The organism is Mesorhizobium australafricanum (assembly GCF_033977265.1).
Taxonomy (GTDB): domain Bacteria; phylum Pseudomonadota; class Alphaproteobacteria; order Rhizobiales; family Rhizobiaceae; genus Mesorhizobium; species Mesorhizobium australafricanum.
Map to the genome: position 1 here is coordinate 676,847 of NZ_JAVIIT010000001.1, position 50,125 is coordinate 726,971.

Genomic DNA, 50,125 nt, shown 5'->3' on the forward strand with positions numbered 1-50,125 from the left:
GCGAAGCGGAGCGAAGACCCAGGGATCCATGCCGTTACCTCAGCCGGGGGTGCAACGGTGCAGAATTCTGCCCCGTCGCAGCGCCTTACCGTCACGGCATGGATTCCATGGTCTGCGCCGCGTCGCTTCGCTCCTTGCTTCGCCATAGAATGACGAACGAAAAAGCGCTTCAGCCGATCGTCAAGAAAGTCATCGATCTGTGACGACAGGATTATCAGTGGTTCGGCGACCTCATGCCGCCCGTCGCCATGTCGACGGTTATGCTGCCGCCGATCCTGACATCGGTGTTGCCGATCTTGAAGGTGCCATCGCTGCCGGCCGGCTGCGCGTCGTCCGGTTCCGGCTGCGGCGCAGGCTTGGCGATGCGGTAGTCGCCGCTGACGCCGGGCAGTTTCGGCGACGAGCTGTCGTCGGCAAGTGCGGTGCCGGCCATCAGCATTCCGGCAAGCGCGGCAAGGGCAGCAAACATATGGCTAGGTTGAACGGAGCTGATCATGCGCGAACTATAGAAGCGCGGCTTCAGCGATGCCAGACGCGCGGCAATCAAATTGCCGCCGTAATGGCTCGAGACCTCAGGCCGCCTTCTTGCGCGTGTCGTAGACGTGGTCGACGAGGCCCCATTCCTTCGCTTCCGCGGCGCTCATGAAATAGTCGCGGTCGAGCGTGCGCTCGACCTCCTCGTAGCTGCGGCCGCAATGCTTGGCGTAAAGCTCGGTCATGTGCTGCTTGGTGCGCACGATGTCTTCGGCGTGGCGCTGGATGTCGGAGGCCTGGCCCTGGAAGCCGCCAAGCGGCTGATGCAGCACGATCCTTGTGTTGGGTAGCGCGATCCGCCGCCCCGGCGCACCGGCCATCAAAAGGAAGGAGCCCATCGACGCGGCAAAGCCCATGCACACCGTCGACACCGGGCAGGAGATGTACTGCATGGTGTCGTAGATGGCGAAGCCGCTGGTCACCATGCCGCCCGGCGAGTTGATGTAGAGCGAGATCTCCTTGTCGGGATGGTCCGATTCCAGCGACAGAAGCTGTGCGCAGACCAGCGCCGACACGCTGTCATTGATTTCGCCATTGATGAAGACGATGCGCTCGCGCAGCAGCCGTGAAAAAATGTCGAAGGCGCGTTCGCCGCGACTCGATTGTTCGATGACCATCGGCACCAGATTGGCAAAGCTCATGACGGTTTCCTCGGGCCTCTTTTGATCAGGCGGCACGCAGCATCATGCAGGGCGCATTGGCCGCGGCCGGGTTCTTGCGCGCATGAAGCGAGATCCCGCAGCCCGCGCCGGCAATGGCAAGGACGGGTTCGGCGACCGCCACGAAGCCTTCATGGACGATGCTGAGATGCGTGCCGCCGGAAATCGTCCGCGCGAGCGTGAAGGTGACGACGCTGTCGAATGTCGGCAGATGGTCGGCATCTTCGGCACTTGGCTGCTCGCGCCAGGAATAGCGCAGCAGCTTGCCGGGCTCGGCCTCGATCACCTCGCATTCGATCGGCGCGTCCAGACCGGCAAAGGCGAAGCGCCTGCCGGCTTGCGCCTTCATGTCGTTCGGCATCATCCAGGCGGCGAGCAGCTCCGGCTCGGTCAGTGCCCGCCAGACTTTTTCAGGCGGCTCGGCAAGCTCGCATTCGAAGCTGAGCGGCGCCGCGGTCGCTGTCGGGTTTTGTGCTTGGGTCATTGGTCCATTCCCTTCAGAACGGTCTTCAACTTCTCGATGCGTTCCGGCCAGAAGGCGCGGTAGCGTTCGACCCAGCCGAGCAGCGGATCGAGCCCCTGCGGATCGGCGCGGTAATAGGCGTTGCGGCCGGCGCGCCGCTCGACCACGAGGCCGGCGCCGCGCAGCACGGCAAGGTGTTGCGAGACCGCCGGCTGGGAAACGCTCATGCCGGCGCGCAGCTCGGACACCGTCCTCTCGCCGGTCGCCAACCGCTCATAGACAGCGCGGCGCGTCGGATCGGCCAGGGCGCGGAAAATCTCTGCTTCGATCATGCACAAAGCATAAGTCGATACTTATCGATTTGGCAAGCAGCTATTTGATCGCCATATCGAAACAGACGTTCAGGCGCTGCCTTTGCTGACATTCCTTGACAGGAAGGGCGGTTATGACTAGAACGAAAAGAGAACAAAAACCTTGTGGGAAAAGCCAGCCTTTGCGGGCATGAGCGACCCGCAGGCTGTAAGGTGAGCGACTTAAAATTTGTTTCGGATGAGCGCGGAGAAGTACGATGGCGGGTAGCGTCAACAAGGTCATTCTGGTCGGCAATCTCGGGGCGGACCCTGAAATCCGCCGCCTGAACTCCGGTGATCCAGTCGTCAACATTCGCATCGCCACCTCGGAAAGCTGGCGCGACAAGAACTCGGGCGAGCGCAAGGAAAAGACCGAGTGGCATAATGTCGTCATCTTCAACGACCAGCTGGCCAAGGTGGCAGAGCAGTATCTGAAGAAGGGCATGAAGGTCTATGTCGAGGGCCAGCTGCAGACCCGCAAATGGCAGGACCAGACCGGTGCCGACAAATACACGACGGAGGTCGTTCTGCAGAAATTCCGCGGCGAGCTGCAGATGCTCGACGCACGCGGCGAGGGCGGCGGCGGCCAGGTCGGCAATTATTCCGGCGGCAGCAGCCGTAGCTCGGATTTCGGCCAGTCCGGCCCGAACGAAGGTTTTAGCCGTGGCGGTGGCGGCGGTGGTTCCAAGGGCGGCGGCGGCTCGTCGCGCGAGCTGGACGACGAGATCCCGTTCTAAATGTTGTTTTTTGCGCAATTCCGGACGGAAGGCTACGGCGAAGTCGCCGAGCCTAACCGCTACGCACTTTTCCTGGAATTGCTCTAAGCGTCTCGCAATGATCGTTTGAGGGGAAGGCGCGATGTCGCTCGGACCGCTTCTGTCGGCGCCTCCTCCCATTCCATGGCATGCATTCGCTGCCTTCGCCGCGCTCGCCGTCGGCGGCGCCCAGCTGGCGCTGCCGAAAGGCACCACGCGTCACCGCGTGCTGGGTTACACTTGGGTGACGCTGATGCTGGTCATCGCCATATCGAGCTTCTGGATCCAGCAGATTCGGCTCGTCGGTCCGTTCAGCCCGATCCATCTCCTGTCGATCCTGGTGCTGGTCACCGTGCCGCTGGCGGCGTGGTATGCGCACACGCACAAGGTGGCCGCGCATCGTGGTGCCATGATCAAGCTCTATCTGTTCGCGCTGGTCGGCGCCGGCATCTTCACGCTGCTGCCCGGCCGGATCATGCACGCCGTCGTGTTCGGCCAATAGGGCGACGGAAAACCTCGTAAGGAAGATCAACGTGAAAGCACGCGTCAAATGGGTTGAGGAACGCACCTTTGTCGGCGAATCCGGCAGCGGCCACAAGGTCGTGCTGGGCACGGCGCATGGGCCGAATGGTCACACGCCCGGACCGAGCCCGATGGAGCTGGTGCTGATCGGCACCGGCGGCTGCTCGGCCTATGACGTCGTGCACATCCTCGAGAAAGGCCGCGAGGCGGTCGAGGATTGCGTGGTCGAGCTCGACGCCGACCGGGCAGAGACCGACCCGAAGGTGTTCACGCGCATCCATATGCATTTCATCGTCAAGGGTCGCGCGCTGTCGCATGACAAGGTGAAACGGGCGATTGATCTGTCGATTACAAAATACTGCTCGGCCAGCGCCATGATGGCGAAGACGGCGACAATCACGCATGATTTTGAAGTGGTCGAGACGGCGGCGAAGTAGGGGAGTAGGGGAGTAGGGGAGTAGGGCAGTAGGGCAGTAGGGCACTAGCCGGACCGCTTCGCAGCCAGCTAGGCCGCCATTAGCGCCCTCACACCGTCCGCCACGAACTGCACGGCAAGCGCCGCGAGGATCACCCCCAGCAGCCTGGTCAGGATCGAGCGGCCGGTCTGGCCGAGGATGCGGTCGATGCGTTCCGACAGCACGAACACCAGGTAGGTGATGACGAGGCAGACGAAGATGATGCCGACGAGCGCTGCCTGAGCGGCAAAGCCTTCGAAGTGGCCCGATAGCAGCACGGTTGCCGAAATCGCGCCGGGGCCGGCGATCAGCGGGATCGCCAGCGGGAAGGCGGCGATGTTGTGGATCATGTCCTTGGTGATGGCGACGTCGCCGATCTTCTCCTTGCGGTCCTGGCGGCGCTCGAACACCATTTCGAAGGCGATGAAGAACAGGAGAAAGCCGCCGGCGACGCGGAAGGCCGGCAGCGTGATGCCGAACACCGACAGGATCGAGGCGCCGGCAACCGCAAACAGCGCCATGACCAGGAAGCCGATCACCGAAGCGCGCACCGAAACCTGCTGGCGCTCCTCGCGGTTCATGCCGCGCGTCACGGCGAGGAAGAGCGGCGCCAGTCCCGGCGGATCGATGGTCACCAGGATGGTGACGAAGGCGTTGAACAAGCTGTCGAAACTCGGCATCGCTGGTCCCCTCCCGCCGGGCGAAGCCCCGCTCTGCAATTGGTAGAGCAAAGCCCGGGCGCTGGAAAGCGGAAGGGGAAATCAACCGGTTATTCTGCTTTGCCGCAATAAGCCTCGAGCCGATAGCCGTCCGGGTCGATGACGAAGGCGGCATAGTAATTGTCGCCATAGGCCGCACGGAGCCCGGGCTTGCCGTTGTCCTTGCCGCCTTCACGCAATGCCGCGGCATAAAAGGCATCCACGCCGGCGCGCGTCGGCGCTGAAAAACAGAAATGCAGGCCAGAGTCGGTGTCGGCCGGAACCGGCCGGCCGGCGTCGTTCACCCAAAGCCGGACCGCTTGGGCGCCGTAGCCAAGGGAGCCGGGCGACTGGCTGAGGCATGAATAGCCGAGCGCTTCCAGGGCCGCGTCGTAGAAGCGTTTCGAGGCATTAGCGTCGCGGACGCCGATAGAGACATGGTCGAGCATCGTTTCCTCCGTGATTACAATGAGTTGGTCGATCAGGCTGGAGTCGTGCGCCGCGCCAAAAACTCGACCTCCATGCGCCAGGTCGCACCGCCGTCATGCGAGCGCTCGCCAAGCCAGCGGAACGAATTCTCGGTGATGCGCGAAAAGCTCCAGCGCACAGAAGCGCCGGTGCCGTCTGCGCCGACCTGGACGATCGTGTCGTCCTCGGCCCGGCCGAGCTGCCGGCTGTAATACTGGCTGCGCGGGTCGCTCCAGAAAATGTGCCAGGCGTCCGCGCCGGGATCGTAGACGCGCAATGTCGTGCCGTAGAAGGTCCACGGCCCGAGCGAAGTCTGGGCACCAGTGTTCCGCGCGGGCAGGATCCAGACATCCTGCACGGCCCTGCCTTCGAGGACCCAGCCGAAATGCACCTCGCCGCGCCCCGTCAGCCTGGTTCCATCCTCGAGAATGCGTGTGGCGTCGAATGTCCAGGCGCCGATGAAGCGGCCATAGAGCTTCAGTTTTTCGGCAAGGTCCGGCTTTGGGCCGTTGCTGTGCAGGGCCTCTGTAAAGGGATCGGTCATTGTTTCTGCCTCGTTTGTCAGGAGAGGGCGAGCAATAGGGGCGTGTTAGGGTTCTTCGCTTGGGAAAAATTGCTATCTTTCAGCCATGACGATCGCTCAGAAAACACTGGCTTCCGGGCATGGCTGGCAGGTATCCGACGTGGTGTGCACGGCAGCCGCCGGCGACAAGCCATTCGAGGAAGAGCATCGCGGCTTTTGCGTTGCGGCGGTGACCAGCGGCACGTTTCGTTATCGCACCCGCCAGGGCACGGCGATGCTGGCGCCAGGCGCCATTCTGCTCGGCAATACCGGCGCCTGCTACGAATGCGGGCATGAACACGGCGCCGGCGACCGCTGCCTCTCCTTCCATTTTTCGCCGGCTTATCTGGAGCGTGTGGTGGCTGGATTGCCGGGCGCGAAGCGGCTCGGCTTCGCCGATCCGCGCCTGCCGCCCTTGCCGGCGCTGGCACCCTTGCTGGCAGAGGCGGAGGCGGCACGCGAGACAGGCGACGGCGGAGCGTTCGAGGAACTCGGCCTGCGGATTGCCGGCGCGGTGGTTGCGGCCGCGGCCGGTTCCTCTGGAGGTGCCCGGACACCCAGCCGCCGCGACCAGAAGCGCGTTGCCGAGGCGGTGCGCCTGATCGAGCTCAATACCGACCGGCCAGTGTCGCTGACCGAGCTTGCCGACGGCACGGCGACCAGCCCGTATCATTTCCTGCGCACCTTCCGGCAGGTCGCCGGCATGACGCCCTATCAGTTCCTGCTGAGGACGAGGCTGCACCGCGCCGCGGTGCGGCTGCGCAGCTCGGACGGGGCGATCTCGACGATCGCGTTCGATGCCGGCTTCAACGACCTGTCGACCTTCAACCGCCGGTTCCGGCGCGAGATGGGGGAAGCGCCCGGCGCCTACCGCGCCCGCCGGGCGGGCCGATAGATATCGCCATCGTCAATCGTCCGTCGGGCCGCACCAGCCGGGCAGATAGTCCGCGTCCTTGCTCTTGGCGAGCGCCAAGGCGTCCTTCATCGCCTTGTCGAAGTTCTTCGCAACCGCGTTCCGGTCGATGCGCCTGCGCAGGAAGTCCGCCCAGATGAATTCGCTGAACGGTGTCGTGTCCTTGGCGTAACCGCCCAGCCGGCGCAGCTCGCCTGCCACGCTTCGGTAAGGGTCATCGACCAGCTCGCCGATCGTCTTGGGGATCGCCGAATAATCGCGGCGCCGGCCGTTCTCGTCGAACGGGTGCATCCAGCCGCGATTGTCGAGCACGAAAAGAAACGCGTCCTTGTCGAGCGCGGACAAGTCGCTGATCACGGTGACGAGCACGTCCTTGACGCCTTCCTCGAGCAGGGCGCGGGCGAGATGATGGTGATCGGTGACGTAGTTGCGGTTTTTGGGCCCGAGCACCACCGGCACCATGTGTCTGCCGAGAAAGGCGCCGGTCTTCTTCTTGGCGTCCTGCTCCCGGATCATCTGGCGCTTCAGCTCAACCTCCCTCATGCCGACCGTGATCTGGGTCGGCCTCAATTCCTCGACGGGGACCGGGGTCACAATGGGTTCTCGCGGGTCGATCATGGCACGCCATCCTGTTCTTGCTGCTGCGGTTTCCCCGGGCCAAGTGCTTTGATCGCCGCGTCGACGCTGTGGAATATCCGCTGCGTGCCGACAATTTCAGCGATGCCGAACCGCTTCAGCGCCGCCTGGGCGCGCAGCGATTCCATGCGTGCGATAGCGAAGACCGCGCCTTTGTCGCGACAATGGCGGATGCTGTCGATCAGCGCCTGGGCGGCGGTGTAGTCGATCTCGACGATGTTGCTGGCCTCCAGCACCACCAGCTTCACGTCCTCGCTTCTGGCATCGATCAGGTCGGTGAGGCCGCGCTTGAAACGGTCGGCGTTGACGAAGGAAAGCGGCGCCTGGAAGGCCGCCACCAGCACGCCTGGGTGCTGCTCGCCTGCGATGGATTTGCTCGGCGGCCACCAGACCGACGTGCCCGGCACCTGCGCCAGCTCGATCGGCTCCGTGCGCGTCGAGCCCCAGATGCCGTGCAGCAGCGACAGGCCGATACCGATCGCGACGCCGGTTTCGATCGGCAGGACGACGATCGCGATCATGGTGATCAGGATCAGCGCGAACTCGACCGCCGCCTGGCGATAGACCTTGGCGAATACCTGCCAGCGCAGGATATGCTGGGCCACGAACATCAGCACGCCGGCAAGGGCGGCCTGCGGCACGTTGGCAAGCAGGCTTCCTCCAAAAGTGCTGAGCACCAGCACGATGGCCGCGGCGATCAGGCCCGACAGCTGCGAGCGACCGCCTGTCTGGGCGGCGATGGCCGTGCGCGGCGGGCTGGCGTTCACGGCAAAGGCGCCGAACAGGCCGGCTAAGATGCTGCCCGCGCCGACGCCGACGAAATCGCGGTTGACATCGGGCACCTCGCCATCCTGCGGTGCGAAGGAGCGGCTGGTAGCCGCTGTCTGCACCATGACGACAATGGCGATCAGCAGGGCGAGCGGGACAAGGGCTTGCGCATCCTGAAAGTCGGCGGTCGGCATGCCGGGAGCCGGCAACCCGTTCGGCAAGGCGCCGAGCACCTCGACGCCCCGGTTCTTCAGGTCGAAGGCGATGACCGCAAGCGTTGCCAGCACCATGCCGATCAACGCCGCCGGGATGCGAGGGCTGATACGCTCCGAGACGAAGACGATGGCGAACACGCCGAGCCCGAGCGCCAGGCTCCACGGATTGGTGAGGCGGAGACTGACGGCGATTTCACCGACGCGCCGCACCGTCTCGCCACCTTCCGGCGGCAGGCCGAGCAGACCCGGCAATTGCGAGACGATGATATGGACGGAAATGCCGGCTAGAAAACCGGTCGTGACCGGCACGGACAGGAGATCGGCAATCCAGCCGAGACGGAAAATGCCGCTGAGCGCCACCAGCAACCCCACCATGAGCGCCAGCATTGCCGCCAGCGCCAGATAATGCGGCGAGCCGGAGGTGGCGATCAGCGCGAGGCCGCCGGCGAACAATGGCGTGATCGTCGAATCCGCGCCGGCCGACAGGTGGCGGTTGGCGCCGAACAGCGCGAAGCCCACCGATCCGGCGACAAAGGCGAAGAAACCGATCTCCGGCGCGAAGCCGCCGAGGCGCGCCGTCGCCATCTGTTCGGGAATGGCGATCGCCGCGAGCGTGATGCCGGCCGCCAGATCGCCGTTGAGGTCCTTGACGCCCCAGCCGCTCAGCGCCCGCAAAGGCAGCCACGAGGCCAGGTTCACAGCACTTGCGGTTTTTGCCCGATCCATCGCCGACCTTGCCGCATGACGGCGAAAACGACCGTGGCCATATCGTCGCAATCAGCGGTATCCATTTGAAATTACCATCAAAATTGTCACTGGAAAAGTCCGGCCGACGTTGGAGTTTCGGCAAGGCTTCCTATATAAGCATGCAGTGATTCCCGACTGGATTGTGACCTGATTTGACCGACCAGAAGACACCGCGCGGGCCGGATGGCGGCCCCACCGGCATCGAGCCGATTTCGATCATCGAGGAGATGCAGCGCTCCTATCTCGATTACGCCATGAGCGTGATCGTCAGCCGCGCGCTGCCCGACGTGCGCGACGGCCTGAAGCCCGTGCATCGCCGCATCCTCTACGCCTCGCATGAGAGCGGCTACCACTGGAACCGCAAATATGTGAAGTCGGCGCGCCCGGTCGCCGACGTGATGGGTAAATACCATCCGCATGGCGACGCCTCGATCTATGACGCGCTGGTGCGCATGGCGCAGGACTGGTCGCTGCGCGTGCCGCTGATCGACGGTCAGGGCAATTTCGGCTCGATCGACGGCGATCCGCCGGCTGCGATGCGCTACACCGAGTCCAGGCTCACCAAGGTCGCGCATGAGCTGCTGGAAGACATCGACAAGGAAACCGTCGATTTCCAGGACACTTACGACGCGTCCGGCAGCGAGCCCAAGGTGCTGCCGGCCCGCTTCCCGAACCTTCTGGTCAACGGCTCCGGCGGCATCGCCGTCGGCATGGCCACCAACATCCCACCGCACAATCTCACCGAAGTCTGCAACGGCGCCATCGCCATCATCGACAATCCGGCGATTGACCTGACGGCGCTGATGGAGATCGTGCCCGGCCCGGATTTCCCGACCGGCGGCATCGTGCTTGGCCGTTCGGGCATCTACAACGCCTATTCGACCGGCCGCGGCTCGATCGTCATGCGCGGCCGCGTCAATATCGAGCAGCGCGGCAACGATCGTGAATCGATCATCGTCACCGAGATTCCCTATCAGGTGAACAAGGCCTCGATGATCGAGAAGATGGCCGAACTGGTGCGCGACAAGCGCATCGAGGGCATTTCCGACATCCGCGACGAGAGCGACCGCCAGGGCTACCGCGTCGTCGTCGAGCTGAAGCGCGACGCCGTCGCCGACGTCGTCCTCAACCAACTCTACCGCTTCACGCCGCTGCAGACCTCGTTCGGCGCCAACATGGTGGCGCTCAACGGCGGCAAGCCGGAAGTGATGACGCTGATCGACATGCTGAGGGCCTTTGTCGGCTTTCGCGAGGAAGTCGTCAGCCGTCGCACGAAGTATCTGCTGCGCAAGGCGCGTGAGCGGGCGCATGTGTTGGTCGGCCTGGCGATTGCCGTCGCCAACATCGACGAAGTGATCAAGCTCATCCGCACCGCACCCGACCCGCAGACGGCGCGCGAGCAGTTGATGGAACGGCGCTGGCCGTCTCACGACGTGGCGCCGCTGATCCAGTTGATCGACGATCCACGCCACCGCATCAATGAGGACGGCACCTACAATCTCTCCGAGGAGCAGGCGCGCGCCATCCTTGAACTGCGCCTGCAGCGCCTGACCGCGCTCGGCCGCGACGAGATCGCCGACGAGTTGAACAAGATCGGCGTTGAGATCGTTGATTTCCTTGATATTTTATCGTCTCGCGCGCGCATCCAGAAGATCGTCAAGGACGAGCTGGTCGCGGTCCGTGACGAGTTCGGCACACCGCGCCGCACGGAGCTGACCGACGGCGGTTCGGACATGGAAGACGAGGACCTGATCCAGCGCGAGGACATGGTCGTCACCGTCAGTCACTCCGGCTACATCAAGCGCGTGCCGCTTTCGCTCTACCGGGCGCAGCGCCGCGGCGGCAAGGGCCGCTCCGGCATGTCGACCAAGGAAGAGGATTTCGTCACCCGGCTGTTCGTGGCCAACACGCATACGCCGGTGCTGTTCTTCTCCTCGCGCGGCATCGTCTACAAGGAAAAGGTCTGGCGGCTGCCGATCGGCAACCCGCAGTCGCGCGGCAAGGCGCTGATCAACATGCTGCCGCTCGAGCAGGGCGAGCGCATCACCACGATCATGCCGCTGCCCGAGGACGAGACAAGCTGGGGCGAGCTCGACGTGATGTTCGCCACCACGCGCGGCACGGTGCGCCGCAACAAGCTGTCCGACTTCGTCCAGGTCAACCGCAACGGCAAGATCGCCATGAAGCTGGAGGAAGAGGGCGACGAGATCCTCGGCGTCGAGACCTGCACCGACAATGACGACGTGCTTCTGACGGCGAATTCGGGCCAGTGCATCCGCTTCTCGGTCGGCGATGTGCGCGTCTTCCAGAGCCGCAATTCCGTCGGCGTGCGCGGCATAACCATGGCCGAGACGGACCGCATCATCTCGATGTCGGTGATCGAAAATGTCGATGCGTCACCCGCCGAGCGCGCTGCTTATCTGAAGCGCGCGGCGGCAGAGCGCCGGCTTACCGCTGGTGCCACGGGCGACGAAGAGGAGATCGCGCTGACCAATGAAGAGGTCGGCGAGGAAGCCGAGCTCTCCGAGGAGCGCTATGAATTCCTCAAGGCGCATGAGCAGCTTGTGCTGACGGTGACCGAGTATGGCTATGGCAAGCGCTCGTCGTCCTACGATTTCCGCCTGACGGGTCGCGGTGGCAAGGGTATCCGTGCCACCGACGTGTCGAAAGTGACCGAAATCGGCCGTCTGGTCGCGACCTTCCCGGTCGGCAATGACGATCAGATCATGCTGGTTTCGGACGGGGGCACGGTCATCCGCGTGCCGGTCAACGGCATACGCTTCGCCAGCCGCGCCACCAAGGGCGTGACGATCTTCAACACGGCAGAAGGCGAGAAGGTTGTCTCGGTGGAGCGGATTTCGGAGCCGCAGTCGGACGAGGAGGGGGATGAAGCGCCGTCTGGCGAGGCGGGCGCCGACGATACGGGTGAGAGCGAATAGGGCTTGGCGTGAGGTCACCGGCCCCTTTGGGCCGGTGCGATCATGGTTGGATCAGTAGCGGCGGTAGACGTTGCGCCGGGCGAAGCCATCAAGACGCTTGGTGTTGGCCTTGACGCGCACCCGCGCTGCCTCCTGATGCAACCCTAATGCAGTAGCGATCAGCATCACGATGGTCATTGCAGTGGCAAGCATGTAGATCAGCATTTGCGTGTTCTCCTGCGCTTACAACGATGAAATGGTGATTTGGTTTCACCTCTTGAAGCGGCAACCTAATGAACGCTGCGTGAAACGTTCGTGATCGTCGCATTCATCTGTCGTTCATCGGCGCGAAAAGGTTCACGGCTAGAGCGGCTCACCGTTTCATGGAAACGGCGAACCGCTCTATCTCTTTGTTTTGCCGCAATTCCGGACGGAAGGCTACGGCGAAGTCGCCGAGCCTAACCGCTCACACTTTTCCTGGAATTGCTCTAGGCAATCGATGGGATTTGCCTTTGTTTGAGAGGCTCGCTAAAGCGTTTCACCGTTTCAGGGAAACGGCGAACCGCTCTATCTTTTGTTTTACGCAATTCCGGACGGAAAACCGTTCACACTTTTCCTGGAATTGCTCTAGAAGCCTGCCATGACCGAACGCACCGCCCTTTACGCCGGCTCCTTCGACCCGCTGACCAATGGCCATCTCGACGTGCTCAAGGCGTCGCTGGCGGTGGCCGACACCGTCTATGCGGCGATCGGCATTCATCCGGGCAAGAACCCGTTGTTTTCCTTCGAGGAACGCGTGAAGCTGATCGACGCGGCAACCAAAGCCGAGTTCGGCCGCGACGGCGATCGCATCAAGGTCGTTTCCTTCGACGGGCTGGTCATCGAGGCGGCCCGCAAGCACGGCGCTTCGATCATGATCCGGGGGCTGCGCGACGGCACCGACCTCGATTACGAGATGCAGATGGCCGGCATGAACGAGACGATGGCGCCGGAATTGCAGACGGTTTTTCTGCCCGCGAGCCCTTCGGTGCGCACCATTACCGCCACACTTGTGCGCCAGATTGCGTCGATGGGCGGCGACATCCGCCCATTCGTGCCGGCGGCCGTTGCCGGCGCTCTCACCGCCAAGTTCACCAAATAAGCTTTCCGGAGATCCCCATGCAGCTGAAGAAGCTTGCTTCGTTCCTTGTCGTGCTTGCCGGCCTTTTCGCGGCATCCATGCCGGCCGTTGCCGCCGACAAGGAAAACACCATGATCATCACGCTGAAGGATGGCGACGTGACCATCGCGCTGCGTCCAGATCTGGCACCCAAACATGTCGCGCAGATCAAGAAGCTGGTGCGTGACGGCGCCTATGACAATGTCGCCTTCCACCGCGTCATCGACGGCTTCATGGCCCAGACCGGCGACGTCAAATTCGGGAACATGAAGAAGGGATTCAACCCCGGAGCCGTCGGCACCGGCGGTTCCGACCTGCCCGACCTGCCGGCCGAATTCTCGCAGAGCGAGCAGTTCACCCGCGGCGTTCTCGGCATGGCCCGTTCGCAGGATCCGAATTCGGCCAACTCGCAGTTCTTCATCATGTTCGCGCCGGCGCCGAACCTCGATGGCCAGTACACCATCGTCGGCAAGGTGGTCGGCGGCATGGACCTCGTCGACAAGATCAAGAAGGGCGACGAGGCCGACAACGGCACGGTCACCGACCCGGACCGCATGATCAAGGTTCGCATCGCCGCCGACGGCAAGTAACTTCCTCAGTTTTCAAAAGGATTTCTGACATGGCTGACATCAAAGACCGCGAGAACGCGCTCATCATGGAAACGACCAAGGGCCAGGTCGTCATTGAAATGTATCCCGAGCTGGCGCCCGGCCACGTCGCCCGCATCAAGGAACTGGCGCGTGAAGGCGCTTATGACGGCGTGGTGTTCCACCGCGTCATCGACGGCTTCATGGCACAGACCGGCGACGTCAAGTTCGGCAATTCCTCGAAGCCCACATTCGCCCCGTCCCGCGCGGGCATGGGCGGCTCGGACAAGCCGGACCTCAAGGCAGAGTTCTCCAACGCCAATCACGGCCGCGGCACCTGCTCGATGGCACGCGCCCAGAACCCGAATTCGGCGAACTCGCAGTTCTTCATCTGCTTCGACGACGCTGCCTTCCTCAACCGTCAGTACACGGTGTGGGGCCAGGTCATCGAAGGCATGGAGAATATCGACAAGATCAAGCGCGGCGAGCCGGTTCAGGATCCCGACAAGATCGTGTCGCTGAAAGTCGCGGCCGACGTCAAGTAAAGGCAAACGATGATGGGCGCAGTCTGGTCCCTGCTTGGCATCCTGTCCGGCGCCTTCATCGCCATCCAGGCGCCGATCAACTCGCAATTGGCGCGCGGCCTCGGCCTTCCGGTCGCGGCCGCGGCGTTCTCCTTCCTGTCGGGCGCCATCGTCCTTGGCATCATTGCCTTCGCGGTGGTGAAGCTGCAAGGCATCGCGCTCGACTGGAAGGCGCCGGCGCCCTGGCTGTTCATCGCCGGCGGCATGCTCGGCGGCTTTTACGTGACGCTGTCGACGATCCTGACGCCGCGCATCGGCGCGGCTGCGCTGATGGCCTTCCTGGTCGCCGGGCAACTGCTCGCCGGCATGCTGATCGACCGCGCCGGTTTCCTTGGCGTCGCGGTGCGCGAAATATCGCTTGGCCGCGTCGCCGGCGCCGTGCTGCTGCTAGCCGGGGCGCTGCTCATCCGGCTCTACTGATGCGCGTCGACCTGTTCGATTTCGACCTGCCGGAGGAGCGCATCGCGCTTCGCCCGGCAGAGCCGCGCGACAGTGCCAGGCTGCTGGTTGTCAAACCGGGCGAAACGCTACAGGACAGCACCGTCAGCGATCTGCCGTCGCTGCTGCGCGAAGGCGACGTGCTGGTGTTCAACGACACCAAGGTCATTCCGGCTCAGCTGAAAGGCATCCGCAGGCGTGGCGAGGCTATGGCGCAGGTCGAGGCGACGCTTCACATGCGCGTGGCGCCGGACCGCTGGCAGGCCTTCATGCGGCCGGGCAAGCGCATCGCCGCCGGCGACCGCATCCATTTCGGCCATGACGGCAATTCCTGCTTCCTCGGCCAGCTCGACGCGACGGTGCTCGAGAAAGGCGAGGCGGGCGAGGCGCTGCTCGGCTTCGACCTTTCCGGACCGTTCCTCGACGAGGCGCTGCGCGCCGTCGGCCACATTCCGTTGCCGCCCTATATCGCCTCGAAGCGCGATGATGACGAGCGCGACCGCAGCGACTACCAAACCATCTATGCCAGGGACGAGGGCGCGGTCGCGGCCCCGACCGCCGGCCTGCATTTCACGCCGGAGCTGTTCGCCGCGCTCGACGCCAAGGGTGTCGAGCGCCGTTTCGTCACGCTGCATGTCGGCGCCGGCACCTTCCTGCCGGTGAAGGCCGACGACACGGTCGATCACAAGATGCATGCCGAGACCGGCTCGGTAAGTCCCGAGACAGCGGAGGCGCTCAATGCGGCCAAGGCACGGGGAGGCCGTATCATCGCTGTCGGCACGACATCGCTGCGCCTGCTGGAGAGCGCGGCGCGCGAAGACGGCAGGATCGAGCCCTGGTCCGGACCGACCGACATCTTCATCACGCCGGGCTACAGCTTCCGCACGGCCGATATGCTGATGACCAATTTCCATCTGCCGCGCTCGACGCTGTTCATGCTGGTCTCGGCCTTCAGCGGGCTGGAGACGATGCGTTCTGCCTATGCGCATGCCATCGATCACCGCTACAGGTTCTATTCCTATGGCGACGCCAGCCTGCTTTACCGAGCGGAGACGAGCGATGGACGATGATCTCGACAGCATGGACCGCGACAGCCTGATTGCTGAGGTGAAGAAGCTGCGCGCCGGCATCCGCGCGCATCGCGACACGACCGGACATGATCTCTGCTGGCATCACCCCGACCTCTGGGGCCTGCTGCCGGAAAAGACCGAGCCGGCGATCGCCGTGCCGCCATGGCCGAAATTCATGCGCGGCTGCATCCGCTACCGGCAGTCGCTCGACGAGCAGGCGCCCTGTGCGCCGGTGCACGACAAGGAATTCAATGGCTGAGAATTTCTCCTTCAAGCTCACCGCCACCGACGGCAGGGCGCGGCGCGGCCTGGTGTCGATGCCGCGCGGCGAGATCCGCACGCCGGCCTTCATGCCGGTCGGCACCGGCGGCACCGTCAAGGCCATGTATATGGACCAGGTGCGCGGGGTCGGCGCCGACATCATCCTCGGCAACACCTACCACCTGATGCTGCGGCCCGGCGCCGAGCGCGTGGCCAGGCTTGGCGGCCTGCATGAATTCGCGCGCTGGCCCTATCCGATCCTCACCGACAGCGGCGGCTTCCAGGTTATGTCGCTGTCGAAGCTCAGGAAGCTGACCGAACAGGGCGTCACCTTCCGCTCGCATATCGACGGCGCGCCCTACGAAATGTCGCCGGAGCGGTCGATCGAGATCCAGGGGTTGCTTGATTCCGACATCCAGATGCAGCTCGACGAATGCACAGCGCTCCCGGCCAAGCCCAACGAGATCGAGCGCGCCATGGAATTGTCGCTTCGCTGGGCCGAGCGCTGCAAGACGGCGTTCGGCGACCAGCCGGGCAAGGCGATGTTCGGCATTGTCCAGGGCGGCGACAGCGCGGCCTTGCGCGTGCGTTCGGCGCAGGCGCTGAAGGCGATGGACCTGAAGGGCTATGCCGTCGGCGGGCTGGCGGTCGGCGAGCCGCAGCCGGTGATGCTGGAGATGCTCGACATCACCTGCCCGGAACTGCCGGCCGACAAGCCGCGCTACCTGATGGGCGTCGGCACGCCGGACGATATCCTGAAATCGGTGGCACGCGGCATCGACATGTTCGACTGCGTGATGCCGACCCGCGCCGGCCGCCACGGCTTGGCCTACACGCGGCGCGGCAAGGTCAATCTCAGGAATGCCCGCCATGCCGACGATCCGCGGCCGCTCGACGAGGAAAGCGATTGCCCGGCCGCGCGTGATTACTCGCGAGCCTATCTGCATCACCTGGTACGCTCGCAGGAGGGGCTCGGCGCCATGCTGCTGACCTGGAACAACCTGTCCTACTATCAGAAGCTGATGCAGGACATCCGGGCAGCCATCGAGGCGCAGGCTTTTGAAGCGCGCGCCGCCGAGATCACCGAAGGCTGGACGCGGGGCGACGTCCCGGCCATCTAGCCGCTCGTCCGCGATTGACGGAGTTTCTGCCAGGGAGCAGAGTCATGTCTCGGGGATCAGCCATGGCTGTGACATTCGACTTTGCCGGCAAGACGGCGATCGTGACCGGTGGATCGAGGGGCATCGGCAAGGCCGTGGCCACGCAGCTGGCACGGTCGGGATCCGACGTCTGGATATGGGATGCCGACCCGGCGCCACTCGACGGAACCCGCAGCCAGACGGTCGACGTAACGACGGCAGGCGATGTCGAGAATGCTCTCCGCGAGGTAATCGCCGAGACCGGTCGGGTCGATATTCTGGTCAACAACGCGGGCTATCTCGGGCCTTATCGCAGCTTCGAGGCCTTCGAACCGGCCGAGTGGCAGCGCATCATCGGGATCAACCTCATCGGGACTTTCGAGGTCACGCACCAGGTTTTGCCGGTCATGCGCAAGGCCGGCAGCGGCCGCATCGTCAATATGGGGTCGCTGGCCGGCAAGGAGGGATTGCCTAACCTTGCTGCCTATTCAGCGGCGAGCGCGGGTATCATCGCTTTTACCAAAGCCTTGTCGCGCGAAGTTAATGACACCGGTATTCGCGTCAATTGCGTCGCGCCCGGGCCGATCGATACCGACCTTATCAGGCGACTTGGCAATGAAGTCGTCAGCGACATGATCGGGGCAAGTCCGCTCAAGCGCCTTGGCGCCGTTGATGAGGTCGCGGCGCTGGTACTCTGGCTTTGTTCCGATGCCGTCAGCTTCAACACAGGCGCGGTATTCGACATGTCCGGCGGCAGGGCTCGCTACTGAACACTGGCTTATGCGCTGAGCGACGTCGAGGCCCGCAGGCTGCAGGCCTCTGCTTGAGCGTGTGCGAACTATTTTGAAACGACTGCGACTATACAGATTGCCGGGATGATATCAGGCAAAGGCGGAGACCTTGCTCATCCCGGGACAAGCCGCAGCGTCGGGCGAGGCACAAACCAACCGCGCAAGCGGCTCTTCTGAGCCTGTTGCTGCCGTCCAACAATGGTCAGGAGCGGTATTGCTCGCTGTCGCGGCCATTGGGGTGGCTGGCCTCGTCCTGCGGCTGCTCGGCGCGCGTGGCGATCTCTGGTTGGATGAGATCTGGAGCCTGGTGCTGCTCGAGCCGCTCACCTCGATCGACCAGATATTCTGGCGCGTAAATCACGACAACAATCATTTCCTCAATTCGATCTACCTCTATTTGATCGGCCCCGATGCCTCGCCATTGCTTCAGCGCGGGCTGTCGATAGCGCTTGGTGTCGGCGCTGTCGTTGCCGCGGGGGCGGCTGCTCGCGGCCGGTGGGCCGCTGTCGCCACAAGCCTGCTGTTCGCCGTCAGCTATCCGATGGTTCACTACGGCTCGGAAGCAAGAGGCTATGCCGGCCTGGTGTTGTTCACGCTTCTTGCGGTCGTGTTGCTGGAGCGCCGGCTCGACAAACGGGGTTCGGGCATTGCGTTCGGGGCGATCGTCCTCCTCGGCTTTCTGTCTCATCTCATCATGGTAGAAACCGTGGCCGTCCTGGTAGCCTGGACCGCCTGGCTCATCTGGCGGCGCACCGGCAGCTTCGAGCGGGTCAATGCCGAGCTCGGTCAGATTTTCGCGCCGGCCTTCCTGGCTGTGCTGCCGCTCGCTGCCTGCATGCTCGTTGGCAGGCTGCTGTTTGGCTTCAGGATCGGCGGCGCCTTGCCATTCTCGCTTCAGGCCTTCGCGCAGGGCTATGGCGGAATGATCCGCTATCTGTTCGGCGTGCCGGATTGGATCGGCGGCTGGGTCTGTATTGTCGCCGCATGCGGCCTCGTCTGCGTCTGCGCCGCAATATGGCGCGACCGGCGGGCCAGCCTCTATCTCATCGGGATCGTCGGGTTGCCCATTGTCATGGCAATGGCGCGACTGCCCAATGCCGAATTCCAGCGTTACTTCCTCGTTCCCGCAACATTGATGTTGCTGTGGGCGGGCGAGTTGCTTGGGCGTGGTTTCGCCGCCGGGGGCAAGTACCGGGTGTTGGCGGCGGCCGCGATGGTGGCAATCCTTGCCGGCACGACGACGTTTCTGCTGCCATTCTATGAATATGGACGGGGATCCTACGCCACGATGGTCGACAAAATGACGCGTGACGGCACGGCGGACTACGCTACCAACCAGGAATTCCGGACCGTCATGATCGTCGGCTATTTTGCCAAACGCCTGGGACGCCAGGCATCGTTTGTCGCGAAAGACAAAATATGTGACGAACGTCCGTCCTGGCTGATCCTCGAAGGCGCCATCGACCGGCAGCCGCAACATGTCGATGCCGTGCCGGGCTGCAGGTCGACCTATGAGCGTGTCGACGCCTCGACGAGCTGGGGTCTTTCAGGCCTGGGCTGGACGCTGTATCAGCGCCGGAATTGAGTGCGGACCCAGTCGGAATCCGGACGTCACACGCCTTTGCTTGATTGCTCAAGTGCTGACCGAAGTCGAGGCCCGCAGGCTGCAGCCGGTGATCTTGAAACTGCCGTCAGGCTGCTGCTGCAGCGTATAGACCGCTTCATAGTCCTTGCCGTCGGGTCCGACGATCAGCACCTGCTGGACGATCGAACCGGGCCCGGTCTGCTCGACCTTGCCGAAAGAGTAGGATTGGGGCTTGCGCACCGGCGCGTAGCCGTTGGTCACCATGTTCATGAAGGTGTCGACGGTCGGAAAGATCTGCTTCACGTTCGGCGCGGCGAAACTATAGGCGGTGGCGCCGTCATTGGCGACGAAGGCCTTCAACTGGCTGTCTATGACGGTCTGGGCGGCCTTGATCTCGGCATCGCCGGCGAAGGCAAGCGAGGCTATCAACATTGGAACAAGGGCTAGTGCGAACAAAGCGCGGCGCATGGCTTGCCTCCCGGAATTCGCTTGGCGAACGCAATCTAACATACGCGTTTCGACATGGCGTGGTTTCACCAACCTGCGAAGATTTCGCCATTTCGGCGCCATGGGGCGGGATCAGGCACTCTTTGAGGCGCGCAGCGCGTGATGCTTGAAAGCCGGGCGGCAGTCTGCCACAAGGGCCGCTCATTCGTGAAGCAGGCTGGCAGGACCGGGCAATGAAGGCATTTTTCGTGCAGATTAAATGCGATCTGGGCAAATCCTATGAGGTCGCCAGCGCGCTCGCCGATGCCGAGATCGCCTCCGAGATCTACTCGACCGCCGGCAATTTCGACCTGCTCGCCAAATTTTATATCGATGACGAGGAGGACGTCGGCCACTTCGTCAACGAACGGGTGCAGATTCTGCCCGGAATCAAGGACACCTTCACCATCGTCACCTTCCGGGCGTTCTGACCGGCCTGGCGATGCCCCGCCGGGAAGCAGGAGCTGACCCGGCCTTGCCGCTCATGCCTTAAATTTAGGCAATTTGCATGGAGTGGCCTCCGCAGCTTCCTGAATCACCGATTGCGCTTGATTTTCTCCGGCGAGGCCAGTGAAATGGTCTCAGAGGGGAGTACGCGATTGGCAGCGTTCGACGAAATGCTTCCGGAAGTCTCCGGATTGAGAAGACCTTATGAGGCTTACGATCGCTGGCTGAAGGAGCAGGACCCGGCCAGGCTTACCGAGAAAATGCAGGATGCCGAGCGCGTCTTCCGCAAGACCGGCATCACCTTTGCCGTCTATGGCGAGCAGGAAGCTTCCGAGCGGCTGATTCCTTTCGACATTGTGCCGCGCATCCTCTCCGGCCAGGAATGGCGCCGGCTGACGCAGGGCATCGAGCAGCGCGTGCAGGCGCTGAACGCCTTTCTCGACGACATCTACCACCGCCAGGAGATCCTGCGCGCCGGACGGGTGCCGAGGGACCTCATCGCCAAGAACGAGGCGTTTCTGCCCGAGATGATCGGCGTCAAACCGCCGGCAGGCGTTTACACCCATATCATCGGCGTCGACATCGTGCGCATCTCGGAGAACGAGTTCTACGTGCTGGAGGACAATGCCCGCACGCCATCGGGCGTCTCCTACATGCTGGAGAACCGCGAGACGATGATGCAGCTCTTTCCGGAGCTGTTCCAGAAGATCAAGGTGCGGCCGGTCGAGAACTATCCGCAGCTCCTGCGCCAGTCGCTCGCCGCGGTGCGCCCGCAAAGCACCAAGGGCACGCCGACCATCGCCGTGCTGACGCCCGGTTCCTACAACTCGGCCTATTTCGAACATGCCTTCCTCGCCGACCAGATGGGTGTGCAACTCGTCGAAGGGCAGGATCTGCGTGTCGTCGACGGCCATGTCGCGATGCGCACGACCGAAGGCTACAAACAGATCGACGTGCTCTACCGGCGCGTCGATGATTCCTTCCTCGATCCGCTGACCTTCCGGCCGGACTCGGCACTTGGCGTGCCGGGCATCATGGATGTCTACCGCGCCGGCAACATCACCATCGCCAACGCGCCCGGCACCGGCATTGCCGACGACAAGGCGATCTATTCCTACATGCCGGAGATCGTCGAGTTCTACACCGGCCGCAAGGCGATCCTCGGCAACATCCCGACCTGGCGCTGCTCGGAAGCGGACAGCCTCAAATATGTGCTCGAGCACATCCACGAACTCGTCATCAAGGAAGTGCATGGCTCCGGCGGCTACGGCATGCTGGTCGGCCCGGCGGCGACCAAGAAGGAATGCCAGGAGTTCGCCAAGAAGCTGCAGGCAAAGCCTTCGAACTACATCGCCCAGCCGACGCTGGCGCTGTCGACCTGCCCGATCCTGACCGAAAAGGGCCTGGCGCCGCGCCATGTCGACCTTCGGCCCTATGTGCTGGTTTCCGACCGCATTCAGATCGTGCCGGGCGGCCTCACGCGCGTTGCCCTGAAGGAAGGCTCGCTGGTTGTGAACTCATCACAAGGTGGCGGGACGAAAGACACTTGGGTGTTGGATGATTGAAAGAGCGAGTAGCGAATAGCGAGTAGCGAGTAGGGAAAAGAGGGGAATACGACGGCAATCAATTCCTACAGAGATCTGATTGTTTGGAAGGCGGCCTTGAAGTTGGCGGTGGATTGCTACACGGCCACGAAAGGTTTTCCAAACAGCGAGGTGTATGGGATGACCTCTCAGATACGACGCTCGGCAGCTTCCATCGCTGCGAATGTTGCAGAAGGTCACGGAAGAGAAAGTACGGGAGTCTTTATTCAATTTCTTCGCACGGCGCAGGGCTCGCTGAAAGAGTTGGAAACACATCTCATCCTGTGTGGGGAGGTAGGATCGATGGTCGAAGCGGAGGTCGCCACCTTGCTTGGCCAAACTGATGAGATCGGGAAAATGCTACGTTCGATGATCAGGAGCCTGCAACAAAAGTCATGAAGTCCTTTTTCCGCTACTCGCTACTCGCTATTCGCTACTCGCTCGACATCGGAGCAAGCTGATATGCTTTTGGGCCGCACCGCCAACGGTCTCTACTGGATGAACCGCTATATCGAGCGGGCCGAAAACATGGCGCGCCTCGTCGATGCCGGTCTGCGCATGGCGCTGACGCGCACGCAGAGCGCGTCGGAGGAATGGAACTCGGTGCTGCTCAGTGCCGGCTCGGACATCGCCTTCAGCCAGAAGTATCAGGACTACACCGCAGCCAACGTCTCCGACTTCCTGCTGCGCGACATCTCGAACCCGTCGAGCACGATGTCGTCGATCGAGACGGCGCGTAACAATGCCCGCATGGTGCGCACGGCGCTGACGCGCGAAACCTGGGAAAGCATCAACGAAGCCTGGATGTCGCTGAAGCGTATGCTGGCGAGGCCGATCGACGAACGCGACCTGCCGACGGTGCTCGATGCCATCAAGCGCGAAACAGCGCTGATCCGCGGTTCGTTCTACGGCACGATGCTGCGCAACGAGATTTTCGATTTCTCGCAGCTCGGCACCTATGTCGAGCGCGCCGACAACACGGCGCGCATCCTCGACGTGAAATATTATGTGCTCTTGCCTTCACTGTCCTGGGTCGGCTCGACGCTCGACAACTACCAGTGGGAGTCGATCCTGCGCTCGGTGTCGGCGCACCGCTCCTATCGCTGGGTTTATGAAGCCGACTATAAGCCGACGAATATTGCCGACTATCTGATCCTCAATGTTCGCATGCCGCGCTCGCTGACCTTCTGCTACCGCTTCCTCGGCGAGCACCTGAAATTCCTCGCCGACGATTATGGCGCGCGCCATGCCTGCCACGGCACGGCCGAGAAGATCCAGGCGCTGCTCAAGAGGGGGTCGATCAAGGATATATTCGATCACGGCCTGCACGAGTTCCTGGCCGAGTTCATTCAGGACAACACCAAGCTCGGTGACGAGATCGCGCAAGACTACCGGTTCAATTGAGCATGCCTCCTAAAAGTGGGACCCGGTTTTCGGATAAGGTCATGCTCAAAGCGGAAGACAAGTTATGCGATTGAAAATCACCCACCGGACCGAATATCGCTACGATGCGCCGGTGCATTATTTGTTGCAGCGGCTGCGGCTGTTGCCGGTCAGCGGCCCGACGCAGACGGTCTTGTCCTGGGCGCTGAAGATCGAAGGTGCGCGCGAGGAAGTGCGCTTCAACGATCATTTCGGCAACGATAACAGGCTGCTGAGCGTCGAGGGCGAGCGCGACTTCATCACCGTCGAGGCCTCCGGCGAGGTTGTCACGCGCGACACAGCGGGCGTTTCGGGCCCACATCATGGCTTTGCGCCGCTGTGGCTGTTCAGCCAGGAGACCGCTTTGACCGTTCCCGGCGAGGGCATTCGCGACCTTGCCGCGGCGGTCGGCAACGGCGCCGACATTGAAAGGCTGCACAGGCTGATGGCGCTGATCGTCGAACGCGTCGCCTATACGCCGGGCACCACCAGCGTGACGACGCCGGCGGAAGAGGCTTTGGCGCTGAAGACCGGCGTTTGCCAGGATCACAGTCATATCTTTGTCGCAGGCGCGCGTGCCATGGGCTTTCCGGCCCGCTATGTCAGCGGCTATCTGATGATGGACGCGGCAATCGAGCAGGCGGCAAGCCATGCCTGGGCCGAAGCCCACGTGCAAGGTCTCGGCTGGGTCGCTTTTGACGCCGCCAACGGCATTTCCCCTGATGAGCGCTATGTCAGGGTGGCTACCGGCCGCGACTACCGCGACGCCTCGCCGGTGTCGGGAATTCGACTGGGACAGGCGGAGGAACAGCTTGCGGTCACCGTCACGGTAGAGCAGTAGTTCTCGGCGAGATTGCTGCCTGAAGAGATTCCATGACTTATTGCGTCGGCCTCAAGATCGATCGTGGGCTCGTGTTCATGTCGGACACGCGTACCAATGCCGGCATGGATTCGATCTCGACCTTCAAGAAGATGCATGTCTGGGAGCAACCGGGCGAGCGGGTGATCGTGCTGATGTCGGCCGGCAACCTTGCCACGACGCAGGCGGTCGTCAGCCTGCTCGACGAGCGCAACAAGGCGATCGGCGAGCGGCATGAGAAATTGCTCGAGACGCCTTCCATGTACCAGACGGTGCGGCTGGTCGGGGATACGGTCAAGGAAGTTATCGCGCATGCGTCGCCGGATGGCGAGAAGGCGGATTCCTATTTCAATGCCTCCTTCATTCTCGGCGGCCAGATCAAGGGCAGCCCGCCCAGGCTGTTCATGATCTACCCCGAGGGCAATTTCATCGAATCGACCGACGACACGCCGTTCTTCCAGATCGGCGAGACCAAATACGGCAAGCCGATCATCATCCGAGCCTATGATCGCGCGATGAGCTTGGCCGAGACCGTGAAGCTGCTGCTGGTCTCGTTTGACTCGACGCTGAAGTCGAACCTGTCGGTCGGCCTTCCGCTCGACCTTTTGTTCCTGGAACAGGACACGTTGAAGGTCGGCCTGAAGAAACGTATCGGTCGGGACGATCAGTACTATCTCGCCATTTCCGAGGGCTGGTCGAACGCGCTCAAGGCGGCTTTTGCCAGCCTGCCGGATTTTCCAGGGTAGCGCAGGCCGGGCGAAATTGCCGGCCATTGCCTCGATGTATTTAACATGTTAATCAAAATCCGAGGCGATCGGACTGGTCAGCGCGTCCGGCAAGCCGTTTGGAGGAAGCATGGACAATGACGAATTCCGCGACTGGTCGAGGCGGGCGGCCGATTGGGGCGTCGATTATCGTGCCGGTCTGCGCGACCGACCCGTGCGGCCGACCATCGCGCCGGGCGAGATTTTCAGGAGCATCGAGACCTCGCCGCCCGAAATGCCTGAGCCTATGGAAAAGATCTTCGCCGATTTCGAAGCGAAGATCGTGCCGGGCATGACGCATTGGCAGCATCCGCGTTTCTTCGCTTATTTCCCGGCCAATGCAGCGCCGGTGTCGGTCGTGGCGGAATATCTGGTCTCGGCGATGGCCGCGCAGTGCATGCTGTGGCAGACCTCGCCGGCGGCGACCGAGCTCGAGATGCGCATCGTCGACTGGATGCGCCAGGCGCTTGGCCTGCCGGAAGGCTTTTCCGGCGTCATCCAGGATTCGGCCTCGTCGGCGACGCTTGCGGCGGTGCTCACCATGCGCGAGCGGGCGCTCGACTGGCAGGGCAACAAGAAGGGCCTGGCGGGGCAGGGCAGGCTCCGCGTCTATTCCTCCGACCAGGTCCATACATCGATCGACCGCGCCATCTGGGTCTCCGGCATCGGCGAGGAAAACCTCGTCCGCATCCCGGTCAGCGGACGCTTCCGCGCGATGGACGCGGCGGCGCTGGAGACGGCTATCGTCGCCGATCGCAACGCCGGCCTGCTGCCGGCCGGCATCATCGCGTGCGTCGGCGGCACCAGCACCGGCGGCACAGACGACATTGCGGCGGTGGCCGCGATTGCGAAGCGGCACGGGCTTTACCTGCATGTCGACGCCGCTTGGGCCGGGTCGGCGATGATCTGCCCGGAATACCGGCATTTCTGGACCGGCGTCGAAGGCGCGGATTCCATCGTCTTCAACCCGCATAAATGGCTGGGCGCGCAGTTCGATTGCTCGATCCAGTTCGTGCGCCAGCCGGAAGACCTGGTGCGCACGCTGGCGATCAAGCCGGATTATCTGAAGACGCGAGGCCATGACGTCATCATCAACTATTCGGAATGGTCGGTGCCGCTCGGCCGACGGTTCCGGGCGCTAAAGCTCTGGTTTCTGCTGCGTGCCCATGGCCTCGAGGGCCTGCGCAATATGATCCGCAACCATGTCGCCTGGAGCGAAGGGCTTGCCGCGCGCCTGGCCAAGGAAGCGGATTTCGAGCTTGTTTCCGAACCCATGCTGTCGCTGTTTTCGTTCCGGCATCGCGCGACGTCCGGCGCGGATTTGGACGAGCACAATCTGCGCCTGGTCGACGCCATCAATGCGGATGGCCGGATCTATCTCACGCAGACCCGTGTGGATGGACGGGTTGCCATCCGCTTCCAGGCCGGCCAGTTCGAATCGACGGCAGCGGATGTCGATGCGGCCTTCAATGTCATCTGCGAATGTGCGAGATCGCTCGCATCCTGAGATAGCTGCCGAAACGCGGCCGGGGAGAAGATCGTGACCGTCCGCGACGCGACAGCGCAAAATCTTACGGGCGTCTGGAATGGCCGCTATTTCTATCCGCGCGAGCTGGCGCCGGTCTCCTTCGTTGCGACGCTTTTCGAGACGGCATCCGGTTTGACGGGAACGACGCATGAGCAGGCCGGTCCGGCCAGCAGCGCCTTGCGCTATGCGACCTTGGAGGGACGGCGCGACGGCAAAGCGGTTGCTTTCGTGAAGACCTACGCCAACGCCGGATCGCATGTGCAGCCGATCGACTACAGCGGACGCCTGAACGGCGATGCCACTGAGATCGAAGGGACCTGGCGTATCCGCGGGAACTGGTCGGGCAGGTTTCTGATGATCCGCTCACCGGGCAAGGCCGCTTCCGTGGAGCGCAAGGTGGCGGAGCGCGTCTGATACCTGGAGTGGGCGGCGTGTTGATTGCGGCCACCCGAAATTTCATTAGCCGACCGGTTGCCTTTTCACTGCTTTCGTTTTCTCGTATAGAGGGGAAAAACGAAAACGAGAGGATGCGCGATGTTTCTTTCGCCACGCCACGCCGAAATCATCCAGATGGCGAAAGACCATGGCCGGGTGCTGGTCGATGACCTAGCGACGCATTTCAACGTGACTCCCCAGACCATCCGCAAAGACCTCAACGATCTGTGCGATCAGCGCCTGCTGACCCGCATCCATGGCGGCGCGCTGTTCCCGTCCGGCATCGAGAACATGGAGTATGAGGCGCGGCGCAAGATTGCCGCCGACGAGAAGGAAGCGATCGGCGGCGCGGCGGCGAGGTTGATCCCGGACAACGCCTCGCTGTTCATCAATATCGGCACCACGACGGAGGCCGTCAGCAAGGCGTTGCTCGACCATAGCGGGCTTATGATCATCACCAATAACATCAATGTTGCCAATAGGATGCGCATCTATCCTACGATCGAGGTGGTGATCGCCGGCGGTGTGGTGCGCGGCTCCGACGGCGGCATTGTCGGCGAGGCGGCCGTCGATTTCATCCGCCAGTTCAAGGTCGATTACGCCGTCATCGGCGCCTCGGCGATCGACCATGACGGCGCGCTGCTCGATTTCGATTTCCGCGAGGTGAAGGTGGCGCAGGCCATCATCGCCAATGCCCGCCATGTCATTCTGGTCTCCGACCGGACCAAGTTCGAGCGCACGGCGCCGGTTCGGATCGGCCATCTCTCGCAGGTGAATACCTTCATCACCGATCGTTGCGAGATACCCTCGATCCGCAAAATCTGCGAGGAGACCGAGGTTCGGCTGATCGAGACAGCGCTCGAATAGGGCTCGTATTCAGGGTTGTCTCACCCAGCTGTGATATTTCGTTTGACATTCGGTTTGAGTTCGAAATAATCCCGCCACGGTTTCGTAAAACACAAAAATGGTGCAATGCGAAATCGTTGGAGGATTCCTTGGACGCATCTCCGATCCATGACATTTTCGTCATAGGCGGCGGCATCAACGGCTGCGGCATAGCCCGCGACGCCGTTGGTCGCGGATTTTCGGTATACCTCGCCGAGATGAACGATCTCGCCAGCGGAACCTCGTCAGGCTCGACCAAGCTCATCCATGGCGGCCTTCGCTATCTCGAATTCTACGAGTTCCGGCTGGTGCGCGAAGCACTGATGGAGCGCGAGGTTCTGTGGAAGAACGCGCCGCACATCATCTGGCCGATGCGCTTCGTGCTGCCTTACGCCAAGGGCCTCAGGCCCGCCTGGCTGATCCGGCTCGGACTTTTCCTCTACGATCATATCGGCGGGCGCAAGCTGCTGCCGGCGACGAAGACGCTGGACATGGCCAGCGATCCGGCAGGCAAGCCGCTCAAGCCATTGTTCCGCAAGGCTTTCGAATATTCGGACGGTTGGGTCAATGATGCGCGCCTGGTGGCGCTGAACGCCCGTGACGCCGCCGACCGGGGCGCCATTGTCCGCACCCGCACCAAGGTCGTCAGCGCGCGGCGCGACGGCGCGCTTTGGACCGTAAAAGTGCAGAATGTGCTTACCGGTGAGACTGAAGAGGTTCGCGCGCGGCTTCTCGTCAACGCCGCCGGCCCGTGGGTCGATCACGTATTGCAGACCGCCGTCGGCCAGAACGAAGTCCATAATGTCCGCCTCGTGCAGGGCAGCCATATCGTCGTCAGCAAGAAGTTCGACGATCCGCGCGCCTATTTCTTCCAGAACAAGGATGGCCGCATCATCTTCGCCATTCCTTACGAGGAAGAATTCACGCTGATCGGCACCACCGACCGCGACTATCCTGGCGATCCGCATGAGGTGAAGATCTCCGATACCGAGATCGACTATTTGTGCGCCGCGGCAAGCGAATATTTCGCGCAGCCCGTGAAGCGCTCCGACATCGTCTGGACCTATTCGGCGGTGCGTCCGCTCTATGACGACGGTGCCTCCAAGGCGCAGGAGGCGACGCGCGACTACGTGCTGAAGGCCGATGGCGGGGAGGGCGCGGCCCCCTTGGTCAACGCCTTCGGCGGCAAGATCACGACCTTCCGCCGGCTGGCGGAATCGATGCTGGAGAAGATCGAAGGTTTTCTCGGCAAGCGCGGCAAGCCGTGGACGCATGACGCGCCGCTGCCTGGCGGCGATTTTCCGGCGACCGGTTTCGATGCCCAGGTCGCCAGGCTGAAGAGCACCTATCCGTTCCTCGACCAGCGGCTGGCGCGCCGGTTCACCCGGCTTTACGGCACGCGCGCGGAAAAGCTGCTCGGGCTCGCCAAGTCGAATGCCGATCTCGGCCGCAATTTCGGCGCCGACGTTTTTGAAGCGGAAGTTCGCTATCTGGTTGAAAACGAATGGGCGGTCACCGCCGAGGACGTGCTTTGGCGCCGCACCAAGCGCGGCCTGCATTTCAGCCGTGAACAGACGGCGGCACTGGAAGAATTCATGCGCGGACTGAGCAGCCGCCATGTCGCTGCGGCGGAATAAGGATCTACCGCTGTTGCGCAAGGCCTGGGAGGAGGCGTGATGCTGGAACTGAGGAACGTGACTAAGACGGTCGGCGCGCAGGAGCACATCCGCGACGTGTCGCTGACGCTTCAGCACGGCTCGCTGAACGTCCTTCTCGGGCCGACGCTCTCCGGCAAGACCAGCCTGATGCGGCTGATGGCAGGTCTCGACGCGCCGACTTCCGGCTCGGTCTGGTTCGACGGCAAGGACGTCACCGGGCAGCCGGTGCAGAAGCGCAACGTTGCCATGGTCTACCAGCAGTTCATCAACTACCCGGCGATGACCGTCTACGAGAACATCGCCTCGCCGCTTCGGGTTGCCGGCGTCGACCGGGCCAGGATCGACAAGGAGGTGCGGAACGCCGCCGCGCTGCTAAAGCTCACGCCTTATCTCGACCGCACGCCGCTCAACCTGTCCGGCGGCCAGCAGCAGCGCACGGCGCTTGCCCGCGCCATCGTCAAGAATGCCAGCCTGGTGCTGCTCGACGAGCCTTTAGCCAATCTCGACTACAAGCTGCGCGAGGAGCTGCGCGCCGAGCTGCCGAAGATCTTTGCCGCTGCCGGCACGATCTTCGTCTATGCCACGACCGAACCACACGAGGCGCTCTTGCTCGGCGGCAATACGGCTACACTTTCGGAAGGCCGGGTCACGCAATTCGGCCCGACCGTCGAAGTGTTCCGCAAGCCGGTCGACCTGGTGACGGCGAGGACTTTCGCCGATCCGCCGCTCAACACCATCGTGCTCGCCAAGAAGGGGTCGGACTTCCTGCTCGAAGGCGGCGTCAAGCTGCCGGTGCCGCCGGAGCTCAACGGCATTCCGGACGCCAGCTATACGATCGGTTTCCAGCCGCACCATCTGTCGCTGGAGCGGCCGAACGCCAGCGCCGTGCCGGTGCGGGCCAAGGTCACCATCACCGAGATCACCGGCTCGGAAAGCTTCGTCCACCTCGACTTCGCCGATGCGCGTTGGGTGATGCTTGCGCATGGCATTCTCGACTTCGAGACCGACGACGAGGTCGAGGTGTACATCGATCCACGCCACATCATGGCTTTCGACCAGAACGGCCGCGCCGTGACTGCGTCGAAGCTGGCGGCCTGAGGAGCAAAGCGATGGCGCGCATCGAGGTCAACCATATCCGCCACTCCTACCTGCCCAACCCGCAGAAGGATTCCGATTTCGCGCTGAAGGAGGTGCATCACACCTTCGAGGATGGCGGCGCCTATGCGCTGCTTGGACCTTCGGGCTGCGGCAAGACCACCTTGCTCAACATCATTTCGGGACTGCTGCATCCCTCGCACGGCCAATTGCTGTTCAACGGCCGGGACGTGACCAACCTGTCGACACAGGAGCGCAACATCGCCCAGGTGTTCCAGTTCCCGGTCATCTACGACACCATGACCGTCTACGACAATCTGGCCTTCCCGCTGCGCAATCGCCGCGTGCCGGAAGCCGATGTCGACCGCAAGGTACGCGAAACGCTCGACATGATCGATCTCGCCTCGATGGCGAAGAAGAAGGCACGCGGGCTCACCGCCGACCAGAAGCAGAAGATCTCGCTTGGACGCGGCCTGGTGCGCTCGGATGTCAACGCCATCCTGTTCGATGAGCCGCTGACGGTGATCGACCCGCATATGAAATGGGTGCTGCGCTCGCAGTTGAAGCAGCTGCACCGCCGCTTTGGCTACACCATGGTCTATGTCACGCATGACCAGACCGAAGCGCTGACTTTCGCCGACCGAGTGGTGGTCATGTATGACGGCGAGATCGTGCAGATAGGCACGCCGGCGGAACTCTTCGAGCGCCCGCGCCATACCTTTGTCGGCTATTTCATCGGCTCGCCAGGCATGAACGTGCTGCCGGTGGCGCTCGAGGGCAGGACCGCGAGGCTCGGCGCGCAGCGCATCGAGCTGCCCGGGGTGCCGAAGGCCGAAACCGGTGCCGTCGAACTTGGCATCCGTCCCGAATATGTGCGGCTCGGCCGTGAAGGGATGGCCGTCCAGGTCAGCAAGGTCGAGGACGTCGGCCGCCACAAGGTGGTGCGCGCCAACCTGGAGGGTAGAGAAATTGCAGCGGTGATCGGCGAGGACGATGAAGTTCCGGCCGACCCGAAGGTCCGATTCGATCCCGCGGGTATCAACATCTATGCCGATTCCTGGCGCGTCGAGATGGGGGCGTAGATGAACAAGACCTGGAACAACAAGGCATGGTTCCTTGTCCTGCCGATGCTGGTGCTGGTGGCCTTCTCGGCCGTCATCCCGCTGATGACCGTCGTCAACTATTCGGTGCAGGACACGTTCGGCAACAACGTCTTCTTCTGGGCCGGCACCGAATGGTTCGAGGACCTTCTGCATTCCAGCCGCTTCTGGGAAGCGATGGTGCGCAACCTGATCTTCTCCTTCATCATCCTGGCGATCGAGGTGCCGCTCGGCATCTTCATCGCGCTCAACATGCCGAAGAAGGGCTGGGGCGTGCCGGTCTGCCTGGTGCTGATGGCACTGCCGCTGCTGGTTCCGTGGAATGTCGTCGGCACGATCTGGCAGGTGTTCGGCCGCAACGACATCGGCCTGCTCGGCTACTACGTCAATGCGCTGGGCATCGACTACAACTATGTCCAGGATCCGATCGACGCCTGGGTCACCGTCATCATCATGGATGTCTGGCACTGGACCAGCCTGGTCGTGCTGCTCTGTTATGCCGGACTGGTCTCTATTCCCGACGCCTTCTACCAGGCAGCCAAGATCGACGGCGCCTCGCGCTGGGCGGTGTTCCGCTACATCCAGCTGCCGAAGATGCAGCGCGTGCTTTTGATCGCCGTGCTTTTGCGCTTCATGGACAGTTTCATGATCTATACCGAGCCCTTCGTCGTCACTGGCGGCGGTCCGGGCAATTCTACCACTTTCCTGTCGATCGACCTGGTCAAGACGGCGCTCGGCCAGTTCGACCTCGGTCCGGCAGCCGCGATGTCGCTGGTCTACTTCCTCATCATCCTGTTGTTGTCGTGGGTGTTCTACACCGTGATGACCAACTACGACGCGGAGAGCTGAGATGGCGGGCGCCAACGAGACGACACGCGTGAGCGAAGCGGCGATCACCGAGGTCGGCAGCACGCTGTCGCAGGACGAGGTGGCAAAGCTGATGCGCCGCCGCGGCGAGGAATCGCGCTGGTGGTGGATCGTGCCGACGCTCTACATCATCGTTATCCTGCTGCCGATCTACTGGCTCATCAACATGAGCTTCAAGACCAATGCGGAGATCGTGTCGTCGCTGACGCTGTTCCCGCACAATCCGACACTCGCGAATTACCGCACCATCTTCACCGACGCATCCTGGTATTCGGGCTACATCAACTCGATCACCTATGTGGTCATGAACATGGTTATCTCGGTGGCGGTGGCGCTGCCGGCGGCCTACGCCTTCTCGCGCTATCGCTTCCTCGGCGACAAGCATCTGTTCTTCTGGCTGCTCACCAACCGCATGGCGCCGCCCGCGGTGTTCGCGCTGCCGTTCTTCCAGCTCTATTCGGCCTTCGGTCTCATCGACACGCATATCGCGGTGGCGCTGGCCCACTGCCTGTTCAACGTGCCGCTGGCGGTCTGGATCCTCGAAGGCTTCATGTCGGGCGTGCCGAAGGAGATCGACGAGACCGCCTATATCGACGGCTACTCGTTCCCGCGCTTCTTCGTAAAAATCTTCATGCCGCTGATCGCGAGCGGCATCGGCGTCGCCTGCTTCTTCTGCTTCATGTTCTCGTGGGTGGAACTCTTGATCGCGCGTACGCTGACCACCACCGACGCCAAGCCGATCGCCGCCACCATGACCCGCACAGTCTCTGCAGCCGGCATGGACTGGGGCCTGCTCGCCGCCGCCGGCGTGCTGACGCTGATCCCCGGCGCGCTGGTGATCTGGTTTGTCCGTAACTACATCGCGAAGGGCTTCGCCCTGGGGAGGGTGTGATGAAACAAACGCATGAGTTCATCCTCACCGCCATCGCCAAGGGCTTCGCCCTGGGGAGGGTGTGATCATGAATCTCGACCTCTCTTGGATGGCGTGGACCTGGCCGACGGCCGCCTTCTTCATTGTCATTGCGCTGATGCTGTGCGGCATGGCGGCCTGGGAATATGCCTCGCCGGGCGGCAATCCGCGCATCGGCGTGCTGCGCTTCGAGACGACGCGCGGCGACCGTCTTTTCCTGTCGCTGCTCGGCAGCGCCTTCATCCATCTCGCTTGGCTGGGTTTGGTAGGACCCAACCTTTGGTGGGCTCTCGCTCTCTCCGTGGTCTACGCCATTGGCGTGTTCCGCTACGTATAGAGGGGGAAATGGTTGGGGCGGCCGCGTGCTGGCGGCCGCTCCAGATAATACTTGAAACTTCTAAACTGTGGAGGAAACCTATGCGACGGCAATTTCTAACATCAACGACCGCCCTTGCCCTATTGCTCGGGGTCGGCAATGCCTATGCGGGGATGGATGAGGCAAAAGCCTTTCTGGACAAGGAGATAGGCCCGCTGTCGACGCTTTCGCGCGCCGATCAGGAAAAGGAAATGCAGTGGTTCATCGACGCCGCCAAGCCGTTTGCCGGCATGGACATCAAGGTCGTCTCGGAGACCATCGCCACGCACCAGTATGAATCGCAGGTACTGGCTCCGGCCTTCAGCGCCATCACCGGCATCAAGGTCACGCATGACGTCATCCAGGAAGGCGACGTCGTCGAGAAAATCCAGACCCAGATGCAGACGGGACAGAACCTCTATGACGGCTGGGTCAACGACTCTGACCTCATCGGCACGCACTGGCGCTACCAGCAGGTGCGCAACCTGACCGACTGGATGGCGAATGAGGGCAAGGACGTCACCAATCCGAACCTCGACCTGAAGGACTTCATCGGCACCTCGTTCACGACGGCGCCTGACAAGAAGCTCTACCAGCTTCCCGACCAGCAATTCGCCAACCTCTACTGGTTCCGCTACGACTGGTTCAACGACGAGAAGAACAAGGCCGACTTCAAGGCCAAGTATGGCTACGACCTCGGCGTTCCCGTCAACTGGTCGGCCTATGAGGACATCGCCCAATTCTTCACCGGCCGCGAGATCGACGGCAAGAAGGTCTATGGACACATGGACTACGGCAAGAAGGACCCGTCGCTCGGCTGGCGGTTCACCGACGCCTGGCTGTCGATGGCCGGCAATGGCGACAAGGGCATTCCGAACGGTCTGCCGGTCGACGAATGGGGCATCAAGGTCGACGAGAATTCGCGTCCTGTCGGCTCCTGCACGGCGCGCGGCGGCGACACCAATGGTCCCGCGGCGGTCTATTCGATCCAGAAGTATCTCGACTGGCTGAAGGCCTACGCTCCGGCGGAAGCACAAGGCATGACCTTCTCTGAATCCGGTCCGGTGCCGGCGCAGGGCGCGGTCGCGCAACAGATCTTTTGGTACACGGCCTTCACCGCCTCGATGGTCGATGCCGGTGCCAAGGCGGTGTTGAACGACGACGGCACGCCGAAATGGCGCATGGCGCCGTCGCCGCACGGTGTGTACTGGAAGGACGGCATGAAGCTCGGCTACCAGGACGTGGGCTCCTGGACGCTGATGAAGTCGACGCCGGACGACCGCGCCAAGGCCGCCTGGCTCTATGCGCAGTTCGTCACCTCCAAGACCGTCGACGTGAAGAAGAGCCATGTCGGCCTGACCTTCATCCGCGAAAGCACGATCCACGACAAGAGCTTCACCGAGCGCGCTCCGAAGCTCGGCGGCCTGATCGAGTTCTACCGCTCGCCAGCCCGCGTCCAGTGGTCGCCTACCGGCACCAACGTACCTGACTATCCGAAGCTGGCCCAACTCTGGTGGCAGGCGATCGGCGATGCATCGTCGGGCGCCAAGACCGCACAGGAGGCGATGGACTCGCTCTGCGCCGAGCAGGAAAAGGTCATGAGCCGCATCGAGAAGTCGGGCGTCCAGGGCGATATCGGCCCAAAGATGGCCGAAGAGCACGACCTCGCCTACTGGAACGCCGACGCTGTCAAGAAGGGCAATCTCGCTCCTCAGCTCAAGATCGAGAACGAGAAGGAAAAGCCGATCACCATCAACTACGACGAACTGGTGAAGAGCTGGCAGAAGTAACTGCGTGACTTGGGCAAGTTCGCCCGTTTGGGAAATGCAGGGGAGGCGGCTTTGCCGTCTCCCCTGTTGCATAAGGTGGAGGAAGCGGAATGAGCGGTTTTGTGCTGGCCATCGACCAGGGAACGACATCGACCCGGGCGATCCTGTTCGACGACAAGATGAAAGTCGCCGGCACCGGCCAGCAGGAATTTGCGCAACATTACCCGGCCTCCGGCTGGGTCGAGCATGATCCGGAAGACATCTGGGCGAGCGTGCTTGCCACGGTGAAGGCGGCGCTGATGGCCGCTGGCCGCACGGCATCGGAGGTGGCTGCGATCGGCATCACCAACCAGCGCGAAACGGTCGTCATCTGGGACAAGGCGACCGGCAAGCCGATCCACAACGCGATCGTCTGGCAGGACAGGCGCACGGCACAGCTCTGCCAGAAGCTGAAGAAGCAGGGGCTGGAGAAGAAATTCACGAAGAAGACCGGCCTGCTGCTCGATCCCTATTTCTCCGGCACCAAGATCGCCTGGATGCTGGACAAGGTGAAGGGCGCGCGCAAGCGTGCCGAGAAAGGCGAACTGCTTGCCGGCACCGTCGACAGCTTCCTGATCTGGCGGCTGACCGCTGGCCAAGTGCACGCCACCGATGCCACCAACGCCTCGCGCACACTGGTCTACAACATCGAGAAGAATGTCTGGGACGACGAGCTGCTCTCGATCCTGAACATACCGGCTGCGATCCTGCCGCAGGTGAAAGACTGCGCCGATGATTTCGGCGTCACCGCAAAAAGCCTCTTCGGGGCCGAGATGCGGATCCTAGGCGTTGCCGGCGACCAGCATGCGGCGACGATCGGCCAGGCCTGCTTCGAACCCGGCATGATGAAATCCACTTACGGCACCGGCTGTTTCGCGCTGCTCAACACTGGCGCCGACCTAGTGCGCTCGAAGAACCGGCTGCTCACCACCATCGCCTACCGGTTGAACGGCAGGACCACCTATGCGCTGGAAGGTTCGATCTTCATCGCGGGGGCCGCCGTGCAGTGGCTGCGTGACGGCATCAAGGTGATCGGCAAGGCAGACCAGAGCGGCGCGCTGGCGGCGACTGCCGACCCGGCGCAGCAGGTCTATCTGGTGCCGGCCTTCGTCGGGCTTGGCGCGCCGCATTGGGACGCGGACGCCCGCGGCGCCATCTTCGGCCTGACGCGCAATTCAGGCCCGGCCGAGTTCGCGCGCGCAGCTCTCGAATCCGTGGCCTTCCAGACGCGCGACCTGCTCGACGCCATGCGCAAGGATTGGAAAGGCGCCTCGGCCAAGACGGTGCTTCGCGTCGACGGCGGCATGGTAGCCTCCGACTGGACCATGCAGCGGCTCGCCGACATTCTCGATGCGCCGGTCGACCGTCCGACGATCCTGGAGACGACCGCCTTGGGCGCGGCGTGGCTCGCGGGATCGAAGGCCGGCGTGTGGCCGAAGGCAAAGGAATTCGCCAAGAGCTGGGCGCTCGAACAGCGCTTCAAGCCGGAGATGGATGCCGCAACGCGCGTGGCGAAGCTGGCCGGCTGGCGCGATGCCGTGCGCAGGACTTTGAGTGCGAACTGAGATCGGAATAGAGAGAGCCCGTGCCTCGGGAGGCACGGGCTCAGTCAACGACCCTTGGGTACTGACTGGAGGCCGTCAGTAGGGCGAAACGCACTGCTGACGCGGGCCGTTGTAAGGCTGGAAGGTGTTGTCCGAGGCGCGGTATGAGCGGTAGCGGTCATAGCACCATTGGACATGCGAGTTGCCGCGATAGACACGCTTGTTCTCGCTGTTGATAATAGCGCCGGTGATCAGCGCGCCGGTGGCGAAAGCAGCAAGCGGGAACCAATAGTCGCCATGACGGCGATAGCCGTGGCGATATTCGCGATAGCCGCGATGGCCGTTCCAATACATGCCGTCATTGCGCGAGAAGCGCGGTTCACCACGCCAGTGGTTATGTCTCCAGCGCCAATCGCGCTCCGCGACCGTCTGGATGTTGGACGAAGCCGGCGAAGCCTGTGGGACGAACACCTGCGCGGCATTGGCAGGCACTGCCGCGGCGGCGGCGAACGAAACCGACAGTGTGACGGCAAGCAGGCCCGACACGATCTTTTTCATGGTTCTTCTCCTCGAAAGGATGGTTGACGTCCCTTGTGCCGGAGAAACGGGCTAGAGGTTGCAATGGTTCCCGAATGAATCTCAAACCCTTGTTATTGTAGAGGTTTCTGAAATATCCGAGGCTTTCAAAGCAGGCGGCATGGCGTGTGCCCCGTCATTCCCGGAAACCCTGGAGCGACCTCTCGGAAACCCCGTCAAGATCGGCCTCCGACGGCATCTTTTTCCGGTTGACCGGCCGCACCACTCTCCCTATGTTCCGCGCAATTTCGAGGGCGGCATTTCCGAGCCCGCGGGAGCGCGTAGCTCAGCCGGTAGAGCAACTGACTTTTAATCAGTAGGTCATGGGTTCGAATCCCATCGCGCTCACCAAATAATCCAATAAATTCAAATATTTGCGACGTATGACCTGCTGGCGCTTCAGCGTCCTGAGGTCTGAGGGGTTAAATTGAAAAGCCCGCCACTCTGAAGCAGGCCGTGCGGAAACTGGAACATTTCCCCGGTGACGACGTTTCCAGCAGCTGAATGGGCGGTTACGGGGAACCTGATGAACAAGCAACCGTGGAAGACCTCGGTCGAAATTGAGGAAGTCGAAAGCTGGCATTACGTGCGCGTCATCGAAGACGGCGTCATAAGCATCAAAAGCTTTAGGTCCAAAGGAGATGCCAACACCTTCGCCCATGGAGAACGGGCGCGGCTAGGGCTTTCGCATCTCAAAGAGTAAACGCCCGCTTTTGGATTGTTCGCGGCCTGTTCTTCCTGACTGATAACAAAGCCCAGCGCCGAAGCGGCCAGTCGCCTCAGGATTTCTTATCGCCGTTGGGATTTGGCGTGGGTGCCTCTCGACAATCTCGTGGGGGCGGATCGGCGTGGCTTGGCTCTGGCGATCCAGCCTTGTCGGAACGGACAGGCGGCTTTCTCTGGTCGGGCTTCGGTTGTGGCTCTTTGACCTTGGTCGACATACCGGGTTAACTGGAATCCCGGCGCTCTTGTTCCACAATGCCACCTGCATCCAGGCTACATTCGCGCAATTGAGGGAATGTCAGAGGCCGCTGTAGCTTTCGCACTCGCGGTCATCCATCAACTCGCCAAGCTGCCGACCGGCCTGGATCGGGCCCGCCCTCGGGACTAAAGCGCGTCGCGCTGAACCGGATTCAGGCGACGCGCTTTAAGTTTTTGTTTTGATGCATGTCGTTGTCCCAGAACCGCTGCACACTTCTGGGCGACATGCATTAGCCATCGCCGGCTAGGAGGCCTTTGTAGGGTGAAGCGCGGCTACGTCCTTCGGAGCAATAGTTCGCATTTGGAGACGACCCTACCATTAAGCGTTTTCGGGCGCCTGTGGGGAGTTCCAATGCGCACAATTCTGGCTCTGGCCGCGCTCTCGGCCTGTTTCTCCGTGTGGGATCGACTTGCAAATGACGGTCTCTACGCTGCCGCTCTGCAGCGGAACATTTTTGGGACAACGCTTCCTGGGTAGCTACGCCGGCGACTCCTAGCACGCCTACTCCCGGCTTCGTCCTTTTGGATGCGTGCCGATCATTCCAGCAAGCGCGTATGCTTATCGTCAGCCGGTGCCGTGTCTCGCCCCCGAGCCCCCGCCGGTTAGGCCCGGCGTTTGCTGGCCTCCCCCGGTCAGCCTGCCGGGCCGCTCGTTCCGTTCCGGTCGTCGTGGCAGGAGCTACCGGTTTGGCCTGTCCTCGCGCATAACATTGTAGAGGAGCAGGCCCGCCATCAACGACACGATGGCGCCTGGCATGTCCTGGCCGGTCAGCCCTGAATAATATACGAAAGCGAATGCCAACTCGGCCATGGTCCACCTTCCTTAGGATCGTCAAGGATTTCGCAGAGAGAACCGTTAGGATGCGCTAATGTTCCTGCCAGAGCGGCCAGCACTGGAGGCCAGGGCTAACGGCGGCTCCGCTTGTCTTGCGGAATGGAACTGCCGAGGCTTCGACATTGGGCCGGGGCCGACTGCGGCAACCGGAACAAAAGCTATCCCGCGGCTGTTTCCCCATCGAAGGGACCGCAATTCGGGATGCGGACAGTGGACGTACTGAACATGGAACTGGCCAGGGCCAGACTGCGCGTCAAGCGCGCAGAGATTTCGCTCAATCACGCAAAAGAAATGCTGGATGAAGAATGTGGCGTCGGCATCAATCTCGCGCTGTGCGGCCGCATAAGGTCGGAACAGAAGCGGGTGGTAGAGGCCAGAAAGCGGCTGATGAAGATCGCTGCCACCGCCTCGGCCTGACCGAGGGATATTCCCAAGACCGGCGAGACGCCGCCAGCGGCAACCTTGTCCCTCGATGGGGTCGTGGTTAAACTCGGGCCTCCGAGGGAGGCTCCAGGATGGCACTAGACCTTTCGATAGATGCTCAGGCCCCCAAGGCGGGGACGCCGCCCGGCAGATATCTCTTCGGTCCGGTCGCCGACTTCCTCATGCTCGGCGGCAGTGCGTTTGTGATCCTGCCGATCTTGTTTCTCGTGCCGCGCGACTATGAAGGCCCCTTGGCCGCGACGATGGTCGTTGTGGCCTATCTGGTGAACTATCCGCACTTCGCCCATTCCTACCAGATTTTCTACCGCAATTTCGGTCGGAAGGTACGTGGCGACGGCTATGACAGGAGCCTGCAGCTGCGCTACTTTTTCGCCGGCGTCATCGTTCCGGTGATCATGGCCCTGTTTTTTGTCTATGGCGCGGCGACGTCGAACACTCGGCTGCTCGGATTTGCGGCCAACGCCATGTTCTTCTTCGTCGGCTGGCACTACGTCAAGCAGGGCTACGGCATGCTGATGGTCGACGCCGTGCTGAAGCGCAAATTCTTCGATGGCCGGGACAAGAAAGTGCTGCTGGTCAACAGCTATGCGGTTTGGATCCTGGCCTGGCTGCAGACGAATACGGCGGTGACCCAGGGGCAGTATTACGGCCTTCAGTACTACACCTTCGCGGCGCCACCCTGGATCACCGACATTGCCGTGGTGGCGGCGGTCGGATCGACGGCGGCCACGCTTCTGATGCTGGTCAACCGCTGGCGAAGGAACGGTGGCGGCCTGCCTTACAATGGCATCGTGGCCTATGTCGCCTCGCTCTATCTATGGATCCTGATTGCCAGGATAAATCCGCTCTGGCTGCTCGTGGTGCCGGCGCTCCACTCGCTGCAATACCTGGCCGTTGTCTGGCGCTATCAGACCAATGTCGAGCGTGACGTCTCGGACGCCGCGCGGGATCCGGAGCCGAAAATACTATCCGCGCTTGGGCCTCGCTACAGGCTGCGGGTTCTCGGATTCATCATCGGGGGCGCAGCCCTTGGCTATCTCGGCTTCTCGCTTATCCCGTTCGTGCTGACCGCTATGATTCCGTATGACAAGCAGGTCCTCGGTTCCTCGCTGTTCTTCTTCATCGTGCTGATCTTCATCAACGTGCACCACTACTTCCTCGACAATGTCATGTGGCGTCGCGGCAATCCGGAAGTGTCCAAATATCTGTTCCGGTAGCGAAGTCTGAACCTGCGCGCGACGCCGCAGGTTCACGCGATCAGCGACACATTGCCGCCAGCGTGGCGCTCCAACCTTCCGGCGAGGTCGAGTTCCAAAAGCACCATCGCAATCTGCGCGGCGCTTAATCCCGTGTGGCGGATGATATCGTCCACCGCGATCGGCGTGGGCCCAAGCGCTTCCAGCACATCGGCGCGCTCGCTTTCGGCGGGCGGCGGCATGGCGGATATGTCGGGCGCCTCGGCAAGCGGCACGGTTCTCGGGCGACGGGTGCCGGCAAGCGGCGCCAGCGCGCCGAGCACATCGGCGGCTTCGGTGACGAGCGTGACGCCGTCCTTGAGCAGCGCATTGCACCCGGCGGCGCGCGGATCGAGGGGCGAGCCCGGCACGGCGAAGACCAGCCGACCCATTTCGTTGGCGAGGCGGGCGCTGATCAGCGAGCCGGAGCGCTGTGCCGCCTCGACCACCACCAACCCCAGGGCCATGCCGGCGACCAGGCGGTTGCGGCGTGGAAAATCCTGGGCGCGAGGCTGCCAGCCGAACGGCATCTCCGAAACGATGGCGCCGCCACGATCGGCGATCTCGTCGCACAGGCCGGCATTTTCGGGCGGGTAGGGGACATCCAGCCCGCCGGCCAGCACGCCGACCGTGCCGGTCGAAACGCTGCCCTTATGCGCGGCCGTGTCGATCCCGCGCGCCAGGCCGGAGACGATGGCGTAGCCGTCGCGGCCAAGATCGGCCGCCAGCATGCGCGCCATCTTGATGCCGGCAAGCGAGGCGTTGCGGGCGCCGACAATGGCCACCGCCGGCAAACGGAAGACCGCGCCTTCGCCTTTCACCGCGAGCAGCGGCGGCGGGTTGTCGAGGGTCTTCAGCAATGGCGGGTAGCAGGCTTCCCCGATACCGACGAAGCGGGCGCCGGCACGTCGGGCGGCCTCCAGTTCCGCTTCGGCTTCGGCGACCGAGGGAATTCGCACGATACGATTGGCGCCGCCCGAGATCATCAGCTCGGGCAGCATTTCGAGCGCGGCTTCCGCCGAGCCGAAGCGGTTGATCAACTCGCGAAATGAGGCCGGGCCGACATTGGGCGTGCGGATCAGGCGAAGCCAGGCAAGCCGCTGCCGGCCGCTGAGCCGCGGGCCGGCGGCCGGCGCGGTCATCCCTTCGCCCCGATCTTGCCCTCGGAGCCAGCGAGCAGCCGCGAGATGTTGGCGCGATGCTTGACGATGACGATCAGGCTCATCATCGCGAACAGGCCGGCGATCTGCGGCGCGGCGATGAAATAAAGCGCGATCGGCACGATCACCGCCGCGGTCAGCGCGGCCAGCGAGGAGTAGCGGAACAGGAAGGCCATCGCGAGCCAGACGACGGCGAAGACCAGCGCGCCTTGCCAGGCAAGCCCGAGCAGCACGCCGAGATAAGTTGCGACGCCCTTGCCGCCCTTGAAGCCGAGCCACACCGGGAAGAGATGGCCGAGAAAGGCGCCGAAGCCTGCCAGAAGCCCGAAGTCGGGCGAAAAATGCCCGGCGATCAAGACGGCGGCCGTGCCTTTCAGCGCATCGAGCAGCAGGGTGGCGGCGGCAAGGCCCTTGTTTCCAGTGCGCAGAACATTGGTCGCGCCGATATTGCCGGAGCCGATGTTGCGGACGTCGCCGAGTCCGGCCGCGCGAGTGATCAAGAGTCCAAACGGGATCGAGCCGAGCAGATAGCCGAAGACGAGCGCGATCGCGTAACCCATTGTTTCCCCCATATTTCCTGTCGCTTCGGTTGCTCGCTCTAGGATTGAGATACTTTGGTCGATGCAACCATGATTTGCAAGAGCTAGCCCTGCTCGGGCATCAGTTGGTCATAATGGTAGAGTCGGGAGGGTTCGCCAAGCAACTCTGTGCGGGCAGGTTCGGCAGGGCTCAAAGCGCTGGGTGATTTATGCCGAAAACACTGTGCGGCCCGCCACCATCGTTTGCAAGACCTTGCCCTGCAGGCGCGCGCCTTCGAAACAGGTGTTCTTGGAACGCGAGCGCAGTCCGCTTTCGCTGACGATCCACGGCTCGTCGAGATCGACCACGGCGAGATCGGCCGGCGCGCCCGGCTTCAGCGTGCCACCCGGCAGGCCGAACAGCCTTGCCGGCGCCGTGGACAGCGTCTCGATCAGCCTTAGCAGCGGCACGTCGCCATTGTGGTAAAGCCGAAGTGCCGCGCCAAGCAGCGTCTCCAGCCCGATTGCGCCGGCGGCGGCGTCGGCGAAGGGCAGGCGCTTGGTGTCGACGTCCTGCGGGTCGTGCGAGGAGACGATGATGTCTACAGTGCCGTCCTTGATTGCTTCGATCATCGCCAGCCGGTCGTCCTCGGCGCGCAGGGGCGGGGTCAGCCGGAAGAAGGTGCGGTATTCGCCGACATCGTTCTCGTTGAGCGACAAATTGTGGATGGCGACGCCGGCCGTGACATTGGCGCCATCCGTCTTTGCCCGATTCACCGCACCGGCCGCCATGCCAGACGAGATCTTGGCGGCGTGATAGGTGCCGCCGGTCAGCCGTGCCAACGCCAGGTCGCGTTCAAGCGGGATGAGCTCCGCCTCGCGCGGAACGCCCGACAGGCCGAGCCAGCTTGCGTAAAGGCCTTCGTTCATCACGCCGGACGAGGCGAGGTCGGCGTCCTGGGTTTCGTGCGCGATGACGCCGCCGAAATCGCGCGCGTAGGTGAGCGCGCGGCGCATCACCAGCGCATTGGCGATCGTGTGGCGGCCGTCGGTGTAGGCGACGGCGCCTGCCTCGCGCAGCAGGCCGAATTCAGTCATCTCGCGGCCTTCGAGGCCCTTGGTGATCGCAGCGGCGGGGAAGATGTTGACGCTTGCCGTGTCTCTGGCGGTGCGCAGCACGAATTCGACCAGGGCCACATTGTCGATCACCGGATCGGTGTCGGGCATCATGACGACGGAAGTGACGCCGCCCGCCGCCGCCGCGACGCTTGCCGAAGCGATGGTTTCGCGATGCTCGCCGCCGGGCTCGCCGATGAAGACGCGCGCGTCGACAAGGCCCGGAACGATTGTCTTGCCGGCGCAGTCGACGACCGTGGCGCCTTCCGGCACGCCCTGGTTCAATGCGGCCTTTCCGGCCGCAACGATCTTGCGACCGTCGACAATGACGCTGCCGATCTCGTCGACGCCCCGCGACGGGTCGACAATGTGCGCCTTGCTGAAGACGGTCACGCTCATGCGCCGCGCCCCTCATGATTGCGGCGCGGGTCCAGCAGCGCTTCCATGACCGCCATGCGCACGGCCACACCCATCTCCACCTGCTCCTGGATGACGCTTTGCGGTCCGTCGGCGATTTCGGAGGCAATCTCGACGCCACGGTTCATCGGGCCGGGATGCATGACCAGCGCATCGTCCTTGGCGGCCTTCAGCTTTTCGGCATCCAGGCCGAAATAGTGGAAATATTCGCGGATCGACGGCACGAAGGCGCCCTCCATGCGCTCGCGTTGCAGGCGCAGCATCATGACGACATCGGCATCCTTCAGCCCCTCGGCCATCGAGCGCGCGACGATCACGCCCATCCTGTCGATCCCGGACGGCAGCAGTGTCGAGGGCGCGACGACACGCACCTGCGCGCCAAGCGCATTCAAGAGCATGATGTTGGAGCGGGCGACGCGCGAATGCAGGATGTCGCCGCAGATCGCTACGATCAGCTTCGACAGCGGCCCCTTGGCGCGGCGGATGGTCAGTGCGTCGAGCAGCGCCTGCGTCGGATGTTCATGCGCGCCGTCGCCGGCATTGACCACCGAGCAGCCGACCTTCTGGGCCAAAAGGGCTGCCGCCCCGGCCGACTGGTGGCGGATGATCAGGATGTCCGGCCGCATGGCGTTGAGGGTCATCGCCGTATCGATCAGCGTCTCTCCCTTCTTCACCGAGGAGCTTGCCACCGACATGTTCATGACGTCGGCGCCAAGCCTTTTCCCGGCCAACTCGAAGGACGACTGCGTGCGCGTCGAAGCCTCGTAGAAGAGGTTGATCTGGGTGCGGCCGCGTAGCGTGGAGGTCTTCTTTTCCGGCTGGCGCGAGATCGCCACGGCCCGGTCGGCGCGATCGAGCAACAGCTCGATGTCGGCGGGGGAAAGATCGCGGATGCCCAGAAGATGGCGGTGGGGAAAGAGCGGCAGGGACGAAGCGTCGGTCATCTCAAGGCGCTGCTATAGGGTGCCGCCCGACCAGCCGCAAGCGCCAGCTTTGGATTGCGCGCGTTCTCCCCGGTATTTTCGTCGCGCGCCTTCCATGGCTTGGGCTATAAGGCCCAGAGGCTTCGGATTCGCGACCGCGGCCTTGAAAATGGCAAGGACCTCTCGGCCAACTGGGATTGGGCAACTGAAGGATTGGGCGTGACCGACGAGGTGATCAACCAGCCGCCGCCGTTGACGGGCGGCAATGCATGGCGGGGCGATCCGTTGCTCATCCAGCTCGCCGAGCGTTTTTCCGACCCTGTGCGAAAGGATCTCGACGGGCTTGGCCGGTTCGTGATGACGCCGGAGGCGCAGGAACTCGCCCGCCTTGCCAATACCGACACGCCGAAATTGAGGACGCATGACCGCCAGGGCCGCCGCCTCGACCTGGTCGAGTACCATCCGGCCTATCACGCCCTGATGCGCCGCTCGGTCGCCGGCGGCCTGCATTCCTCGGTGTGGGAAAACGGCGATGCCGAGATCGGCCGCCGCCATCAGGTGAGGGCGGCGCGCTTTTACCTGACGGCAGAACTCGAGACCGGGCACCTTTGCCCTATCACCATGACCAGCGCCTCGCTGGCGGCCTTGATGGCAAGCCCGAAACTTTTCCGCGAATGGGCGCCGCGCGTGACGACGCGTAAATACGACCAGACGCAGAAGCCGCCGGTGCAGAAGACCGGTCTGACGCTCGGCATGGGCATGACGGAAAAGCAGGGCGGCACCGATGTGCGCGCCAACACCACCCGCGCCGAGCGTACCGGCAGTGGCTTTTACCGGTTGACCGGCCACAAATGGTTCATGTCGGCGCCGATGTCGGATGCCTTCCTGGTGCTCGGTCAGGCACCGGAGGGCCTGTCCTGTTTCCTGGTCCCGCGCATCCTGGGCGACGGTTCCGGCAACGGCTTCCGCTTCCAGCGGCTGAAAGACAAGCTCGGCAACCGCTCGAACGCCTCGTCGGAGGTGGAGTTCGTCAACGCGATCGGCGAGATGGTCGGTGACCCCGGCGCCGGCGTCAAGACGATCATGGACATGGTGACGCTGACCAGGCTCGATTGCGCGGTCGCTTCATCGGCGCTGATGCGGGCGGGGCTCGCCGAGGCCATTCACCACACACGCCATCGCCAGGTGTTCGGTTCAAACCTGATCGACCAGCCGCTGATGCAGCGGGTTCTGGCGGACATGGCCCTCGACGTCGCCGCGGCGACGGCGCTGTCCTTCCGGCTGGCGCGCTCTTTCGACGAGGCGGCAAGCGATCGCGGCGAGGCGGCCTTTGCCCGCGCCATGACGCCGGTCGTCAAATACTGGGTCTGCAAGATCGCACCGCAGCTGCTTTACGAGGCGATGGAATGCCTTGGCGGCAACGGCTATGTCGAGGAAGCGCCGCTTGCCCGCTACTACCGCGAGGCGCCGGTCAACGCGATCTGGGAAGGCTCGGGCAATGTCATGGCGCTCGACGTGCTGCGCGTGCTAGGCCGCGCGCCCGGCCTGTTCGAGGAGGTGCTGGCCGGCATCGACCGCGACCTCGGCACCGGCGGGCGCGGCACCATCGGCGTGCTCAACGCGGCTATGCAGGTGGCGGCGACCGACCAGGGTTCGGCGCGGCTGCTCACCGAACAACTGGCGCTGTCGGCTGCCGCGGCGGAGCTTCGCAGGCTGGGGGCAGGGCGGATCGCCGATGCCTTCGTCGAGACACGCCTCGGCGGACAGTGGCGCACCACCTACGGCATGCTCGATTCGCGCCACGACGCGCGCATGATCATCGACACGCTTTATCCGCCGGTGACCTGATCCGGCTCCAAATCATAGAGCATGATGTCATCCGAAAACCGCTTCACACTTTTCGGCATCATGCTCCAAGGCCGGATTGCCGGCCTGTGGATGGCCGTTAACCTTAACGAATGGTTTCCATTGCGGCGGGCCTTTGCAAAGCCCAATCTCTGCTTGCTGGAGTAGGGAAAGGTTAACCATGACCTCCCGGTCTCCGCGAAGCGGGAAGCGCATGCGGCACGTGTTAAGCTCAGTTCTGGCCTTGCATTGGGCGGTGGTTTTCGCCCTGCTTGCCTATATCTGCATGGACGGCAGCCGCGGCATAGCGACCGCGCTTGGCGTGCTTGGCCTCTCCATCGAGGGCAGCCGGTATCCCGAGTTTGAAAATATTGCCGTGGTGGCGCCGCTCTCGATCGCGCTCCTGACCGTCGCGGTGCTGTTCTGCTGGACCTTCGTCGAAACGCTGCTGAACGCGGCGGCAAGGCCGGACGCGGGCGAGAGCGTGGCGCGGATTGCCTTCATCTGCGCATCTTTCCTGCTTTCGCTGATCCTCATCGGCGGCGTGGCGCAAGGTATCGACGGCCTGTTCATGATCGTCGCCATCCAGATGACGGCGCTGCTTGCCTCCTATGTCGCGGTGCTGACCGAACGCCGCTTTGCCTTCGCTGCGATGAATTTACACGAGGGCGATGTTCGCGCCGCCTCGCGCATGGCGATGGGCGCCGCGCACAGCTCACTTCTTTCCCGCATATCCGGCCGCCCGGAAAACAATCCTGGAGGCGGCCGCTGATGCGCACGATATTCACACTCTGGGCGGCTCCGATGGCCATCTTCTGGGGATGGTTCTTCCTGTCGGCCAACGACATGAATTTCGGCTACGCAATGCTGAGCCGACAGGTGCACGATTTCGCTTTCCAGCTCTACGGCCAGATGCTCGGGATCGATCCGGCTATCATCCCGGGCATGGTGGCGCGGACCTGCATTTTTGACTTTTTCCTGCTGATGGGACTTTGGGCCTTCCGCCGCCGGCGCGAAATCGCCGAATTGATCAAGCAGCGCCGGCAAGGCGCGATCAGCGAAGATCGCCTCGGCCGAGCGACTGAAGCCGGTCCAACGCTCCCTGCAGAATAAAGGCGGCAGCCGCCGAATCGATCTTCCCGGCGCGCTTCTTGCGCGAGAAATCCATCTCGATCAGCGTGCGTTCCGCTGCCACCGTCGACAGCCGCTCGTCCCACAGCACGAAGGGCAAGTCGGAAAGCGTCGCCATGTTGCGTGCGAAGGCGCGGGATTTTTGCGCACGAGGCCCTTCCGAACCGTCCATGTTGACCGGAAGACCTAGCACGATGGCGCCGACATTGTCCTTCTCGAGCTGAGCGAGCAACTGGGCGGCATCGAGCGAAAACTTCTTGCGCAAGATGACCGGGCGCGGGTGGGCGAAAGAAAGTCCGCGATCTGAAACGGCCACGCCGATCGTCTTGTCGCCAAGGTCGAGCCCGGCGAGCGTGCGGCGGCCGGCAAGCCGTGCCGGCAATTCCTCGATTGAAATAACGGCCACCGGCTTCCCCTGACATCCGGGCGCCACACAACCTTTTGACGGTGGGGAGCGCCGCGCTACTTTCAATTTGTCGCCAGCGTTCTATCTTCCGGCAACGGAAAAATCGAGGAAAGCATTCATGAAACTGACCTGGTACGGACATTCGGCATTCCGCGTCGAGACCAAGGACGCCACCATCCTCATCGACCCCTATCTGGTCGGCAATCCGTCTTGGACGGGCGGCTGGGAAGAGCCGGCGGAAGGCGTCACGCATATCCTTCTGACCCATGGCCACAACGACCATGTCAGCGGCGCGGTCGAAGTGCAGAAGAAAAGCGGCGCCATGCTGGTCGCCAATTTCGAGATCTGCATGTATCTCGTCGGCCAGGGTGTCAGCGGCGACAAGATCAATCCGGGCAATATCGGTGGCACCGTCGATTGCGGGCCGTTCACCACGACCTTCGTCCAGGCGCTGCACTCGTCCTCTTTCGGGGGCGAAGGCGGTACCAACACCTATCTCGGCAATCCGGGCGGGCTCGTCCTGCACTTCCCGGAGGACAAGACCCTCTACCACATGGGCGACACCGACATCTTCTCCGACATGGGGCTGATCAACGAACTGCACGAGCCGAAGATCGGCATCGTGCCGATCGGCGACCGCTTCACCATGGGCGGTGCGGTGGCGGCCCTTGCCTGCCGCCGCTTTTTCGGCTTCGATACCGTCGTTCCCTGCCATTTCGGCACCTTCTCGATGATCGACCAGACCGCCGACAAGTTCGTCGCCGGCATGGAAGGCTCGGGCGTCAAGGTGGCGCTGCCGGAGATCGGCAAGGCGATCACGCTCTAGCCCTCGGCAAGCGTCTGACCTCACGGCTGGGATGCGATCAAGGCATGCCCGCGACATCGTGGCCCAGCCATTGCCGCGATCACATTCTCGACCGGAGCGGCGTGCTGGCGACCGGCAGACAGGCCGCCAGCATAGCCGGCCGATGCGAACGGGGTTTTTTGCCTCACGGCGGGTAATCCGCGACGTCCCAGCTTGGAGCGCAATACCGAAACGCCTGGCCAGTCGGCTCGGCCGATCATCCAAGGCGATACAGCATCGACAGTTATTCGTTTCGATGCCGCAGTTGATCAAGGTTAATACCCGCATAAGTCGTAGGAATGAGCGCGACCAAAACGGGTCCATCACTAACGATCGCTGAATATCTCTGGATGATAGACGCCATGAATCTGCCGTTTTGCGGCATGACGACATCGCCACTGGAATTTCAACCTTTGGCAGTGGAGCCATTGGTTGAGATCAATTATTCTGAACGAGAGATATTTGTATTTGATTTGAGGATAATATGGCATTCGAGTAGGTGGGCGTCCGGCGGGCTCCGAACTTTGAAGGAAATCCGATGACACTCCACTACACTGCCGGATCCGGTGGACTGGCCACGGATGTTGCAACCGCAGGATTCAATCTGATCGATGTCCAATCCGTCGATCAACTGAATGCGTTGCCGGCCGGCACTAAGGGCCTCGTCTACC

General features: G+C 62.8%; 56 protein-coding genes and 1 tRNA gene. 39 read left to right on the plus strand and 18 right to left on the minus strand.

The features are described from left to right. Positions 1-214: 214 nt before the first annotated feature. The 4 genes from RFM98_RS03275 to RFM98_RS03290 all read right to left on the minus strand — a co-directional run bounded on the left by RFM98_RS03275 (position 215) and on the right by RFM98_RS03290 (position 1,988). Positions 215-469, minus strand: a complete 255-nt coding sequence (locus RFM98_RS03275; RefSeq protein ID WP_320307471.1) for a hypothetical protein — start codon at positions 467-469, stop codon at positions 215-217. 103 nt (positions 470-572) lie between these two features. Continuing rightward, positions 573-1,175 carry an ATP-dependent Clp protease proteolytic subunit gene (locus RFM98_RS03280; protein WP_320213485.1) on the minus strand — a complete coding sequence of 201 codons (603 nt, stop codon included), beginning with the start codon at positions 1,173-1,175 and terminating at the stop codon, positions 573-575. A gap of 25 nt (positions 1,176-1,200) precedes the next feature. After that, entirely contained in the window at positions 1,201-1,677 is a 477-nt protein-coding gene (locus RFM98_RS03285) for an SRPBCC family protein (RefSeq protein ID WP_320307472.1), read from the minus strand. Next, positions 1,674-1,988: an ArsR/SmtB family transcription factor gene (locus RFM98_RS03290; RefSeq protein WP_320307473.1), complete on the minus strand. Its 315-nt coding sequence runs from the start codon at positions 1,986-1,988 to the stop codon at positions 1,674-1,676. The genes RFM98_RS03285 and RFM98_RS03290 overlap by 4 nt, the downstream gene beginning before the upstream one ends. 236 nt (positions 1,989-2,224) lie before the next feature. On the opposite strand from RFM98_RS03290, the gene RFM98_RS03295 reads away from it, so the two are divergent. From RFM98_RS03295 to RFM98_RS03305, 3 genes are all read left to right on the plus strand, one after another. Next, on the plus strand, positions 2,225-2,743 hold the full coding sequence (locus RFM98_RS03295) for a single-stranded DNA-binding protein (protein ID WP_320307474.1): 519 nt from the start codon (positions 2,225-2,227) through the stop codon (positions 2,741-2,743). 121 nt (positions 2,744-2,864) lie between these two features. Then, entirely contained in the window at positions 2,865-3,263 is a 399-nt protein-coding gene (locus tag RFM98_RS03300; protein WP_320307475.1) for a DUF2306 domain-containing protein, read from the plus strand. Positions 3,264-3,294: 31 nt separating this feature from the next. Next, complete coding sequence (locus RFM98_RS03305; protein WP_320307476.1) at positions 3,295-3,720, plus strand: OsmC family protein; 426 nt, start codon at positions 3,295-3,297, stop codon at positions 3,718-3,720. Between the two features lie 68 nt (positions 3,721-3,788). Here RFM98_RS03305 and RFM98_RS03310 read toward each other — a convergent pair whose 3' ends face one another. The 3 genes from RFM98_RS03310 to RFM98_RS03320 form a co-directional block, all read right to left on the minus strand. After that, positions 3,789-4,418, minus strand: a complete 630-nt coding sequence (locus RFM98_RS03310) for a MarC family protein (protein WP_128315355.1) — start codon at positions 4,416-4,418, stop codon at positions 3,789-3,791. An 89-nt stretch (positions 4,419-4,507) separates the two neighbouring features. Beyond that, positions 4,508-4,885: a VOC family protein gene (locus tag RFM98_RS03315; RefSeq protein WP_320307477.1), complete on the minus strand. Its 378-nt coding sequence runs from the start codon at positions 4,883-4,885 to the stop codon at positions 4,508-4,510. A gap of 32 nt (positions 4,886-4,917) precedes the next feature. Next, positions 4,918-5,448 carry a hypothetical protein gene (locus tag RFM98_RS03320; RefSeq protein WP_320307478.1) on the minus strand — a complete coding sequence of 177 codons (531 nt, stop codon included), beginning with the start codon at positions 5,446-5,448 and terminating at the stop codon, positions 4,918-4,920. 85 nt (positions 5,449-5,533) lie between these two features. On the opposite strand from RFM98_RS03320, the gene RFM98_RS03325 reads away from it, so the two are divergent. Then, the gene (locus RFM98_RS03325; protein WP_320307479.1) at positions 5,534-6,361 is read left to right on the plus strand and encodes a helix-turn-helix transcriptional regulator; all 828 of its coding nucleotides are present in this window, start codon (positions 5,534-5,536) and stop codon (positions 6,359-6,361) included. A 12-nt stretch (positions 6,362-6,373) separates the two neighbouring features. Here RFM98_RS03325 and RFM98_RS03330 read toward each other — a convergent pair whose 3' ends face one another. Next, positions 6,374-6,997 carry a ParB-like protein gene (locus RFM98_RS03330; RefSeq protein ID WP_320307480.1) on the minus strand — a complete coding sequence of 208 codons (624 nt, stop codon included), beginning with the start codon at positions 6,995-6,997 and terminating at the stop codon, positions 6,374-6,376. Next, positions 6,994-8,724, minus strand: coding sequence for a SulP family inorganic anion transporter (locus tag RFM98_RS03335; protein WP_320307481.1), 1,731 nt, complete (start codon positions 8,722-8,724; stop codon positions 6,994-6,996). The genes RFM98_RS03330 and RFM98_RS03335 overlap by 4 nt, the downstream gene beginning before the upstream one ends. 173 nt (positions 8,725-8,897) lie before the next feature. Between RFM98_RS03335 and gyrA the strand changes: the two genes are divergently transcribed. After that, positions 8,898-11,684 carry a DNA gyrase subunit A gene (gyrA, locus tag RFM98_RS03340; RefSeq protein ID WP_320307482.1) on the plus strand — a complete coding sequence of 929 codons (2,787 nt, stop codon included), beginning with the start codon at positions 8,898-8,900 and terminating at the stop codon, positions 11,682-11,684. 51 nt (positions 11,685-11,735) lie between these two features. Here the strand turns inward: gyrA and RFM98_RS03345 are convergent, their stop codons facing one another. Further along, on the minus strand, positions 11,736-11,888 hold the full coding sequence (locus RFM98_RS03345) for a hypothetical protein (RefSeq protein ID WP_320307483.1): 153 nt from the start codon (positions 11,886-11,888) through the stop codon (positions 11,736-11,738). Positions 11,889-12,303: 415 nt separating this feature from the next. On the opposite strand from RFM98_RS03345, the gene coaD reads away from it, so the two are divergent. The 9 genes from coaD to RFM98_RS03390 all read left to right on the plus strand — a co-directional run bounded on the left by coaD (position 12,304) and on the right by RFM98_RS03390 (position 19,277). Continuing rightward, positions 12,304-12,804, plus strand: a complete 501-nt coding sequence (gene coaD / locus RFM98_RS03350) for a pantetheine-phosphate adenylyltransferase (RefSeq protein WP_320307484.1) — start codon at positions 12,304-12,306, stop codon at positions 12,802-12,804. A gap of 77 nt (positions 12,805-12,881) precedes the next feature. After that, entirely contained in the window at positions 12,882-13,412 is a 531-nt protein-coding gene (locus RFM98_RS03355) for a peptidylprolyl isomerase (RefSeq protein WP_320307547.1), read from the plus strand. A gap of 29 nt (positions 13,413-13,441) precedes the next feature. After that, the gene (locus tag RFM98_RS03360; protein ID WP_320307485.1) at positions 13,442-13,954 is read left to right on the plus strand and encodes a peptidylprolyl isomerase; all 513 of its coding nucleotides are present in this window, start codon (positions 13,442-13,444) and stop codon (positions 13,952-13,954) included. Between the two features lie 9 nt (positions 13,955-13,963). Then, positions 13,964-14,413, plus strand: a complete 450-nt coding sequence (locus RFM98_RS03365; protein WP_320307486.1) for a DMT family transporter — start codon at positions 13,964-13,966, stop codon at positions 14,411-14,413. Beyond that, a complete protein-coding gene (queA, locus tag RFM98_RS03370; RefSeq protein WP_320307487.1) occupies positions 14,413-15,501 on the plus strand; it encodes a tRNA preQ1(34) S-adenosylmethionine ribosyltransferase-isomerase QueA in 1,089 nt (362 codons plus the stop codon). The genes RFM98_RS03365 and queA overlap by 1 nt, the downstream gene beginning before the upstream one ends. After that, positions 15,491-15,760: a hypothetical protein gene (locus RFM98_RS03375; RefSeq protein WP_320307488.1), complete on the plus strand. Its 270-nt coding sequence runs from the start codon at positions 15,491-15,493 to the stop codon at positions 15,758-15,760. Before queA ends, RFM98_RS03375 begins: the two co-directional genes overlap by 11 nt. Continuing rightward, entirely contained in the window at positions 15,753-16,883 is a 1,131-nt protein-coding gene (tgt, locus tag RFM98_RS03380; protein WP_320307489.1) for a tRNA guanosine(34) transglycosylase Tgt, read from the plus strand. The genes RFM98_RS03375 and tgt overlap by 8 nt, the downstream gene beginning before the upstream one ends. 62 nt (positions 16,884-16,945) lie before the next feature. Next, a complete protein-coding gene (locus RFM98_RS03385; RefSeq protein WP_320307490.1) occupies positions 16,946-17,671 on the plus strand; it encodes an SDR family NAD(P)-dependent oxidoreductase in 726 nt (241 codons plus the stop codon). A 235-nt stretch (positions 17,672-17,906) separates the two neighbouring features. Beyond that, positions 17,907-19,277, plus strand: a complete 1,371-nt coding sequence (locus RFM98_RS03390) for a glycosyltransferase family protein (RefSeq protein ID WP_320307491.1) — start codon at positions 17,907-17,909, stop codon at positions 19,275-19,277. Between the two features lie 48 nt (positions 19,278-19,325). Here RFM98_RS03390 and RFM98_RS03395 read toward each other — a convergent pair whose 3' ends face one another. Then, complete coding sequence (locus RFM98_RS03395; RefSeq protein WP_320307492.1) at positions 19,326-19,745, minus strand: DUF4864 domain-containing protein; 420 nt, start codon at positions 19,743-19,745, stop codon at positions 19,326-19,328. A gap of 212 nt (positions 19,746-19,957) precedes the next feature. Between RFM98_RS03395 and RFM98_RS03400 the strand changes: the two genes are divergently transcribed. The 17 genes from RFM98_RS03400 (at position 19,958) to glpK (ending at position 37,044) form a co-directional block, all read left to right on the plus strand. Continuing rightward, entirely contained in the window at positions 19,958-20,194 is a 237-nt protein-coding gene (locus RFM98_RS03400; protein ID WP_112098429.1) for an Lrp/AsnC ligand binding domain-containing protein, read from the plus strand. A gap of 168 nt (positions 20,195-20,362) precedes the next feature. Beyond that, positions 20,363-21,775 (plus strand): circularly permuted type 2 ATP-grasp protein, encoded by a 1,413-nt coding sequence (locus RFM98_RS03405; RefSeq protein ID WP_320307493.1) that lies wholly within the window; start codon positions 20,363-20,365, stop codon positions 21,773-21,775. Between the two features lie 57 nt (positions 21,776-21,832). Continuing rightward, positions 21,833-22,192 carry a four helix bundle protein gene (locus RFM98_RS03410; RefSeq protein WP_320307548.1) on the plus strand — a complete coding sequence of 120 codons (360 nt, stop codon included), beginning with the start codon at positions 21,833-21,835 and terminating at the stop codon, positions 22,190-22,192. Positions 22,193-22,255: 63 nt separating this feature from the next. Continuing rightward, the gene (locus tag RFM98_RS03415; protein WP_320307494.1) at positions 22,256-23,197 is read left to right on the plus strand and encodes an alpha-E domain-containing protein; all 942 of its coding nucleotides are present in this window, start codon (positions 22,256-22,258) and stop codon (positions 23,195-23,197) included. Between the two features lie 64 nt (positions 23,198-23,261). After that, positions 23,262-24,056, plus strand: coding sequence for a transglutaminase family protein (locus RFM98_RS03420; RefSeq protein ID WP_320307495.1), 795 nt, complete (start codon positions 23,262-23,264; stop codon positions 24,054-24,056). A 32-nt stretch (positions 24,057-24,088) separates the two neighbouring features. Beyond that, positions 24,089-24,820 carry a proteasome-type protease gene (locus RFM98_RS03425; protein WP_320307496.1) on the plus strand — a complete coding sequence of 244 codons (732 nt, stop codon included), beginning with the start codon at positions 24,089-24,091 and terminating at the stop codon, positions 24,818-24,820. Between the two features lie 109 nt (positions 24,821-24,929). Then, positions 24,930-26,345 (plus strand): pyridoxal phosphate-dependent decarboxylase family protein, encoded by a 1,416-nt coding sequence (locus tag RFM98_RS03430; RefSeq protein ID WP_320307497.1) that lies wholly within the window; start codon positions 24,930-24,932, stop codon positions 26,343-26,345. A gap of 33 nt (positions 26,346-26,378) precedes the next feature. Beyond that, positions 26,379-26,780 (plus strand): hypothetical protein, encoded by a 402-nt coding sequence (locus tag RFM98_RS03435; protein ID WP_320307498.1) that lies wholly within the window; start codon positions 26,379-26,381, stop codon positions 26,778-26,780. A gap of 120 nt (positions 26,781-26,900) precedes the next feature. Next, complete coding sequence (locus RFM98_RS03440; protein ID WP_320307499.1) at positions 26,901-27,668, plus strand: DeoR/GlpR family DNA-binding transcription regulator; 768 nt, start codon at positions 26,901-26,903, stop codon at positions 27,666-27,668. Between the two features lie 128 nt (positions 27,669-27,796). Continuing rightward, entirely contained in the window at positions 27,797-29,323 is a 1,527-nt protein-coding gene (gene glpD / locus RFM98_RS03445) for a glycerol-3-phosphate dehydrogenase (RefSeq protein WP_320307500.1), read from the plus strand. A 39-nt stretch (positions 29,324-29,362) separates the two neighbouring features. Further along, positions 29,363-30,442, plus strand: a complete 1,080-nt coding sequence (locus RFM98_RS03450; RefSeq protein WP_320307501.1) for an ABC transporter ATP-binding protein — start codon at positions 29,363-29,365, stop codon at positions 30,440-30,442. An 11-nt stretch (positions 30,443-30,453) separates the two neighbouring features. Continuing rightward, positions 30,454-31,521: an ABC transporter ATP-binding protein gene (locus RFM98_RS03455; protein ID WP_320307502.1), complete on the plus strand. Its 1,068-nt coding sequence runs from the start codon at positions 30,454-30,456 to the stop codon at positions 31,519-31,521. Next, the gene (locus tag RFM98_RS03460) at positions 31,522-32,388 is read left to right on the plus strand and encodes a carbohydrate ABC transporter permease (protein ID WP_320307503.1); all 867 of its coding nucleotides are present in this window, start codon (positions 31,522-31,524) and stop codon (positions 32,386-32,388) included. 1 nt (position 32,389) lies between these two features. Beyond that, entirely contained in the window at positions 32,390-33,298 is a 909-nt protein-coding gene (locus RFM98_RS03465) for a carbohydrate ABC transporter permease (RefSeq protein WP_320307504.1), read from the plus strand. Positions 33,299-33,365: 67 nt separating this feature from the next. Next, complete coding sequence (locus RFM98_RS03470; protein WP_320307505.1) at positions 33,366-33,653, plus strand: DUF2160 domain-containing protein; 288 nt, start codon at positions 33,366-33,368, stop codon at positions 33,651-33,653. Positions 33,654-33,733: 80 nt separating this feature from the next. After that, positions 33,734-35,461 (plus strand): ABC transporter substrate-binding protein, encoded by a 1,728-nt coding sequence (locus RFM98_RS03475; RefSeq protein WP_320307506.1) that lies wholly within the window; start codon positions 33,734-33,736, stop codon positions 35,459-35,461. Positions 35,462-35,550: 89 nt separating this feature from the next. Continuing rightward, positions 35,551-37,044, plus strand: a complete 1,494-nt coding sequence (glpK, locus tag RFM98_RS03480) for a glycerol kinase GlpK (RefSeq protein WP_320307507.1) — start codon at positions 35,551-35,553, stop codon at positions 37,042-37,044. A gap of 75 nt (positions 37,045-37,119) precedes the next feature. Here glpK and RFM98_RS03485 read toward each other — a convergent pair whose 3' ends face one another. After that, on the minus strand, positions 37,120-37,581 hold the full coding sequence (locus RFM98_RS03485; RefSeq protein ID WP_320307508.1) for a BA14K family protein: 462 nt from the start codon (positions 37,579-37,581) through the stop codon (positions 37,120-37,122). Between the two features lie 293 nt (positions 37,582-37,874). Between RFM98_RS03485 and RFM98_RS03490 the strand changes: the two genes are divergently transcribed. Next, positions 37,875-37,950, plus strand: a tRNA-Lys gene (locus tag RFM98_RS03490). A 175-nt stretch (positions 37,951-38,125) separates the two neighbouring features. Then, entirely contained in the window at positions 38,126-38,302 is a 177-nt protein-coding gene (locus tag RFM98_RS03495) for a hypothetical protein (RefSeq protein ID WP_320307509.1), read from the plus strand. 957 nt (positions 38,303-39,259) lie between these two features. On the opposite strand, the gene RFM98_RS03500 is transcribed toward RFM98_RS03495, so the two are convergent. Continuing rightward, positions 39,260-39,391, minus strand: a complete 132-nt coding sequence (locus RFM98_RS03500) for a hypothetical protein (RefSeq protein ID WP_320307510.1) — start codon at positions 39,389-39,391, stop codon at positions 39,260-39,262. A 249-nt stretch (positions 39,392-39,640) separates the two neighbouring features. On the opposite strand from RFM98_RS03500, the gene RFM98_RS03505 reads away from it, so the two are divergent. Then, complete coding sequence (locus tag RFM98_RS03505) at positions 39,641-39,832, plus strand: hypothetical protein (RefSeq protein WP_320307511.1); 192 nt, start codon at positions 39,641-39,643, stop codon at positions 39,830-39,832. 98 nt (positions 39,833-39,930) lie between these two features. Continuing rightward, positions 39,931-41,076, plus strand: coding sequence for a hypothetical protein (locus RFM98_RS03510; RefSeq protein ID WP_320307512.1), 1,146 nt, complete (start codon positions 39,931-39,933; stop codon positions 41,074-41,076). Positions 41,077-41,108: 32 nt separating this feature from the next. Here the strand turns inward: RFM98_RS03510 and dprA are convergent, their stop codons facing one another. From dprA to RFM98_RS03530, 4 genes are all read right to left on the minus strand, one after another. After that, positions 41,109-42,236, minus strand: a complete 1,128-nt coding sequence (dprA, locus tag RFM98_RS03515; protein ID WP_320307513.1) for a DNA-processing protein DprA — start codon at positions 42,234-42,236, stop codon at positions 41,109-41,111. Next, positions 42,233-42,814 carry a glycerol-3-phosphate 1-O-acyltransferase PlsY gene (gene plsY, locus RFM98_RS03520; RefSeq protein WP_320307514.1) on the minus strand — a complete coding sequence of 194 codons (582 nt, stop codon included), beginning with the start codon at positions 42,812-42,814 and terminating at the stop codon, positions 42,233-42,235. The genes dprA and plsY overlap by 4 nt, the downstream gene beginning before the upstream one ends. Positions 42,815-43,000: 186 nt before the next feature. Next, positions 43,001-44,287 carry a dihydroorotase gene (locus RFM98_RS03525; RefSeq protein ID WP_320307515.1) on the minus strand — a complete coding sequence of 429 codons (1,287 nt, stop codon included), beginning with the start codon at positions 44,285-44,287 and terminating at the stop codon, positions 43,001-43,003. After that, entirely contained in the window at positions 44,284-45,249 is a 966-nt protein-coding gene (locus RFM98_RS03530) for an aspartate carbamoyltransferase catalytic subunit (protein WP_320307516.1), read from the minus strand. The genes RFM98_RS03525 and RFM98_RS03530 overlap by 4 nt, the downstream gene beginning before the upstream one ends. 198 nt (positions 45,250-45,447) lie before the next feature. Here RFM98_RS03530 and RFM98_RS03535 point away from each other — a divergent pair, with 198 nt between their 5' ends. From RFM98_RS03535 to RFM98_RS03545, 3 genes are all read left to right on the plus strand, one after another. Further along, entirely contained in the window at positions 45,448-47,076 is a 1,629-nt protein-coding gene (locus RFM98_RS03535) for a DNA alkylation response protein (RefSeq protein ID WP_320307517.1), read from the plus strand. Between the two features lie 211 nt (positions 47,077-47,287). Then, on the plus strand, positions 47,288-47,845 hold the full coding sequence (locus tag RFM98_RS03540; RefSeq protein ID WP_320307518.1) for a hypothetical protein: 558 nt from the start codon (positions 47,288-47,290) through the stop codon (positions 47,843-47,845). Beyond that, positions 47,845-48,186, plus strand: coding sequence for a DUF6105 family protein (locus RFM98_RS03545; protein ID WP_320307519.1), 342 nt, complete (start codon positions 47,845-47,847; stop codon positions 48,184-48,186). The genes RFM98_RS03540 and RFM98_RS03545 overlap by 1 nt, the downstream gene beginning before the upstream one ends. On the opposite strand, the gene ruvX is transcribed toward RFM98_RS03545, so the two are convergent. Next, entirely contained in the window at positions 48,128-48,610 is a 483-nt protein-coding gene (ruvX, locus tag RFM98_RS03550; protein ID WP_320307520.1) for a Holliday junction resolvase RuvX, read from the minus strand. The two genes, RFM98_RS03545 and ruvX, sit on opposite strands and share 59 nt — an antisense overlap. A gap of 118 nt (positions 48,611-48,728) precedes the next feature. Here ruvX and RFM98_RS03555 point away from each other — a divergent pair, with 118 nt between their 5' ends. Then, the gene (locus RFM98_RS03555) at positions 48,729-49,436 is read left to right on the plus strand and encodes a metal-dependent hydrolase (protein ID WP_320307521.1); all 708 of its coding nucleotides are present in this window, start codon (positions 48,729-48,731) and stop codon (positions 49,434-49,436) included. The last annotated feature ends 689 nt before the right edge of the window (positions 49,437-50,125 follow it).

Coding starts and splice junctions, on each gene's coding strand:
- RFM98_RS03475 (WP_320307506.1), top strand. CDS start 33,734: ATGCGACGGCAATTTCTAACATCAACGACCGCCCTTGCCCTATTGCTC.
- RFM98_RS03325 (WP_320307479.1), top strand. CDS start 5,534: ATGACGATCGCTCAGAAAACACTGGCTTCCGGGCATGGCTGGCAGGTA.
- RFM98_RS03525 (WP_320307515.1), bottom strand. CDS start 44,287: ATGAGCGTGACCGTCTTCAGCAAGGCGCACATTGTCGACCCGTCGCGG.
- RFM98_RS03460 (WP_320307503.1), top strand. CDS start 31,522: ATGAACAAGACCTGGAACAACAAGGCATGGTTCCTTGTCCTGCCGATG.
- RFM98_RS03505 (WP_320307511.1), top strand. CDS start 39,641: ATGGAACTGGCCAGGGCCAGACTGCGCGTCAAGCGCGCAGAGATTTCG.
- RFM98_RS03355 (WP_320307547.1), top strand. CDS start 12,882: ATGCCGGCCGTTGCCGCCGACAAGGAAAACACCATGATCATCACGCTG.
- RFM98_RS03470 (WP_320307505.1), top strand. CDS start 33,366: ATGAATCTCGACCTCTCTTGGATGGCGTGGACCTGGCCGACGGCCGCC.
- queA (WP_320307487.1), top strand. CDS start 14,413: ATGCGCGTCGACCTGTTCGATTTCGACCTGCCGGAGGAGCGCATCGCG.
- RFM98_RS03280 (WP_320213485.1), bottom strand. CDS start 1,175: ATGAGCTTTGCCAATCTGGTGCCGATGGTCATCGAACAATCGAGTCGC.
- RFM98_RS03320 (WP_320307478.1), bottom strand. CDS start 5,448: ATGACCGATCCCTTTACAGAGGCCCTGCACAGCAACGGCCCAAAGCCG.
- RFM98_RS03315 (WP_320307477.1), bottom strand. CDS start 4,885: ATGCTCGACCATGTCTCTATCGGCGTCCGCGACGCTAATGCCTCGAAA.
- RFM98_RS03455 (WP_320307502.1), top strand. CDS start 30,454: ATGGCGCGCATCGAGGTCAACCATATCCGCCACTCCTACCTGCCCAAC.
- dprA (WP_320307513.1), bottom strand. CDS start 42,236: ATGACCGCGCCGGCCGCCGGCCCGCGGCTCAGCGGCCGGCAGCGGCTT.
- RFM98_RS03285 (WP_320307472.1), bottom strand. CDS start 1,677: ATGACCCAAGCACAAAACCCGACAGCGACCGCGGCGCCGCTCAGCTTC.
- RFM98_RS03545 (WP_320307519.1), top strand. CDS start 47,845: ATGCGCACGATATTCACACTCTGGGCGGCTCCGATGGCCATCTTCTGG.
- RFM98_RS03415 (WP_320307494.1), top strand. CDS start 22,256: ATGCTTTTGGGCCGCACCGCCAACGGTCTCTACTGGATGAACCGCTAT.
- tgt (WP_320307489.1), top strand. CDS start 15,753: ATGGCTGAGAATTTCTCCTTCAAGCTCACCGCCACCGACGGCAGGGCG.
- RFM98_RS03555 (WP_320307521.1), top strand. CDS start 48,729: ATGAAACTGACCTGGTACGGACATTCGGCATTCCGCGTCGAGACCAAG.
- RFM98_RS03495 (WP_320307509.1), top strand. CDS start 38,126: ATGAACAAGCAACCGTGGAAGACCTCGGTCGAAATTGAGGAAGTCGAA.
- RFM98_RS03295 (WP_320307474.1), top strand. CDS start 2,225: ATGGCGGGTAGCGTCAACAAGGTCATTCTGGTCGGCAATCTCGGGGCG.
- RFM98_RS03335 (WP_320307481.1), bottom strand. CDS start 8,724: ATGGATCGGGCAAAAACCGCAAGTGCTGTGAACCTGGCCTCGTGGCTG.
- RFM98_RS03400 (WP_112098429.1), top strand. CDS start 19,958: ATGAAGGCATTTTTCGTGCAGATTAAATGCGATCTGGGCAAATCCTAT.
- RFM98_RS03430 (WP_320307497.1), top strand. CDS start 24,930: ATGGACAATGACGAATTCCGCGACTGGTCGAGGCGGGCGGCCGATTGG.
- RFM98_RS03540 (WP_320307518.1), top strand. CDS start 47,288: ATGCGGCACGTGTTAAGCTCAGTTCTGGCCTTGCATTGGGCGGTGGTT.
- RFM98_RS03290 (WP_320307473.1), bottom strand. CDS start 1,988: ATGATCGAAGCAGAGATTTTCCGCGCCCTGGCCGATCCGACGCGCCGC.
- RFM98_RS03485 (WP_320307508.1), bottom strand. CDS start 37,581: ATGAAAAAGATCGTGTCGGGCCTGCTTGCCGTCACACTGTCGGTTTCG.
- plsY (WP_320307514.1), bottom strand. CDS start 42,814: ATGGGTTACGCGATCGCGCTCGTCTTCGGCTATCTGCTCGGCTCGATC.
- RFM98_RS03465 (WP_320307504.1), top strand. CDS start 32,390: ATGGCGGGCGCCAACGAGACGACACGCGTGAGCGAAGCGGCGATCACC.
- RFM98_RS03450 (WP_320307501.1), top strand. CDS start 29,363: ATGCTGGAACTGAGGAACGTGACTAAGACGGTCGGCGCGCAGGAGCAC.
- RFM98_RS03275 (WP_320307471.1), bottom strand. CDS start 469: ATGTTTGCTGCCCTTGCCGCGCTTGCCGGAATGCTGATGGCCGGCACC.
- RFM98_RS03365 (WP_320307486.1), top strand. CDS start 13,964: ATGATGGGCGCAGTCTGGTCCCTGCTTGGCATCCTGTCCGGCGCCTTC.
- RFM98_RS03510 (WP_320307512.1), top strand. CDS start 39,931: ATGGCACTAGACCTTTCGATAGATGCTCAGGCCCCCAAGGCGGGGACG.
- glpK (WP_320307507.1), top strand. CDS start 35,551: ATGAGCGGTTTTGTGCTGGCCATCGACCAGGGAACGACATCGACCCGG.
- RFM98_RS03385 (WP_320307490.1), top strand. CDS start 16,946: ATGGCTGTGACATTCGACTTTGCCGGCAAGACGGCGATCGTGACCGGT.
- RFM98_RS03420 (WP_320307495.1), top strand. CDS start 23,262: ATGCGATTGAAAATCACCCACCGGACCGAATATCGCTACGATGCGCCG.
- RFM98_RS03500 (WP_320307510.1), bottom strand. CDS start 39,391: ATGGCCGAGTTGGCATTCGCTTTCGTATATTATTCAGGGCTGACCGGC.
- RFM98_RS03425 (WP_320307496.1), top strand. CDS start 24,089: ATGACTTATTGCGTCGGCCTCAAGATCGATCGTGGGCTCGTGTTCATG.
- RFM98_RS03395 (WP_320307492.1), bottom strand. CDS start 19,745: ATGCGCCGCGCTTTGTTCGCACTAGCCCTTGTTCCAATGTTGATAGCC.
- RFM98_RS03530 (WP_320307516.1), bottom strand. CDS start 45,249: ATGACCGACGCTTCGTCCCTGCCGCTCTTTCCCCACCGCCATCTTCTG.
- RFM98_RS03310 (WP_128315355.1), bottom strand. CDS start 4,418: ATGCCGAGTTTCGACAGCTTGTTCAACGCCTTCGTCACCATCCTGGTG.
- RFM98_RS03330 (WP_320307480.1), bottom strand. CDS start 6,997: ATGATCGACCCGCGAGAACCCATTGTGACCCCGGTCCCCGTCGAGGAA.
- RFM98_RS03375 (WP_320307488.1), top strand. CDS start 15,491: ATGGACGATGATCTCGACAGCATGGACCGCGACAGCCTGATTGCTGAG.
- RFM98_RS03345 (WP_320307483.1), bottom strand. CDS start 11,888: ATGCTGATCTACATGCTTGCCACTGCAATGACCATCGTGATGCTGATC.
- RFM98_RS03300 (WP_320307475.1), top strand. CDS start 2,865: ATGTCGCTCGGACCGCTTCTGTCGGCGCCTCCTCCCATTCCATGGCAT.
- coaD (WP_320307484.1), top strand. CDS start 12,304: ATGACCGAACGCACCGCCCTTTACGCCGGCTCCTTCGACCCGCTGACC.
- RFM98_RS03360 (WP_320307485.1), top strand. CDS start 13,442: ATGGCTGACATCAAAGACCGCGAGAACGCGCTCATCATGGAAACGACC.
- RFM98_RS03440 (WP_320307499.1), top strand. CDS start 26,901: ATGTTTCTTTCGCCACGCCACGCCGAAATCATCCAGATGGCGAAAGAC.